This window comes from Companilactobacillus nantensis DSM 16982 (assembly GCF_001435815.1).
GTDB classification, from domain to species: domain Bacteria; phylum Bacillota; class Bacilli; order Lactobacillales; family Lactobacillaceae; genus Companilactobacillus; species Companilactobacillus nantensis.
Genome location: NZ_AZFV01000019.1, coordinates 1 through 57,671, shown reverse-complemented (window position 1 = coordinate 57,671; position 57,671 = coordinate 1). Strand labels below are relative to the sequence as shown.

Annotated in this window: 52 protein-coding genes (1 of these 52 running past the window's edge); 34 read left to right on the top strand and 18 right to left on the bottom strand. The window is 36.3% G+C overall.

Annotated features, from left to right (window positions below; all coding sequences use genetic code 11):
• The 4 genes from FD31_RS09185 to FD31_RS09170 form a co-directional block, all read left to right on the top strand.
• Positions 1 to 180, top strand: the 3' portion of a protein-coding gene (locus FD31_RS09185; protein ID WP_057892482.1) for a hypothetical protein. Its footprint begins 27 nt before the window's first position; 180 of the gene's 207 nt are visible here — the last part of the coding sequence; the start codon falls outside the window, past its left edge; the stop codon is at positions 178 to 180.
• Positions 181 to 588: 408 nt separating this feature from the next.
• Positions 589 to 774 (top strand): hypothetical protein, encoded by a 186-nt coding sequence (locus tag FD31_RS09180; RefSeq protein ID WP_057892481.1) that lies wholly within the window; start codon positions 589 to 591, stop codon positions 772 to 774.
• Positions 775 to 776: 2 nt separating this feature from the next.
• Complete coding sequence (locus FD31_RS09175; RefSeq protein ID WP_057892480.1) at positions 777 to 1,922, top strand: glycosyltransferase family 2 protein; 1,146 nt, start codon at positions 777 to 779, stop codon at positions 1,920 to 1,922.
• An 88-nt stretch (positions 1,923 to 2,010) separates the two neighbouring features.
• A complete protein-coding gene (locus tag FD31_RS09170; RefSeq protein WP_057892479.1) occupies positions 2,011 to 2,289 on the top strand; it encodes a hypothetical protein in 279 nt (92 codons plus the stop codon).
• Positions 2,290 to 2,343: 54 nt separating this feature from the next.
• Here FD31_RS09170 and FD31_RS09165 read toward each other — a convergent pair whose 3' ends face one another.
• Entirely contained in the window at positions 2,344 to 3,792 is a 1,449-nt protein-coding gene (locus FD31_RS09165) for an APC family permease (RefSeq protein ID WP_147007344.1), read from the bottom strand.
• Between the two features lie 495 nt (positions 3,793 to 4,287).
• Between FD31_RS09165 and FD31_RS09160 the strand changes: the two genes are divergently transcribed.
• Together FD31_RS09160 and FD31_RS09155 are read left to right on the top strand one after the other, a co-directional pair.
• Entirely contained in the window at positions 4,288 to 6,378 is a 2,091-nt protein-coding gene (locus tag FD31_RS09160; protein WP_057892477.1) for a putative ornithine decarboxylase, read from the top strand.
• A 284-nt stretch (positions 6,379 to 6,662) separates the two neighbouring features.
• Positions 6,663 to 7,928, top strand: a complete 1,266-nt coding sequence (locus FD31_RS09155; RefSeq protein WP_057892476.1) for a methionine gamma-lyase family protein — start codon at positions 6,663 to 6,665, stop codon at positions 7,926 to 7,928.
• A 63-nt stretch (positions 7,929 to 7,991) separates the two neighbouring features.
• On the opposite strand, the gene FD31_RS09150 is transcribed toward FD31_RS09155, so the two are convergent.
• The 5 genes from FD31_RS09150 to FD31_RS09130 all read right to left on the bottom strand — a co-directional run bounded on the left by FD31_RS09150 (position 7,992) and on the right by FD31_RS09130 (position 12,631).
• Positions 7,992 to 8,756 (bottom strand): ABC transporter permease, encoded by a 765-nt coding sequence (locus tag FD31_RS09150; protein WP_057892475.1) that lies wholly within the window; start codon positions 8,754 to 8,756, stop codon positions 7,992 to 7,994.
• Positions 8,753 to 9,658, bottom strand: coding sequence for an ABC transporter ATP-binding protein (locus tag FD31_RS09145; RefSeq protein WP_057892474.1), 906 nt, complete (start codon positions 9,656 to 9,658; stop codon positions 8,753 to 8,755). Before FD31_RS09145 ends, FD31_RS09150 begins: the two co-directional genes overlap by 4 nt.
• Positions 9,658 to 9,867, bottom strand: a complete 210-nt coding sequence (locus FD31_RS09140; protein ID WP_057892473.1) for a PLD nuclease N-terminal domain-containing protein — start codon at positions 9,865 to 9,867, stop codon at positions 9,658 to 9,660. Before FD31_RS09140 ends, FD31_RS09145 begins: the two co-directional genes overlap by 1 nt.
• Before the next feature lie 234 nt (positions 9,868 to 10,101).
• Positions 10,102 to 11,718, bottom strand: coding sequence for an ABC transporter permease (locus tag FD31_RS09135; RefSeq protein WP_057892472.1), 1,617 nt, complete (start codon positions 11,716 to 11,718; stop codon positions 10,102 to 10,104).
• The gene (locus FD31_RS09130) at positions 11,708 to 12,631 is read right to left on the bottom strand and encodes an ABC transporter ATP-binding protein (protein WP_057892471.1); all 924 of its coding nucleotides are present in this window, start codon (positions 12,629 to 12,631) and stop codon (positions 11,708 to 11,710) included. The genes FD31_RS09135 and FD31_RS09130 overlap by 11 nt, the downstream gene beginning before the upstream one ends.
• A 192-nt stretch (positions 12,632 to 12,823) precedes the next feature.
• Between FD31_RS09130 and FD31_RS09125 the strand changes: the two genes are divergently transcribed.
• Positions 12,824 to 13,426 carry a TetR/AcrR family transcriptional regulator gene (locus FD31_RS09125; protein ID WP_057892470.1) on the top strand — a complete coding sequence of 201 codons (603 nt, stop codon included), beginning with the start codon at positions 12,824 to 12,826 and terminating at the stop codon, positions 13,424 to 13,426.
• Here the strand turns inward: FD31_RS09125 and FD31_RS09120 are convergent.
• Positions 13,397 to 14,047 carry an endonuclease III domain-containing protein gene (locus FD31_RS09120; RefSeq protein ID WP_057892469.1) on the bottom strand — a complete coding sequence of 217 codons (651 nt, stop codon included), beginning with the start codon at positions 14,045 to 14,047 and terminating at the stop codon, positions 13,397 to 13,399. The two genes, FD31_RS09125 and FD31_RS09120, sit on opposite strands and share 30 nt — an antisense overlap.
• Before the next feature lie 226 nt (positions 14,048 to 14,273).
• Between FD31_RS09120 and FD31_RS09115 the strand changes: the two genes are divergently transcribed.
• Positions 14,274 to 14,546 (top strand): hypothetical protein, encoded by a 273-nt coding sequence (locus tag FD31_RS09115; RefSeq protein ID WP_057892468.1) that lies wholly within the window; start codon positions 14,274 to 14,276, stop codon positions 14,544 to 14,546.
• Between the two features lie 355 nt (positions 14,547 to 14,901).
• On the opposite strand, the gene pcp is transcribed toward FD31_RS09115, so the two are convergent.
• The 9 genes from pcp to FD31_RS09070 form a co-directional block, all read right to left on the bottom strand.
• The gene (gene pcp / locus FD31_RS09110; RefSeq protein ID WP_057892467.1) at positions 14,902 to 15,549 is read right to left on the bottom strand and encodes a pyroglutamyl-peptidase I; all 648 of its coding nucleotides are present in this window, start codon (positions 15,547 to 15,549) and stop codon (positions 14,902 to 14,904) included.
• Positions 15,550 to 15,561: 12 nt separating this feature from the next.
• Positions 15,562 to 16,479 (bottom strand): DUF979 domain-containing protein, encoded by a 918-nt coding sequence (locus FD31_RS09105; RefSeq protein WP_057892466.1) that lies wholly within the window; start codon positions 16,477 to 16,479, stop codon positions 15,562 to 15,564.
• Positions 16,480 to 16,491: 12 nt separating this feature from the next.
• Positions 16,492 to 17,148: a DUF969 domain-containing protein gene (locus FD31_RS09100; RefSeq protein ID WP_057892465.1), complete on the bottom strand. Its 657-nt coding sequence runs from the start codon at positions 17,146 to 17,148 to the stop codon at positions 16,492 to 16,494.
• A gap of 220 nt (positions 17,149 to 17,368) precedes the next feature.
• Complete coding sequence (locus tag FD31_RS09095) at positions 17,369 to 18,100, bottom strand: sulfite exporter TauE/SafE family protein (RefSeq protein WP_057892464.1); 732 nt, start codon at positions 18,098 to 18,100, stop codon at positions 17,369 to 17,371.
• Positions 18,101 to 18,300: 200 nt separating this feature from the next.
• Positions 18,301 to 19,767: a cardiolipin synthase gene (gene cls, locus FD31_RS09090; protein ID WP_057892463.1), complete on the bottom strand. Its 1,467-nt coding sequence runs from the start codon at positions 19,765 to 19,767 to the stop codon at positions 18,301 to 18,303.
• Positions 19,768 to 20,177: 410 nt separating this feature from the next.
• Positions 20,178 to 20,876 carry a zinc metallopeptidase gene (locus tag FD31_RS09085; protein ID WP_057892462.1) on the bottom strand — a complete coding sequence of 233 codons (699 nt, stop codon included), beginning with the start codon at positions 20,874 to 20,876 and terminating at the stop codon, positions 20,178 to 20,180.
• A 5-nt stretch (positions 20,877 to 20,881) separates the two neighbouring features.
• A complete protein-coding gene (locus tag FD31_RS09080) occupies positions 20,882 to 21,331 on the bottom strand; it encodes a hypothetical protein (protein WP_057892461.1) in 450 nt (149 codons plus the stop codon).
• A 30-nt stretch (positions 21,332 to 21,361) separates the two neighbouring features.
• The gene (locus FD31_RS09075; RefSeq protein ID WP_186811255.1) at positions 21,362 to 24,064 is read right to left on the bottom strand and encodes a YhgE/Pip domain-containing protein; all 2,703 of its coding nucleotides are present in this window, start codon (positions 24,062 to 24,064) and stop codon (positions 21,362 to 21,364) included.
• 100 nt (positions 24,065 to 24,164) lie between these two features.
• Positions 24,165 to 24,920 (bottom strand): alpha/beta hydrolase, encoded by a 756-nt coding sequence (locus tag FD31_RS09070; RefSeq protein ID WP_057892460.1) that lies wholly within the window; start codon positions 24,918 to 24,920, stop codon positions 24,165 to 24,167.
• Positions 24,921 to 24,989: 69 nt separating this feature from the next.
• Between FD31_RS09070 and FD31_RS09065 the strand changes: the two genes are divergently transcribed.
• The 7 genes from FD31_RS09065 (at position 24,990) to FD31_RS09035 (ending at position 32,908) form a co-directional block, all read left to right on the top strand.
• Complete coding sequence (locus FD31_RS09065) at positions 24,990 to 25,700, top strand: ribonuclease H family protein (RefSeq protein WP_057892459.1); 711 nt, start codon at positions 24,990 to 24,992, stop codon at positions 25,698 to 25,700.
• 223 nt (positions 25,701 to 25,923) lie between these two features.
• Positions 25,924 to 28,488, top strand: a complete 2,565-nt coding sequence (locus FD31_RS09060) for a sigma 54-interacting transcriptional regulator (RefSeq protein ID WP_057892458.1) — start codon at positions 25,924 to 25,926, stop codon at positions 28,486 to 28,488.
• Positions 28,489 to 28,610: 122 nt separating this feature from the next.
• A complete protein-coding gene (locus FD31_RS09055) occupies positions 28,611 to 29,036 on the top strand; it encodes a PTS sugar transporter subunit IIA (protein ID WP_057892457.1) in 426 nt (141 codons plus the stop codon).
• A 12-nt stretch (positions 29,037 to 29,048) separates the two neighbouring features.
• A complete protein-coding gene (locus FD31_RS09050; protein ID WP_057892456.1) occupies positions 29,049 to 29,540 on the top strand; it encodes a PTS sugar transporter subunit IIB in 492 nt (163 codons plus the stop codon).
• 26 nt (positions 29,541 to 29,566) lie between these two features.
• Positions 29,567 to 30,391 (top strand): PTS mannose/fructose/sorbose/N-acetylgalactosamine transporter subunit IIC, encoded by an 825-nt coding sequence (locus FD31_RS09045; RefSeq protein WP_057892455.1) that lies wholly within the window; start codon positions 29,567 to 29,569, stop codon positions 30,389 to 30,391.
• A gap of 19 nt (positions 30,392 to 30,410) precedes the next feature.
• Positions 30,411 to 31,238 carry a PTS system mannose/fructose/sorbose family transporter subunit IID gene (locus tag FD31_RS09040; RefSeq protein ID WP_057892454.1) on the top strand — a complete coding sequence of 276 codons (828 nt, stop codon included), beginning with the start codon at positions 30,411 to 30,413 and terminating at the stop codon, positions 31,236 to 31,238.
• Entirely contained in the window at positions 31,238 to 32,908 is a 1,671-nt protein-coding gene (locus FD31_RS09035) for a glycoside hydrolase family 13 protein (protein ID WP_057892453.1), read from the top strand. Before FD31_RS09040 ends, FD31_RS09035 begins: the two co-directional genes overlap by 1 nt.
• A gap of 246 nt (positions 32,909 to 33,154) precedes the next feature.
• Here the strand turns inward: FD31_RS09035 and FD31_RS09030 are convergent, their stop codons facing one another.
• Both FD31_RS09030 and FD31_RS09025 read right to left on the bottom strand, forming a co-directional pair.
• Positions 33,155 to 35,878: an HAD-IC family P-type ATPase gene (locus FD31_RS09030; RefSeq protein ID WP_057892452.1), complete on the bottom strand. Its 2,724-nt coding sequence runs from the start codon at positions 35,876 to 35,878 to the stop codon at positions 33,155 to 33,157.
• A gap of 656 nt (positions 35,879 to 36,534) precedes the next feature.
• Positions 36,535 to 37,461: a DUF1002 domain-containing protein gene (locus FD31_RS09025; RefSeq protein WP_235805348.1), complete on the bottom strand. Its 927-nt coding sequence runs from the start codon at positions 37,459 to 37,461 to the stop codon at positions 36,535 to 36,537.
• A 193-nt stretch (positions 37,462 to 37,654) separates the two neighbouring features.
• Between FD31_RS09025 and FD31_RS09020 the strand changes: the two genes are divergently transcribed.
• The 19 genes from FD31_RS09020 to nagA form a co-directional block, all read left to right on the top strand.
• Entirely contained in the window at positions 37,655 to 38,710 is a 1,056-nt protein-coding gene (locus tag FD31_RS09020; protein ID WP_057892450.1) for a D-alanine--D-alanine ligase, read from the top strand.
• A gap of 666 nt (positions 38,711 to 39,376) precedes the next feature.
• Positions 39,377 to 40,288 (top strand): L-lactate dehydrogenase, encoded by a 912-nt coding sequence (locus FD31_RS09010; protein ID WP_057892448.1) that lies wholly within the window; start codon positions 39,377 to 39,379, stop codon positions 40,286 to 40,288.
• 127 nt (positions 40,289 to 40,415) lie between these two features.
• The gene (locus tag FD31_RS09005) at positions 40,416 to 41,339 is read left to right on the top strand and encodes an L-lactate dehydrogenase (protein WP_057892447.1); all 924 of its coding nucleotides are present in this window, start codon (positions 40,416 to 40,418) and stop codon (positions 41,337 to 41,339) included.
• Positions 41,340 to 41,470: 131 nt separating this feature from the next.
• On the top strand, positions 41,471 to 43,393 hold the full coding sequence (locus FD31_RS09000; RefSeq protein WP_057892446.1) for a BglG family transcription antiterminator: 1,923 nt from the start codon (positions 41,471 to 41,473) through the stop codon (positions 43,391 to 43,393).
• A gap of 4 nt (positions 43,394 to 43,397) precedes the next feature.
• On the top strand, positions 43,398 to 43,712 hold the full coding sequence (locus FD31_RS08995) for a PTS lactose/cellobiose transporter subunit IIA (protein ID WP_057892445.1): 315 nt from the start codon (positions 43,398 to 43,400) through the stop codon (positions 43,710 to 43,712).
• 22 nt (positions 43,713 to 43,734) lie between these two features.
• A complete protein-coding gene (locus tag FD31_RS08990) occupies positions 43,735 to 44,781 on the top strand; it encodes a M28 family peptidase (protein WP_057892444.1) in 1,047 nt (348 codons plus the stop codon).
• Between the two features lie 27 nt (positions 44,782 to 44,808).
• A complete protein-coding gene (locus FD31_RS08985; protein WP_057892443.1) occupies positions 44,809 to 45,144 on the top strand; it encodes a PTS sugar transporter subunit IIB in 336 nt (111 codons plus the stop codon).
• A gap of 15 nt (positions 45,145 to 45,159) precedes the next feature.
• Positions 45,160 to 46,482 carry a PTS sugar transporter subunit IIC gene (locus FD31_RS08980; RefSeq protein WP_057892486.1) on the top strand — a complete coding sequence of 441 codons (1,323 nt, stop codon included), beginning with the start codon at positions 45,160 to 45,162 and terminating at the stop codon, positions 46,480 to 46,482.
• Positions 46,483 to 46,487: 5 nt separating this feature from the next.
• The gene (locus tag FD31_RS08975; RefSeq protein ID WP_083483632.1) at positions 46,488 to 47,552 is read left to right on the top strand and encodes a M24 family metallopeptidase; all 1,065 of its coding nucleotides are present in this window, start codon (positions 46,488 to 46,490) and stop codon (positions 47,550 to 47,552) included.
• 86 nt (positions 47,553 to 47,638) lie between these two features.
• On the top strand, positions 47,639 to 48,850 hold the full coding sequence (locus FD31_RS08970; protein ID WP_057892441.1) for a MalY/PatB family protein: 1,212 nt from the start codon (positions 47,639 to 47,641) through the stop codon (positions 48,848 to 48,850).
• A gap of 1 nt (position 48,851) precedes the next feature.
• Positions 48,852 to 49,229, top strand: a complete 378-nt coding sequence (locus tag FD31_RS08965; protein ID WP_057892440.1) for a RidA family protein — start codon at positions 48,852 to 48,854, stop codon at positions 49,227 to 49,229.
• 341 nt (positions 49,230 to 49,570) lie between these two features.
• Positions 49,571 to 50,287, top strand: a complete 717-nt coding sequence (locus FD31_RS08960; protein ID WP_057892439.1) for a GntR family transcriptional regulator — start codon at positions 49,571 to 49,573, stop codon at positions 50,285 to 50,287.
• A 30-nt stretch (positions 50,288 to 50,317) separates the two neighbouring features.
• The gene (locus FD31_RS08955; protein WP_057892438.1) at positions 50,318 to 50,806 is read left to right on the top strand and encodes a PTS sugar transporter subunit IIB; all 489 of its coding nucleotides are present in this window, start codon (positions 50,318 to 50,320) and stop codon (positions 50,804 to 50,806) included.
• Between the two features lie 24 nt (positions 50,807 to 50,830).
• On the top strand, positions 50,831 to 51,766 hold the full coding sequence (locus FD31_RS08950) for a PTS mannose/fructose/sorbose/N-acetylgalactosamine transporter subunit IIC (protein WP_057892437.1): 936 nt from the start codon (positions 50,831 to 50,833) through the stop codon (positions 51,764 to 51,766).
• Entirely contained in the window at positions 51,753 to 52,568 is an 816-nt protein-coding gene (locus tag FD31_RS08945) for a PTS system mannose/fructose/sorbose family transporter subunit IID (RefSeq protein WP_057892436.1), read from the top strand. The genes FD31_RS08950 and FD31_RS08945 overlap by 14 nt, the downstream gene beginning before the upstream one ends.
• Positions 52,569 to 52,581: 13 nt before the next feature.
• Complete coding sequence (locus FD31_RS08940) at positions 52,582 to 53,007, top strand: PTS sugar transporter subunit IIA (RefSeq protein WP_057892435.1); 426 nt, start codon at positions 52,582 to 52,584, stop codon at positions 53,005 to 53,007.
• Positions 53,000 to 55,015 (top strand): hypothetical protein, encoded by a 2,016-nt coding sequence (locus tag FD31_RS08935; protein WP_147007343.1) that lies wholly within the window; start codon positions 53,000 to 53,002, stop codon positions 55,013 to 55,015. Before FD31_RS08940 ends, FD31_RS08935 begins: the two co-directional genes overlap by 8 nt.
• 28 nt (positions 55,016 to 55,043) lie before the next feature.
• Complete coding sequence (locus FD31_RS08930; RefSeq protein WP_057892433.1) at positions 55,044 to 56,216, top strand: SIS domain-containing protein; 1,173 nt, start codon at positions 55,044 to 55,046, stop codon at positions 56,214 to 56,216.
• 616 nt (positions 56,217 to 56,832) lie between these two features.
• Positions 56,833 to 57,671: N-acetylglucosamine-6-phosphate deacetylase (gene nagA, locus FD31_RS08925; protein ID WP_057892432.1), on the top strand; the 839-nt coding region annotated here is incomplete at its 3' end.

Sequence of the window (57,671 nt, the reverse complement as noted above, 5' to 3'; positions counted from 1 at the left end):
TTAAGTAGTTTGGATAGATACAAAATTTTGACGGTTGAAAAAGAAGAAAAAACTATTGGTGGAGGTCATTGTTATAGCAAATCATGTCTTAGAACACGTGATAAATCGATGTACTCTGCAGGCAGTTTTCTGGCGGGATATGGATATGGAGTTTGTCAAGCTGTGGGTGCCTGTGACTAATTTTAAGATGCATTTTAACAAAGAATTTTATAAGAACTACAGGTTTTATTTGATATTTGTATTTATATTCTGTGGTATTAGAACATTTATGAATAGTTTTTATTTGACGTCATTTTTTTGGATTCTTGGATCACTTATGTTGCTTTATCGAGTTATGCTGGTAAAAGATGATTATGATGATAAAAAATAAATTTATTTTTGAAAGTTTAGATTTACAAATTGTTTTCATTTCTAATGGTTTTTAACTATTTTAAGAAGTATTAGAAATGAGAATTAAATTATTTCTAAATAAGAGTAAGCCTTAGTAATTAGGCTTATTTTTTTGTGAAAAAATATGACAATACGGAATATTATTGTGATATAAAGCGCTTACAATACAACTATACAAAACAAAAAGGAGAAACTATTATGAGTAAAAGTGATGAGTTATTAAAGAGAGTTAGTGGGGAGATTATGGATGAAAGTAGTCTGAATACCGTTAAAGGCGGTAGTTGGGACTGGTCAAAGCTTTTTAATAATGCTACTTGCGCAGTGGGTGGTGCTGTAAAAATTGCAGGTGCGGTAACAGGAAGCACAGCGACTTGTGGTAAATAAAGTTGTCTAAAGAGCAAGGTCGTGTCTCGTTTATTATCATTGTAAAGAATCAAGAGAATACTATCCAAAAATGTTTGAATAGTATTTATGAATCCGCAGATGAGATAGTTGTTGTAGATACTGGATCAAATGACGGGACTCTCGAAGTATTGCGTATTAATCTTATAAATCATAGTAATTTGAAATTGTTTGATTATGAATGGGAAGATAATTTTTCAAGTGTTAGAAATTTTGCATTGAAGAAGGCGACTTCTGAATGGATATTTTTTATAGATTCAGATGAGGTATTAAATGAGAAACGAATCACGTTAATGAAGTATCTTGATAATTTCGAAAACTACAGTAATTCGGTTATTTCAATATATAGAACTAGTAAGTTAGATAATGGAAAAACCCATGAATATGAATACAGAATTTTTAAAAATGAAGGAAAATTTAAATTTTATGGATATGTTCATGAGGAAATTCGTTATTTAAATAATAAAATTCCTGAAAAGATTAAAAGCAATATCAGAGTAAGCCATTTTGGGTATTTAGAAAGTGAAATGAAAAAACATAGGAAGCTTAAACGTAATACAAGGTTATTGCTGAAGAATATAGAATATGAGCCTAAGAACCAAAGATGGTTATACCTTTTAAGCAGAGACGGTCAAAATATTTTGGGAAGCAAAGAACTAGTTTTTAAAATAATATCAAGATTATTTGATGGAAATCTTGATTTTAGTGCTACTGATATTAAAAATCTGAAGGAAAGTACATATAAAGCGGATCTTATTATTAATTTATGTTTACTATACATAGATTTACGTGATTTAAAACATGCTAAAATATTGACGTCAATGTTTACAATTGATGAAATTAGAAATAACCCTGATTTACTATATTGCCAAACAATTATAAATATTATTGAACTCTATGTGATCAAATCTAAATTATTAAATAATTTTATTGAAGATAGGAACAGAATTTTGGAATCAGAAAAAGTTAGTAAAATAGATGCGATGAATCACAATTTAGATGATTTAATGGCCTACCTTTTATTTGATACTAAAAATTATTCTCTTTCAAAAGATTACTTCGAATTATTAAAAAAATATAAATACCCAACTTTATTTATTGATGAATGTAAAATGGCATTAAATATGTAGACTAATTAATTCATGATAACTAATATATAAATTGAGAAGGCGAAACGGTTATAAGATAATTAATAATACAAAATTGTGGGAGGTTATTATGGTAAAGTCAATTTACGATATGATTCCAGTCACTTGGGCGATTGAATTCAAGGACAGAGATACAGCCCATGCAATCTATGATTCAACTATGGCAAAGTATGACGATAATACTTTTGGTAGTCGTACAGTTAACAATGACACTTGGTATATTGGAACTAAATTACATGATGATGAATTTAAAACTAAAATAACTGAATTTTTGAATCAATATGATATTGCTAGTGATCAATATACGATTACTAAAACGGCAGTTGGTACATTCTTCAATCCGTTCTAAAAAAATATCCCTAACTCCTGAGACAACTCAAGAGTTAGGGATGTTTTGTTTTATCTAATCAACTAAACCTGCACGACGTTGTTCACGTTTGCGCAACCAAGGCATAACAAAGCCAAGGCCGAACAAGACGATAACTGTAATGAAGTTTAATAGTAATTGATGGTTGAATGCTCCTGTACCGAACTTAGCTTCTTGAGGGATGAATCCTAAAGTAGCACAGACAAAGGTAAATGCTAGACACCAGCCACCGACTAGAAGGGCACCGGTTCTATTCTTGATAAATGTGTAATCAGAATGGAACTTGTCTTGTTGCCAACGCATTGCAACGAAGGCAAAGAAGACCCAACAAGTCTTATATGGTGAAATAATTCCGTTAATGTTTAGTAACCAGTTATAAATTGTATTGATATTTGGCAAAGTACCTGTCAATAACAACAGGAACAAGCTTAAACCAGTTGTCATTGTGTAACTGTGAATTGGACGACCGTTTTTGTTTGTCTTAGTTAACCACTTAGGCATGAACTTGTCAGCAACATCACCGGCAAAGACACGACTTGAAGCATCTAAGAGGACAGCCAATTGTGCCATCATAAAGATTGCTTGGACGACAGCGAAGATGTACATCAATAATTTACCAACACCCAAACTGTTACCAAGAAGTTGGAAAGCATAGTAAGGACCGTTCATCTTGAAGTCATGTGGAATGTGGTTGGCGTTAAAGAACATTGCCAAGGCTAAAGTACCAAAGATAGTTAAGAATCCAGTCATGATAGCCAAAAGCCACATAGCTTTAGGAAATTCATGTTTAGGATCACGCATTTGGACAACGTAGGGAGCAGCTAATTCAGCACCAGACATGGCGAAAATCAATAGTCCGGTCGTTGAGAAGTATTTCAAACTAAACGATGGTTTGAAAGCACCCCAGTTGAATGGTTGTGTAGCGATGTGGTGACCATGTAAAACAGCATAACCTGCTAATAATACGAAGAGGGCGGACATGATGAACATTGCACCCCCACCAATCAATGAAAGTAATTCGAGTGAGTTTTTAATAACATTTTGTAAAAGAATGAAAAGTAAAATAATCACGAATGTTAAAATACCGAACCAGAAAGGTGACATTTTATCATCCAAAGTATTGTTACCGAGGAACATCCAACTGAATGAAACAATAACTGAGTTGGAAACGTCGACGATGTAAGGCACACTTTGAACCCAATACATCCATGAAGTCCAGTAACCTAAAGTATCGTTACTACTGTGACGGACCCATGAAGCAAGTCCTCCAGCTTGATTGTCAAAAGTTAAACTCATTTGACTAGAAATCAATGCATAAGGGATAACGTAAGAGAAGAGTAGGAAAATCCATGAGATAACAACGGATAGACCTTGGTTTTGAAAAGGATAAAAGATGTTTTCAAAACTAATAATGGTAACGAAGTCGATCAAAGCGATGACCGGCCAACTTAAATAGTGTTTTTGATTTGGTTCTAATGATTCCAAATTTATTTCCCCCGAGTTTGTTTTGGAAATATGACGCCTCCAGGAACAAGAAATTTAGGTCGCTATGGGGACCGGTCTGAGCCAAGGTCTCAGACCTCGATTTTGAACTTTGAGAAGTGCGCTCAAAGTTCAAAACTCGTCCCGTGGTGTAAGAGCTAAAGCTCTAACGCCGCATGCACAGCGACCTAAATTTTTGTTCCTTCCAGCTAGTGTATTTGTTGTTTGAAATAGTAATATTATCAACGAATAGCCTGACGGTTATTATTTCCAATTTTTTAGTCTTTAAATGTGACATTTAAAAGTTTGGGGGTTTCAATGTTAACAAAGAACTGTTTAATTTCACTTGTGTACAACCTCAATATGTATATATAATCAATTTGTGATGTCTTTATGAATTATATTGCGATATAAAAAAAACATACCCAAAAAATTATAGGTGTTTATATATCATTTGCAATACTTTTTATGAAAATAATTTAAAAATAGGGGGAAATCATGAATTTTCTGAAAATTGCCATAGGTAATGATGTGAAAATTAACGACGCCGTTGAATGGTCGACTGTACCATTTACAAGTGATATTGACGTTGCTGAGCTAGCCGCAATTGTACTGAACGAACACGATACAACTGCTATCGAGACTGCTAAAAATCTACAAAAAACATCAGGACTTGGTATCCCTATTATTAAAATCAGTGCGACTGAAGTTTCTGAAAATGAAATTAGTGCTCGTGCCAACGCTTATCAAGAAAAAATGGTCCCGGGCTTTCTAACTGATCTAGTCAATTTTGCGGAAGACCGACCTATTAGTTTTACAACACCTGGTCACCATAATGGTCAGTATTATGAGAAACATCCAGCAGGTGTCGTTTTCAATCGTTTCTTTGGTGAAAACCTAATGTTTGCTGATACCAGTGATACGGTCGATGAATTAGGCGATACCATGACACATGGCGGCACACCACTAACTGCTGAGCAAAAGGCTGCAGAAACTTACAACGCTGATAAAGTTTACTTTTGTACCAACGGAACGACGAGTGCTAATTCGATTTGTGCTAGTGCTTTGTTAGCTCAAAATGACTTAGTATTATTTGATCGGAATAATCACAAATCGCTTTATAACAGCGCGCTAGTGATGAGTGGTGCCAAACCGGTTTACATTCCGACTGATCGTAATCCACTAGGCTTGATTGGTGAAATGAATCCAGAAGCTTTGGATGAAGCTAATATTAGAAAAGAGATTGCTAAAGTTGACCCTGAAAAGGCGCAAGCCAAACGACCATTCAGATTAGCTATTGTCCAACTAGAGACATATGATGGTGTCTTCTACGATGCTAAGTGGATGATTGATAAAATCGGTAAACTTTGTGATTATATTTTGTTCGATTGTGCTTGGGGTGGTTTCGAACAATTCGTTCCAATTATGAATCACTTGTCGCCACTATCACTAGACTACGGTCCTGATGATCCTGGTATTTTGGTAACACAATCGTTGCACAAACAACAAGCCGGGTTAGCACAAACGTCGCAAATCCTTAAAAAAGATGCTCATTTGAAAGGGCAAGACCGTTATGTCGATCACAAGCATTTCAATAACGCCTACTTAAAATTTGTGACATCAAGTTATTCTTATCCAATTTATGCTTCACTGACTGTCAATGCTTACTTAACATCTGGTCAAGGCAATCGTAATTGGTGGGATGAAACTTTACGTATGGGTATTGAATGGCGTAAGAAATTGTTAAAGAGATCGAAATTATTCCGACCATTGGTACCAGATAACTTTGCCGAAATCAGTACGAATGATTTAGCAACCAAGAGCAAGTATTGGTCATTAAATCCTGAAGACGATTGGCATGGATTTAAGGAAATCGCCAAGGGTCAAGCTATGATTGATCCATTGAAGATTACCGTTATAACGCCTGGCATTGACGTTAAAAATGCTAAATATCAAGATACCGGAATACCTGGTCCAGTTGTGGCAGAATTTTTGATGGAAAAGCGAATTATCCGTGCCAAAGATGATTTGAATTCACTCTTGTTCTTGTTGACACCAGGAGATACAGAAGCAGAATTAGACACACTTTTGGATGCCTTCTTAGAGTTTGAACGTTTCTATATGGCAGATGCACCACTAACAGAAGTGCTACCTAAGTTAGCTAAACAATATCCTAAGCGTTATGACGGCTATACGTTGAAACAATTATGCCAAGAAATGCACGAATATTATCGTCAAAATAAAACATTTACTTTACAAAAAGAACTTTTTGCCAAAAAGAATATGCAAGATTACACAATGACACCAGCTCAGGCCGACCAGTTATTCATGCGTAATCAAAGTGAATTAGTAAACTTGAAAGATATCAAAGGTCGAATTGCCGTGGAAGGAGCTCTTCCATACCCTCCAGGGGTATTCATCGTGGCACCAGGTGAAAAGTGGGCTGATATCGATCAAAATTATTTCGAAGTCTTAGTTGGAGCCATCGAACGTTTCCCTGGTTTTGTGCCAGAGATACAGGGTGTTTATTGGGATCAAACATCAGATGGCAGTATTTCTGTTCAAGCGGAAGTTTTGAAGAATAAGTAGTCGTTTCTGGTATTTTTAGTATTTAAATTATAGTAGAAAAAATTTATTTGAAGAATTAGAGAGTTAACTTAGTCGGAGGTCACAAGCGTTGAAGCCAGCAGTGGCGGTGGTGTTAGTGCTTTAGCACTTACAGCACAGGACGAATTTTGAAATTCGCGGTGTTTGCGAAGTTCAAAATCGAGGTTCGAGACCGTATTTTGGCTCGAACCGGTCCTCACAGCAGGCTTCAACGCTTGTGACCGGAGATGGCATTCAAAGTAAAATATAAAAGAGGAAAATTAATAATGGCATTATCTTGGAAAGAAGATTTACCTAAAGATTTAAGTGAAAAAATTGATAAAATTGAAAAAATGATTCGTCCTCGTTTAGACGAAATTGATCAACAAGTGCTTTACAATCAACAACGTGTTTTGAATTTGTTCCGGGAACACCATGTTGGTGAAGAAGACTTGGTTCCTTCAACAGGTTATGGATACGATGATATTGGTCGAGATAAAATCGAACAAATCTACGCTGACTATTTTAAAGTTGACGATGCACTAGTTCGTCCACAATTTGCTTCTGGTACACACGCTATTTCAACTGCTTTGTTCAGTATGTTGCGTCCTGGTAACACGCTTTATTATTTAACAGGAACACCTTATGACACGATTCAAGAAGTTATTGGTCTAGCTGGTAACAAGCCAGGAAATATGGGAGAATACGGCATCAATTTCAAGACAACTGAATTGTTGAACGATGGATCAGTTGATTATGACAATGCTGAAAAGGCTTTGAAGAATGATGATTCTATTAAAGTTGTTGCCATTCAACGTTCCCGTGGTTATGCAGTTCGTGATAGTTTTACAGTTGAAAAAATTGCTAAGATGATTAAGTTTGTTAAATCAATTCGTCCCGATGTTAATGTCTTTATTGATAATTGTTACGGTGAATTTTCCGAAATGGAAGAACCTACTTTCTACGGTGCCGATATCATGGCGGGTTCACTTTACAAAAATGCCGGTGCCGGAATTGTTAAGAGTGGTGCCTACATCGTTGGTCGTGAAGATTTAGTTGAGGGTGCCGGTTCACGTTTGACGGTTCCAGGTGCTGGTAAAGGTGAGGGCGCTACATGGGGTTACTTACGTGACTTCTATCAAGGCTTTTTCATGGCAGCTCATACAACCGGTGAAGCTTTGAAAGGTATGATTTTTACCTCGGCTTTGTGTGAAGAAATGGGTATGAATGTTTCACCAAAATGGGACGCTCCGAGAACCGATATTGTTCAAACTGTTTCTTTTGGTAAACCAGAACCAATGATTGCTTTCTGTGCGGCTATCCAACATTATTCACCAATGAACTCATTCGTTGATCCAATTCCTAGTCACCAAGATGGTTATGAAGATGATGTTGTTATGGCATCAGGTAGTTTCGTTGAAGGTTCAACAATTGAACTATCATCTGATGGTCCATTAAGACCACCATATTCACTATATATTCAAGGTGGATTGTCATACGCTCATGTACAAATTGCAATTGCACAAGCAGTTCGTGAGACATTTTATAAATAAAATTAAATAGGGTTCATCACAGAAACTTGTGATGAACCCTATTTTTGCGTATAACTAGATATCTCAAAGTTTCTTTCGCCTCAACAGCAAAATTGATAAATAAAAAATTACTAAAGCTGAAAAAATAGTAATCCAAATAGCTGGCATGATGTGTGAAATTTTCTCGGTCCCTTTGACTAAAGACATATTATCAGTCACTAAGGCAATAGGATTGTAACGTTTGGAGTCCTTAAATAAATTCAGTAAAGTCAGTCCAATAAATACGATTACCGATATTAAAAAACCTCCGTAATTATTCGTACTTAACGTTGATCCTAAAATCGTTATCGCAACGAACATCAGACCAAAGATTAATAGTGGCCACAGCCCCAACCAAATATTGGGAGTTTTGTTGTCCGGAAAATAATAAGCTGTGTAACCCCAACTGATTAGAAATGATGTAATTATTGCTAGACACCATTGAAGGTATGTGACGATGTATTTAGCGACTATAACTGAATAACGAGGTAACCCCTTTGTAACCAAATTGACGAGTGTTCCTTGTGAAACCTCGCCACTGACAGTCCCACTGAAAATAACGACTAAAACATAAATACCTATTTGTGTCATGTTTTTATAGTATTGTTGCCAAGAATCAATGCTTGTTGGATCAGGCATTTTGATACTAAATCCACTTCCAGAAGCCATCTTTAAAATATCAGGAGTTAATTTGGCCATCAATGGACCTTCAATTCCAAAAATAACGAAGACAATCATAATTATTAATAGATGATAATTACGCCATGATTCAAGTAACTCTTTACGGATAAAAAACCAAGTGGATTTCATGCAGTTACCTCCATAAAGATATCTTCAAGATTTGTTTTTTGTCGGTTCATTGATATGGGAATCAAATGTGATTGCAACAGCGTATTCAGAACAGTTTCAGCAATTATCTGATAATCACCAGTGTAATTGAGAATAACTTGTTTTTGGTTGTTATGAGAATTTTTACCAAGGATTTGTGCAGCTTTCTCAGCTGTATCTTCGGAAATGAATTCAAAGATAATTTGTGATTTAGCGTATTGCGTCTTCAAATTATCCAGACTGTCATTAGCCTTGAGAACCCCATCGTGCAAAATCCCGACATAATCACTGATTCGCTCAACATCAGTCAAAATATGAGTTGAGAAAACAATTGTCGTTTCACCCTTTAAACTGGTCAATAAATTGAGAAATTCACTTCGTCCAATCGGATCAAGTGCTGATGTAGGTTCGTCACAGATTAGTAATTTAGGATGATTCAATAAGGCTTGTGCAATACCTAGTCGTTGTTTCATACCTCGAGAAAAACCGTGGATACGATGTTTATTAATAGGTAAGTCGACAATTTTTAACATTTTTTCGATGCGGTCAGATAAATCATTTTTAGAAATTCCAGTCAACTGTCCACAAAGAGTCAAATATTCCTTTGGCGTCATGTAACCATAGTATTTAGGTACGTCAGGCAAGTAGCCAACCATACGATTAATTAGGGAATTACCATAGTGAACTCTTTTACCATCAATCAAAATCTGACCAGAATCGATAGTTTCTAATCCCAAAATCATTTTCATAGTTGTAGTTTTACCAGCACTATTTTCACCGACGAATCCAAAAATTGAACCTTCAGGAACTTCAAAAGTTAATCCCTTTAAGACTTGCTTGTCACCGAAGTTTTTTTTAACATCATGCAGTTCTAAGATTGCCATTAGTAAGTCTCCCGACCGATGATGAAGTATAAAATTGCTCCCAACGGATTAAGAAAAAGCGTCAGTAGGACCCATAATATACGGTTGCCCATGCGATAATTTTTGTGTCGAAAAATATGAATCAAGGCGGCGACGTCTAGTCCGACTTCAAGTAAAATCAGTGGAATAAAAAGAGGCAAATTATTGGTGATAATATCAGCATTGTTCATTATTAGTTCCCCTTATGATTATTTTAATTAAAGCATTAATGCAATGATAGCATGGCAGCGTGTAGTGCTAGTTAAATATGCCATGTCTTTTCTGTTTCTTAACTTTATTTATAGTCTATTACCTTAGGTCGTCTGCAAGCAATATTTTGAATAAAAAGTATAACGGCGTTTTATAACAAAAAAACACCAACTGAAGATTTTCGTCGGTGTTTTCTGATTTAATAGTTTGAAATTTTAGTTAATAATCAAATCACGTCTCCGATAACCGATATATCCAACAATGACTAAGAGAACGGCAATTGCAATCTGCCACCAGAATGTTGGAACATCAAAGTTACTTACTGGCACGTGTTTAATAAATCCAAATGGTGTTAATTTTTCAGTCCAATCAGGTAGTTTCAACAACTTACCGAAGTATTGAACGAAGAATGCTAAAACTAGATATCCATAATTCAAAGTAGTTAGTTTTGGTAACCAGCCAATTAAGAATGCTGAGATGCCTAACATCAAAAGCAATGGTGAAAGGTAACCGTAAAAGCCGCGCATGAAGACTGACATAGCGATATGATGAGTCATAACGGCGTTACCACCTGCGTATAAACCATAAATTCCGGCAAATAAAACGGCAATACTTGTTACAGTTGCTAGCCCCAAAATCGAGAAGAATAGTTTGAAACGGCTAGTTTCTGTCGAATGAATGATTTCCAAGTAACCTTTCGATTCTCCAGATTTAAGATAATTGATTAGTGAAATACCGGGTACCAAAGCCAAAGCAGCGAAAACAATCATTAGGATAGCTAAGAATTCTTTGATGATTAAAACGTTGGCCGCATTGATGGCCTTAGTATTTAACAATTGTTTTAACATTGGATTAGTCTTGAGAATATCACCAATGGTATTGAAAACTGAGCCATAGGTTGCCCCAAGAATCATGATACCAAAGAACCAAACAATAATGCTGACACGGTTTAAACGCCAGAAAAGTGATAAAGGACCACGTAGAAAAGCTGATGCAGTGGCACGTCCTGGTCTTGTGGCAATCATACCTGAACCAATATCACGATGACTGTTGAGATAAAATGCTAGGATCACTAAAACGAGTGACAAGCCTAACATTAAGAAAACTGGTAACCAATTATTATCTTTGTATGTTGAAAATTTTTCGACCCAGCCCATAGGGACAAACCAAGTATATTTGGGATGTGAAACATCAGTGATCATTCTGGCAATATACATGATTCCGAAGATTAGGTAGGAGAAAATGGTTGCTGTTCTTGAGTTATCAGTCAATTGAGCTACTACAGCAGCAATACTAGCAAACATAAAGCCGACAGCACCCAAGCCAAGACCTAACAAGAAATTACCGTTCAGGTCAGTTCCAGTTAAGTTGGCGAATTGAAGTCCAAGTGCATAGACTAAACCAATACCGAAATTGAAAATAAAGCTTTCTAAAAGAGCAGCAGTCAAATTAGATAACCGACCAACGGGATGAGCCTGAATCATTTCGAGAATACCAGATTCTTCCTCGCCACGAGTATTGTGAATCACGAAGTAAAAATTCATCACAGCTGCAATGATAGCCATAAAGACAGTCATCTCAGAGGCAAAAACATCGGCAGTTGTATACGGACCGGCGGGCATTTTACCAAAGAGTGAAATCATAGCTGGGGTCTTGAGAGTTTTAATGATTTGGTCGACCGCCGATTTACTACCATAGAGACCAGTGAATTTAGCAGCGACACCGACAAACAAACTGATTAAGACAAGTGCCCAGATAGTTAACTTTAACCAATCACGTTTAAAACTAAAACGAGTTAGAAAAAATGTTTTTTGAAATCTTTCACTTCTCATGACGAGTGCCCCCGTTCGTAGAATCATAGTAACGCATGAACAAATCTTCTAGTGTTGGTGGAGTTGCTTGGATAGAGATGATTTGTTTCTGGGACAAGTAACTCATAGTATTTTCAAGGTATTCGGAATCAACTGACAAGGTGATAGTTTGGTTGTTTTCCATAACGACGTTATGAACACCGGGTAAGGTTGCCAATTCAGGTGTTGGGTGGGCAGTTTTAACTTTGACGACAGTTCTAGTTAAATGGCGCATCTCATCAAGTGTCCCTGTTTCAACGACTTCACCATTACGGATAATACCGATACGATCACACATCTTTTCAACTTCGGACAAAATGTGACTAGATAAGAGAACTGACTTGCCAGCTGCTTTGAGTTTAAGAACCTCATTTTGGAAAACCTCCTCGTTCAAGGGGTCCAAACCAGACGTTGGTTCATCGAAAATGTAAAAGTCGGCGTCAGTTGAAAGAGCAGCAATCAAAGCCACTTTTTGACGATTACCTTTGGAGTAAGTCCGTGCCTTTTTAGTTGTATCAAGTTGGAAAAGTTTGATTAGTTGATTAGTTTTAAGTGTATGACGACTGTGACCGAGTTTTAGGAAGAGGTCAATAATTTCACCACCAGTTAAATTAGGCCAAAGGTAGACGTCACCGGGCACGTAAGCGATGTGTTTATGAATCTCAACTGATTTTTTAAAGACATCTTTACCAAAGATAGTGGCTTGACCACCAGAAGCACGGAGAATGCCTAAGATAGTTCTAATGGTCGTTGATTTACCAGCACCATTAGGTCCGATAAATCCAAATACTTCCCCGGGATAAATATCGAATGTGATATTTTTTAAAGCTTGAAATTTACCAAACTTTTTTTGTAGATGATCGATATGTAAAGTTGGTACATTTTCGTTTAACATAATAATTACCTCTAAAATGAAATATTTTTCTTGAATAGTTCACTATTTACCGAGTATATTAGAGCCGTGATATATCAAAGTCAACTAATAAAAACACTGATATTGAACTATTCTAGAGCCTTTTTTTCGAAAAGCTTATTGGAGTAATCGAAAAACTGAACTATTGTTATAAAAAAATTTGAGGTAATTATAATGACAAATAATTTAAAACGTAAAAAAGACAAAAAACAAGCTATTTTAGATGCAGCTCTGAAAATTTTAACGACACAAGGCTACAAAAAAGCCTCTGTAGCAGAGATTGCTAAAGAGGCAAATTCGTCGCAAGTGACGTTATATAAATATTTCCCAAGTAAAATTGCCTTGGCTCGGGCGGTTATTATTAAGCAAATCGTTGATGGATACAAGGCGTCTGAAGATGCTTTGAATAGTTCCAATGCCACTTTTGCTGAGAAAATGGAAATGATGATGTCCTATGGACTGAATGTCTCTGATTCCATCAGTGATGATTTTGTCGTCTTCATGTATGACGAATTTAGTGGCAAGAATGGCGATGATAGCGTTAAGAAAACTTACAACGAATATAAACATGGCTTTTGGAAAAGACTGTTGGATCAAGGACGTAGAGAAGGTGCTGTTAGTCCTGATATAACTGAGGAAGGTGCCATTATTTATTTAGATATGTTCGTTAATTACGCGATGACGCCTAATCCAGTTAATGCTCATAGTGCGGTTGAAATTAAGAATCATGAAAAAGACCTGATGCACTTATTCTTTTACGGTATTATGGGGCGTTAAATAAGGTAAACGTAGTTGGTAATCGTCGAAATAATCACTCTTCAATTTACCAAATTCATCAATTAAGGCATGTAGTTCTTCAGCTTGTTTAGAATCAAGTTTAAAATCGCGTTCGACAGCATTTTTTAATTGAACATAGGTTGGTTTCTCAGTAAAAGTATGTAATTTAGTGAATAGTTTCATCGAATAGTTGTCAGCCACAAAAGTTGGACGGTGGAAGTAATAGAGTAGTAAAACATCTGCTGTTTCATTACCAATTCCTTTCATCGCAATTAGTTTTTTACGTAACATGGGCGTTGGTAACTTAGACCATTCATCAAAATTATCACGATAGGCAGTTAAGATTGATCGTAAGTAGATGGCCTTATTGTGGAAGAAACCACTAGGTTGAATTAATTGTTCCATCTCTTCAGTCGATAAAGCCAACATCTTATCAGTTTCAAAATTGGTTGCTTGTTTAAGATTAGCCAACGAACGGTCAGCGTTTTTCCAATTAGTATTTTGAATTAAAATCATACCCGAAAGCATGGCTTCGTTATTTTCAGCAGGCCACCAATTTTGGGGTCCGAGTTTTTTTGATAAAATTTCTAATAGGTTATAAATAGTAATTTGTTTGTACAAAATAAAAAATCCCCCTAGCGCTTATTATCCAATAAGATGTCTGGTCAGTAAAATATGTCGTCTCTTCCGACTGGGATAACTAAACAATAATGATGATATAGTAGACAATTTAACCCCAAAAAGGCTTAATTGGTTCTTGGAGACGTTTTCAAACCCTTTTCACTTTATTTCAGAAAATTATTAGTGTTAACATAATATACGCTGAATTAATTATGGGGGTGTAATTATGTTAGGGTTTATTTTTGTTATAGGTTCAATAGCCTCCTTAATCCTTGAGAAATATGTGTTAGGGAATAACTCACATATTTGGTTAGGGGCCATTATTCCAATTTTGTCGATAGTTTTTATCGCTTGGATGATGTTTACTGATCAAATGCAATTCGATGTTATCAATATAGTATTGGCCATTGTCTATGTATCATTAAGCTTTATTTTTTGGGGACAGGGAAGTGACCTTTATCATCAAAAGGTTGTAACTAAACGAGTATTGGAGCGTTAAGCTCTGGTGCTCTTTTTTTATTCCGCCAGAGGGTGATGCTGGATTCTACCTGCTGTGGGACCGACCTGAGCCAAGGTCTCAGGTCTCGATTTTGAGCTTCGCAAAAAAACGCGAATCTCAAAATACGTCCGTGGAGTAAGAACTGCTTTGCAGTCCTAACTCCACTGTCACTGCTGGTAGAATCCAGCACCACCCTCCGGCTAGGTTAATTAAAATTGCAGTCGATTAACTATTACAAGAGTTTAGTTCACTTGAATGAAAATGGATTAATTTTGGAGTTTTAAATTTTAAAAAGTTTAGATAAAAAAATAGACTCTCTAAAATAAGAGTCTATTTTTTTAAAATTATTCATTAATTAATTTAAAGAACCACCGATTGCCTCAATATCACCTTTACCATCTTGTTTAACGATAGCACCGATTGCAGCTGTTATTCCTGCCACATCATCAGCTAATGATAAACATGGTGTGTCAGGACGATTTACGACTTGGTTTGGTAAAAATGGGATGTGCATGAAACCTGCCTTGAGGTCTGGGAACTCTTTATCAATCATGTATTGAACTTGGTACATGATGTGGTTGCAGACGTAAGTTCCGGCTGTTGTGGAAACGTAACTTGGTAGTCCAGCATCTAAGACTGCTTGGGCCATGGCTTTGACTGGTAATTGGGTGAAGTAGGCGTTTTGACCGTCTTCGTGAATTGGTTGATTTCTTGGTTGGAAGCCAGCGTTATCAGCAATTCTTCCGTCGTCAAAGTTGATGGCAACTCGTTCTGGAGTTAAAGCAAAGCGTCCGCCAGCTTGTCCGATATCTAAAACGTAATCGGGCTTGTTGTCGAGGATAGCTTGGTGAACAACTTCGGCACATTTGTTGAAAATAGTGGGGATTTCCACTTTGACAATTTCAGCGCCTTCAATTTCAGCTGGTAACTTCTTAACTGCCTCGATAGCTGGGTTAATTTTATCTGTTCCAAATGGGTCAAAACCTGTTACTAGAATTTTCATAAATCTTCCTCCTTAAAATGCTAAGAAATACATCAAAATAATTTGAATCACTAACATGCTTAGTGCGATTGGAACTTGTTGCTTAATGACACCAAGATTATCTTTCATTTCCATCAGCGCCACGGGTAGCGAATTGAAATTAGCAGCCATTGGTGTCATCAAAGTTCCACAATAACCAGTTGTCATTCCTAAAGCGGCAACGACGGCGGGATTTCCACCTTGAGCTACGATAAACGGTACACCAATACCAGCAGTGATAACAGCAAAAGCAGCGAAGGCGTTCCCCATAATCATTGTGAAGATGACCATGGCAACGCAGTAGAGTACAACGCCTAAGAGGTGATTACCAACTGGGAAGATACCTGAAATAGTTTTAGCAGTAACTTCACCAACTCCAGATGCGGTAAAAATAACACCTAATGTGGCTAGTAACTGTGGCAAAATACCGGCTGTACCAACGGAACGAACCATTCTTTCACTATCATGATAAGTTGTTTTGGCATCAGTTTTCGAAATAATCATCGCTAAAATCAAGGCAATAACTGAAGCGATACCAATACCAACTTGACCACCGAGATTAGTTAACTCACTGATTAAAATTGACAAAATAGCTAGAACAACACTAGGGAAGAAGAGCCAACCACCGAGTTTTTTAGCTGATTTTTCAGCGATTTCCTTGTTAACTTCCTTAATCTTACCAACTTTAATTTGTTTGAGTAATGACAAGATCCCGATAAAGACAATCAACAAACCGATTACGACATTGGGCAAATATTTACCAATTGCAAAGATCAGTCCCAGAATCAACCAAAATAGTCCTGTACCAACACGGGCTGAATTTTCCTTATCACGGAAAGACTCGATACTGGCGAAAATCATGATGATTCCCATTAAAATATAAAAAATTTCGAGAATATTATTTACGCTCATAGTTCTGACCTCCTATTTATCGAATTGTTTGTCGAATCTCATATTGTAGTAGCCAACGATGATGAAAGTGATGATAGCGACGGGAATTGAGTAAAGCACGATACTAGTTGTGGAAACGGGATGTCCGAGTGATTTCATGGTACTTGCCATCAATAAGACACCACTTGAAGCAATGAAGAGGTTTTGAGCAAAAAAGTTACCAAAGTTATCAGTTGCGGCAGCACGGGCTTTGATCAAGTCAACTTGCTTTGGTGTTAAATCACGTTTTACACTGGCAGCAGCCTGGGCCATCGGATTGATTAGTGGTCTGATGAACTGCACTTGACCGGAAAGGGCGATACCGAAAGCATCAGTAACTTCACGAATGGCTAGATAAATATTGAAAATTTTCCCAGCCGAGAGATTCTTGATCTTACTAATACCATTGACGGCCGCTTGTTTCATACCGTGACTTTCAACGACACCAATCATAGGTAAGGTGAGAAAGAATAGTGAAACCATGCGATTATCCATGAAACCTTTTCCAAGAATATTCAGAATGTGGTCGATCGACATGCCGGATGCTAAACCAGTTGCTAAAGCGGCAGCAACAACAACGGCAATTGTGTCTAATTTAAAAGCAAATCCTAATATAATTATAATAATTCCGATTAATTTAAGGTATTCCATAAGTTAGGACCCCCGTTTTTTAATTTATGGGAGTAATTATAGCACCGATTTGATTGATAAATAGAATTAAATTAGAAAATATTTAATTTAATGAAATATTTGCCTCTTAAACTTAGAAAAAGTATTACGTTAATAATGATGTTCAAAATGTATTTTTGAATTGATTTCAAAATAAAAAGTTCAGATATCCACCTCAAAGTCATATCTGAACTCTTTTTTGTTAGTGTTTGATCATCAAAATCAATCCAAAGATAATCAAAATTGCATAAACGTACTTGGTAAAATGTTGACTGTCGATTTTTGAACCAATCCAGTTTCCCAAGGGCACAACGATAAATAGCAGTGGGATGATAATTGCCAGTAATTTAACAACTTCAATATTCCACATTCCAGAAGATACTTGACTCAAAACAACTAAAGTTCCCACGCAGACGAAATGTCCTTGGAGAATACCTTTCAATTTATCAGCGTCCCATCTTTTAGCTGTTCCATAAACAACGATTGGCACGCCGTGACTATTAAATGAAGCACCGAGGATTCCCGAAACGACACCTGCCAAATAGTCATAGCGGTTGCTGAGATGTAATTGACTAGTTCTGGGGTGTCTGAGTGTATATAAGTTATAAACGCCATAGACAATGATAAAAATGCCTAATACGCGCATGATAATAATTGGCGAGCCTAATTTGATAATTAAAATCCCGACAGGAATGCCCAAAATTGAACCTAAGACTAACCGTTTTAAGGTAGCTAGGTCGATGTGTTGCCGATATTTGATTGCAACAGGGATGGCAACTAATAAACCTAAAGCTCCGATTAAGGCGGTCGATGTTTGAAGGTCAAAGGAGATTAAAGCAAGTAGTGGCATTGTGACTAGTGCTTCGCCAAATCCGAAAACAGTTCGCATTAACGCACCAAATAAGGCGATTAAAACGACTAATAAATATGTCATTAGATATATTTCCTTCCAAAATAAGAGAGTGGGACAAAACATGGTTAGCTTTCGAGCATTAAGGCAAATAAGAGCAGTAATCCGATTTTGGATTGCTGCTCTTATTTGGTTTAAGCGGAAAAAGCTATGTTTTGTTCCACGTTTATGCTGCACATTTAATGGCAAAACCAGTTTTGTTCCATTTTCTTTTAATATTGAGTTTAAAGAATAGGTGACAACAATCTGGAGAATCGTTGTTTGAAGTGTAGCCAAGCACCTTGTTCTTTAATAATTTCTGGTGTTAAGAAGATTGAATCTTCCATATCTTTTTCAAAAGCTCGAGCTAACTTATGGGAAACTTTGGCGTCGTAGATAAAGGCATTGGCCTCGAAGTTCAATGAGTAACTTCTAAAGTCATGATTCATTGAACCAACTGAACAAATTTTGCCATCAAAAACGGACGTCTTTGAGTGCAAGAATCCTTTTTGATAACTGTAAATTTTGATGCCGTAAGTCGTTAATAAATTAGCGTAATATTGCGTTGCCCGATAAATAAATGGGTGGTCAGGCATACATGGAATCATAATCCTGACGTCTACTCCTGAACGAGCCGCTATGGTTAGGGCAGTAAACATCGCATCGTCAGGAACTAAATAAGGCGATTGAATCCAAATACTCTTTTTAGCACTGACAATCATATCGATGAATCCGTCTTTTAAAATTTCCTCACGGTTATCGGGTCCGTCGGAAATAATTTGAATTGGCAAATTAGCTTCGGTATCGAATTTATCAGATGGAAAGTATTTTTCCAAGAATGCTAAAGGTTTAGCTTTTCGATCTAAGGAAGCATTCCAGTCTCTAAAGAACCGTTCCTGCAGCAACAAGGTAGCAGCTCCAAAAATCCGTGAATGAGTATCACGCCAGTAACCAAACTTTTCAGTCGTATTGACGTATTGATCACCAACGTTAAAGCCACCGATCCAACCGGTCGTACCATCAATAACAACAACTTTACGGTGCAAGTGATAGTTCAAACGCGTTTTAGCAATAACATTTTTTGAAGTGATAAATGGCAAGACTTCACCACCAGCAGCTTGAAATTCCTTGAAGTAGCGTGGCTTAGTACCGCCAGAACCCCATGGATCATAGAGTAATCGAACCTCCAGTCCTTCTTTAGCTTTTTGTGTTAAAAGTGCCAAAAATTGATCGGCAATATGGCTTTTAATAAAAGCATAGTACTCGACATGAACGGTTTCTGTGGCATTTTCGATATCTTTAAACATAGACTTGAATTTCTCTTGGCCATCGAAGTATAGTTCAATCTCATTATGACGCGTTAAAGGAGCCTCTTCGGTTTCGTTGAAGAACCGAATGATATGGTCAGCGTAACGTGTTTCATCGTATCTAGAAGCATTCTGTGGCCGTTTCTGAGCAGCAATTGCCATTCGCTTCAACTGACTTAAACTGTAATGCTCTTGTTTACTGATATTGAAGATTTTTTCCTGAGCAATCCCACGACCTAGGAACGCATAAATAAGGAACCCTACAATTGGCAATAAGACAAGGACCAAAATCCAGGCCCAAGTAGTAACGATATTACGTGGTCTATGGAAAACAGTGATGAGTGCTGAAACTGTATTGACTACTAAGATAATGAGAATTAGCCAGATGATCCAAACATCAATCATAAAATAAATTCCCCTCTATTATTCTTACTTGAAAGTTTACTTCAAAATCGTTATAAAATCTATTGTTTGGGTGGGCCGCCAGCGGGTACACGATATGAAGCCTGCTGTGAGGACCGCCTGGAGCCAAGGTCTCCAGGCTCGATTTTGAGCTTCGCAAAGTACGCGAATCTCAAAATACGTCCTGTGCTGTAACGGCTAAAGCCGTAACACCACTGTCACTGCTGGCAGACAACCACTCATCCGCTGACTAATTTGTTTTTAAAGGGCAGTGTTCTTGATATACTCTAGTGTTATAAATTACCGTTAAGTGCAAAAAATTCAGAATGTTTAATTATTTAAATCGTTTTACAGCACTAAATTTCTTAATACAATTCCAAAATAAAAAAGCCGCTTTCGCGACTTTTTTTATTTTAATTACGATTATCACCAAAAATTAAGATTAAACGTAATAGTTGTAATGCTGTTGAAATTGCTGCAGCGACGTATGTTAATGCGGCTGCGAACAAGACTTGTTTTACCATTGGAACTTCATCGTTATCGAGGATGTCACCTGATCCTAGAATCTTGATGGCACGTCCTGAGGCGTTGAATTCGACTGGTAATGTTACGACTTGGAACAAGACAACTAATGCGAATAGCCAAATTCCGATTGTGATTAGTGTGTGGTTCATTCCCAATAGGGCACCGACAATAATCAATGGAATTGAAGCATTAGAACCGAGGTTAACTGCTGGTACTAATGCTGCTCTGACTCGCATTGGTACGTAGCTTGTTTGATCTTGTATTGCATGTCCACATTCATGGGCAGCAACGCCGATTGCAGCTACTGAGGTTGAATCGTAAGTTGATTCGGATAAATTTAACGTCTTATTACCTGGATTGTAATTGTCGGTTAAATTACCACTAACTTTATTAATTTGAATATCTTGTAGTCCGGCACTATCTAAAATATATCTCGCAGCATCAGCACCGCTTTTGCCACGGTGACTCGTAAATTGATCATACTTTTTGAAATTATGATTTACATACCATGATGCCCACATACTGATAGCCAAACCAATGATTATCAATAGATAGCTGGGACCAAAACCATAACCATATCCGTACATAAGTGTTAACTCCTCTTTAATAAATTGTTGTTAGCAACATTATAGCCATTATTTGTGAAGTTTTCTTGAATAATACGATCAAGTTGATTAATTTCGATGGTGTCTAAGTAAATTTGATCTTTTAAAAAGACTAGTAATCGTTGTGAAATTTCTTGTTTTTCTGCAACTGTTAAATCTTTGAACGTGACCATCAAAGCGGAATTCTTTTTAGTTAAATCGACGTCACTTAACGAAATTAAGGCGACGATTTCACCGTGATGCTTTCTTTGAATGAACCAATAAATGCCATCGTTTCGCATGATAGTTTTAGCAGTATTGGAAATATATTTTGTTGTTGGATCAATCTCCATGCCGAGAAATTCACTGACTTCTTTTAAATTGAAGTGTGTCGGAAAATCCCAGAAGAAATTCTCAGTGATGAAAGGTCGATAAGATTTCATTTTTATATCAGACATTAAAATATTTTCTCCCTCTTCCAAACAAAATTACTCGATGATCATACTCTTCTTAGCACTCTTATGTAGTCTGTGCATGAATGGTTTGATCTTTTCGGTTGTGAGTAAACCTAGGAGATAGAATGCTACACCAAAGGCTACTAATATAATAATATCTTTGGTTGCATTAGGCCAATATATTCCACCAACCGCTTCACGTAGTAAGTTAACCGCGTAGGTAAATGGTAAATATGGATTAATGAAACGGAAGAAACCATCAGATAGGACGACAGGGAAGTTACCACCGGCACCAGAAATTGAAAGTACCAAGATGATAATTCCGAGCCCTTTACCAACTGTTCCAAACATTTGCACGAGTGAGTACAGAATTGAAATAAAGCAGAAACTGACTAGCATACAGAACAGAATTAGTAAAACCTTTTCCTTTGTATAAGCATGAAGGATAAATAGGTTACCCAACGCGGCGGCAATGGCTTGTAATTCATTTAGGAAACCAAATGTTAAGTAACGGCCATTGAAGCGTTGTTTAAATGAATAACGATACTTTTGACGGTCATTCAATTGGAAGTGAACTGTGAAGACACTGGATAGCAACAAAGCACCAACCCAGATACACAATGCTAAGTAGAATGGGGCACTGGCAGATCCATAATTTGGAACGTCATAAAGGTTATCTTTCTTCAATTTAACTGGGTTAGCGAAGAAGTCAGATTCCTTATTGGCATCAGATTTCATCAACTTGATCAATGCGCCCAGATCGACATCCTTTTCACCCTTCTTCAAGAGTTTAGCCGAGTGATGAACATCTTTCTTCAACTGTGGCCAGTCGTTAACAGCAAAGTCATTCGCCTGCGAAAGTGCTTTTTCAAGTTCAGGTGTCTTGGAATTGACTAAGTTCAAAGTTGTTGTTAATTCATTTTCAATTTGTGGCAATTGATATTGCACGAAGAAGGTTGCTGTAGCCATCTTCTTCTTCAATTGTGGATAGTCAGTATTGTAGAAATCATTAACAAGATTAATACCAGTGACGATGTTACTCATATTACCGTTGAGCAGTTGGTTAGCACTGTGAATTTCAGTACCGACGGCAGGTAATTGTTTTTGGTACTTTTGAAGGTAAGTTAAGGCTGTTTCAAGCACACCCTTAGTATTGTTCAAAAGTCCTGGGATAGCAGGGATGATATTGTTGTTAACTTGACTCAACGTTGTGCTGGCATCTTTCAAGAGTGTCGAAATATCGTTGATAGTATTAGAAACACTGTCCATGATATTGAGATCCTTGAGAGCTGTTACGCTGTCAGCAATTTTGTCTGACTGTGTTTGAAGTTCAGTTAACTTAGCTTGTAGAGCGGTTGTATCAAGATCACTGTAATTATCCAAGATGTCGTTTGCTTTAGCTGCAAGGGCATCATTAAGTGCTGCCAGGTCAGTTAAACGCTGGATAGGACGATTGAAAATAGTTGTTTGATCGTGACCTAATTGTTCAGCCAAGCGGTTGTAGAAGTTTTGTAGATCAGTTAGTGATGAAGCTAGTTGAGTACTTACTTTGGACATTTGTGTGGCATCATCAGCAACGTTTTGAATTACTTGTTTTAGTTGATCCTTTAATTCTTGGTTCTTAGGGTCAGCCTTGATTTTGTCGATCAAAGTATTGATATTCGACATTGAAGTACTGATTTGTTTAGCAATCGTGATAATCATTGATAAACCAGTATCAACAGTTGTCTTAATGACTGGCAAGGCTTGTTGAATCTTAGGAATCAATTCATTGTTAGCTTTGTTAGTAGCATTTTCAGCATCTTGACCGAGTTGTTGGATGTCAGGCATAACGTTTTGAACTTTGTTGATGACTTCAATTCCGTTTTCAACTTGGGTGATACTGTTATCCATTAAATTAGATATTTTACCAAAATCATTGTCGATTTCGTTAACTTGTGAGCCGGCGCTTTGGATTTGTGGAATCTTTGTTTGCAGATCCTTGGCAGCCGTACCACCAGCATCAGCTAATGGTAAAAAGTTATTCAAATTGACTAATTTTTGAGCATCTTGATTTAATAGTGGCATGTAGCCATACATGTCATTAACTTGTTGTAATTTTTGGTTTAAATTAGGAACAATCGTATTAGCTTGTTGAACTTTATCCATAATATCTTGAAGTTCTGGCAAGTTATCATCGGTCGTTACAAGTAATGTTGAAAGTCGTCTTAACATTGGCAGATTGTGCTCAATATCAACACCTGACTTGTTCAAGACCTTTGTAACGGTCTTACTGATTGTTCCGATAAATTCATCTGAGATGGTATTTTGTAACGTCGTCGCACCTGTCTCAGTCAGCTTCGGGGCGATGGCGTTTATTTTCTGATTGACCTTAAATACCAATGATGGTTTTTTGATATTACCAGATAGGAAACTGACAATATCTTTTGAGAAGTTTTTAGGGATGTAAATACCAGCGTAGTATGAACCGTCCTTAACTCCTTGGTCTAGTTGTTCTTTTGAATCAACGAATGTCCAACCTAATTTGTGATTCTTTTTTAGGTTATCGATTAATTGGTCACCAATTTCAATTTTTTGGCCTTCAAGTTTAACTGATTGATCATCTGAATAAACAGCAACTTTTAGATCACTTGTATTGGAATATGGATCCCATAAGGCCCAAACATTAAACCAACAATATAGACATGGTAAAATGATCAAAGCTAACATTAACAATGTTGCGGGCTTTGATTTCAAGGTCCTTTTTATATCTAGTCTGAATAGCTCCCAAGCTTTGATAGAAATCCCCTCCAACTCTCTTTTAAAAAAGTGCATGACATATTGTCATTATATAACGTTACGATAACGGATTGTAGTATATGAACCCGTTGACTGTATCTAAAATTTCAGAATCATCGTGAAGCATCGAATGTTCAGCGTTAGTACCTTTCATGGAATATTCGGTGTATTCCTTTGCTCGGGGTTCGAGAATATAAGAAATTGACTTTGCTGATGTAACGGAGATGTATTTATCACTGTTCGAGTGATCACCGACATTACCATAAATATTCAAAACACGGAGATCATCTGAAACGTTATTACGATTCATAAATATTCGAAAATACGTTGGACTCATAAAAGCGGGCCGACCATTGGGTTTGATACGATTGATATTGGGCAGATCACCCAATCCTAAAATTCCGTTGAACGGTCCGGCAATGAGTACTAATTTTTTGAGTCGAGGCATATAAGGACGCATTTTTTCCCTTAGATTGACTAGGACTAAAGCGACAGCACCTAAGGAGTGTCCAATGGCGTCATATGTAGTAAATTCATGTTTTAGACGTAAATCAAATAAGAGTTTAACTAACCAATATTCCATTTGGTTACTGCCAACCCATTTGTTTTGGAAAACAACTTGGACGATGGGATGTTCATCATCAGTCCAAGCCCCCTCATATGTAACTTTACCGCGCCAATTAATAATTGCTTTGAGAAATTGGTCTTTTTTCTTACCGTTACATTCCAAAGCAGATTCAATCATTTTTTCTGTCGTATAGTCTCCACCACGAAATCCGTGGATGTAGAGAATCGGCCATTGCCCATTTTTCATAAATTCACCCCAACAAGATATTATTATATAATTATTATTGAGAAATTTTAACCAAATGAGGTATGACAATTGCAAAAATATTATGCAGTAAGACGTGGAAAGAAGCCTGGAATCTATTTAACTTGGCCAGAATGTAAGGCACAAGTCGATGGATTTGCCGGTGCAAGATACAAAAGTTTCCCTGATAGAGCCCAAGCTGAAGCGTTTCTTGGGGGTAAGGATTCTTACGCTAAGAGTACAACGAATCAAAAATCCAAACCACAAACGAAAGCATCTAAACAAACTGTATCAGATATAAAAGATTTTGATACGGTTGTCTATACCGATGGTGGTTCCAGAAATCACGGTAATTATAAAGGTGGTCATGTAAAAGAGACAGATAAAGGCGCATGGGCCTATCATATCAGCAATCATGACGAAACATTTGAAGGAACAGCAGGTGAATTTGGCGTAACCAATAACCGCATGGAGATATTGGCCCTGATTCAAAGTATTAAACGATTAAATGAATTAAAAATCAATCAACAAAATACGATATTTGTCTTAGATTCGAAGTATGTTTTGAATGCAATCACTCAAAATTGGTTGACAGGATGGAAGAAACGTGGCTACAAAAAGGCTGATGGCAGCGTTCCAGCCAATGTAGAATTGTGGAAAGAATTGGATAGTTTGTTGCCAACTGTTTCGCAAAAAACTTTTGAGTGGACTAAGGGTCATGCTACTAATATAGGAAATAATCGGGTTGATGAATTGTTGAATGAGACCATGGATAAGATGTAATGCCGTATTCAGCCTACGGGTGTGACAGAAATATGATTTAATAAATAGATTATTTATTTGATATGTAAGAAAGAGTTCAGTTATTGGTTGGCTTAATAATCCTCTAAAATAACTGAATTCTTTTTTGTGCTTAAATGTTTAAAAACAGTTAAACTATTAATAAATGTATTTATGAAATTAAATAGTGCTTAATATATTTTATAGTGCTTAAAGAGGGCTGCAAATGACAAAGGCTGTTGATCGAGTTTATGAAATTATACAAAAAGAAAGTCCTGATGATTGGATTGATACTCAACAAATTGCTGAATTGGCAGGCTTGAGTAGAAGTGTCATGAGTATTTATTTATCACAATTGTTTAAAGAAGGGAAGCTGACTAAGAAAAGTGGTCGCCCAGTTTTATGGAAGATTGCTCAAAATGATTTACCTTTTAAAGATTTGATTGGTTATTCTGGCAGTTTAAAAACAATTGTTAAAAAATGTCAGGAGTCTATAGTTTATCCACCAAATGGATTTCCAATAGTTATCACTGGTCCAAGTGGTGTGGGTAAAAGTTTCTTAGCACGTAATATTTATAATGAAGCAAAAAAATTACAAGTTATCTCTGAGGATGCTAAATTAGTAACTTTAAACGCTGCTGATTATGCTAATAATCCTGAATTGTTATCATCAGTTCTTTTTGGATATAAACGAGGAGCCTTTACTGGAGCTAATGCAGATACTCCAGGCTTAATTGACCAAGCTGATAATGGCTATTTCTTCTTAGATGAAGTTCATCGTTTGCCAAAGGAAAGTCAGGAAAAATTATTTTCATTACTAGATTTAGGAAAGTTTTATCCTTTGGGAGAAAATAATATTGCACATCAAGTTAATGTTCGATTCATTTTTGCTACAACTGAAAATTTGGATAATACGTTACTCAAAACTTTTATAAGACGTGTGCCACTACATGTTTCATTGCCGGCGTTTAAAAATCGACCACTAACTGAAAGATTGTCATTGATTTTTAATGCTTTTAAACAAGAGGCTAAGAGAACTAATCGTAAATTTGTTATATCCAATCAAACAATAGAAAAATTGACTCAGAATACAGATGCTGGAAATGTTGGTGCAATGGAAAATGAAGTTAAATTACTTTGTGCCTCTGCATATACGGAACATAGCAAAGATAAAACAATTGAAATTGGACAGATAGAACATAGGAATAATGCAATTGCTATTGATGAGGTGGCTGACATCAATAACTATGCACCACTTAAGGATAAAGAAAATGTTTTACTAAAAAATCTATTTGAAGAACTTTTGAAATCAATTGATAATAAAGCAGATTCAACAGATAGAACATTATTATTGATGAAGTTTCTACGTAAAATTCAATATTTAGCTGATGATAATTTGATTAATTCACTAGTGTACAAATTCAAAGCTAGTGTAAAAACAGTTTTAAACAACAAATATGGTATTAAATTGGCAATTTCAGAATCAGGTATTCAACAAATTGCTTTTGGTTTATCGTTATATTATTTAATACCTAATCAAGAAATTAAAATGGATGAATTAATAAGTAAACTCGAAGAATTATATCCTCGTACGATGTATGTTTATCACCAACTTTTAAAGAACATTAGTCCAGATCTTAATTTTCAAAAGTTTGGTGTAACTTGGATATTATTAGTATTTCAAAACCGAATTAAAAAAATTGAGAGTATTCAATATACTGGGATTATCTTGGCACACGGGAATAGTACTGCTACTAGTATTCAAAGTGTTGTGAATAATCTGTGTGGTAATTATATTTTTGAGGCATTTGATATGCCAATTGATGTATCAATTCACGAAATTAATCGTTATGTTCAAAAGTACATTAAGAATCAAAAAGACCATCAACATAAGGGGATTTTCGTACTGTTTGATATGGGATCATTAACGCAGATGTTCTCGGAAATCAAGAAATATTCTAACAGTGAGTTATTGGTTATTAACAATGTTACGACAGCTACTGCTTTGGATACAGGTATTAGAATTCAGCGTAACGACTCTTTTAAGGAGATAACTGAAGCAGCTAATCGTTTTGGTAAAGCGTCGGGAACTCAATATTATGAGGGGTTGGCAGATACTTCTAATATTGTTGTTTCATGTATGTCTGGCGTTGGTTTATCGGAAGAAATTAAGCGGATGATGTTAGAGAGTTTATCTAATAAATTCAAGATAATTACGATGGATTATAAGGATTTGAAACAAACACTAGAAAATCATGAACAGAAATTTTTTGATAAAACTAAGTTTGTCGTAACAACAACGGATATTGATACTAAGTTGGATATTGATATCATTAATATTTATGACATTATGGAAAAAGATGGTTATCAACGATTTGAAAAACTTTTAGTCAGTTCAGGAGAACAACGTCCAAATATTGATACTTTAATGAATCGAATGCTGAAGTTCTTTACGATTGAGGGAATTAAGGATAGACTGCAATTTCTAAATCCGGATGTTGTCATTGACGAGGTTCAATTGATTACTAAAAAGTATCAAGATTATTATGATATGTCGTTAGATGGTAAAACAAAACTAAATCTTTACATGCATTTGTCCTTAATGATTGAACGAATGTTAGTTAATTCGCATAATAATGATAATCCTAGTGTCTCATTCGAGAGTGAAAAGGAAAAAGAATTCTATTCTGTCTCTAGGACAATCTTTAAGGGAATTGAAATGAAGTACAATTTTCAAGTTAACGATTATGAGATTTCATTGATGTATCAACTGTTACATTTTTATATTTAATTACGTAAGTGCTTAATCTTAATTAAGCACTTATTTTTTTTACCTAATTTAAGCCTGTAAATAAGGCTTTTTAAAAAGTTGGCACGTAACTTGCTTATATAAAAGTGAGGAGGTAGTAAACGATGAAGAGAATAGTTGTTGCATCGCACGGCAGCATGGCTGAAGGTATGAAAAATACAATTGAACTTTTTGCAGGACAAAATGAGAATGTTAGTTATATTTCCGCTTACGTTAAAAAGAATGATGATCTTAGTGAAACAATCGATAATTTATTTAGTTCATTTAATGATGATGATAAAGTAATTATTTTTACAGATTTAATGGGTGGCAGTGTCAATCAAAGATTGACGGTGAAAGCTCAAAACAATCCCAATATATTTATAGTTTATGGTTTCAATTTACCAATTGTAATCGAAGCAATTCTTTCGAAAGAAGAAGTTACTAAGAGTTACATCAAAAAGTTAGTTCAAGTTGGTAAAGATAGTTTAGGTATGGTCGATATAGAAGATTCAGAATCAAAAAATAATAATGAAGATTTTTTCAATTAGGAGGATTTCAAAATGATTAAGATTATGAGAGTTGACGAAAGATTAATTCACGGACAAATTGCTATGGTTTGGTCTAAGGAAATGAATGTAGATGGAATTGTAGTTGCCAATGATGCAACGGCCGAGAATCCTACACAACAAATGGCCTTGAAGATGGCTGTTCCATCAGGAATTAAAGTAATTGTTAAATCTATTGACGGGGCAATTGCATTATTGACTGACCCACGTGCTAAAGATATGAAATTATTCGTACTAGTAAGAACTGTTGCTGACGCTGAAAAGCTAGCAGAAAAAGTTTCTGATATTGATTATGTCAATTTGGGAAATGTTGGTAAAGCTTCAACCGATTCTAAGACTACGTTGACACAATTTGTGATGTTAACAGACCCAGAAATCACATCATTAAAGAAGTTAGTTGAACTTTACCCAGATACAGCTTTACAAAATCTACCAAGTGATAAAAAAGAAAAAGCTACTGATTTTATTAAAAAGATGAATCTATAGAATTACACAGATGAGGAGAAATTAACATGTATGAAGCATTCGCTGTTGCTATAGTTGTTTTCCTAACCGTTGGTGGTCAGGAATTATTAGGTTTTACCATGCTAGGAAGACCAATCGTTATTGGACCATTAATTGGATTGTTATTAGGAGATGTCAAAACAGGTTTAATGATTGGTGCATCTCTAGAAACTATTTTTATGGGTATTGTTAATATTGGTGGCGCTAGTGCTGCTGAGCCAGGATTGGCTAGTGCCTTGGCTGTTGCTTTTGCTATTATGATGCACGGTGGCCTTGGAGTTGCTTTGCCACTAGCAATTCCACTAGGTATTATCGGATTACAAATTAAGACGTTGATCTATGTTGCTGTTGTTGGACCATTTGCTAGTAAGTTTGACAGTATGGCTGAGAAAGGTAATGAAAAGGGAATTGTTCGGTTACACTTTGGATTGTGGACATTACAATGGTTCATTTATGCATTGATTCCATTCTTCGCTATGCTTTTTGGATCAGAAGCTACACAAAGCGTTCTAAAGATGATTCCAACAATTATCGTACATGGATTAACCGTTGCCGGAAATGTTCTACCTGCCGTTGGTATGGCAATGTTAATGAAGATTCTATGGGATAAGAACATTTCATCCTTCTACTTCTTAGGTTTCTTGATTGTAGCCTACTTGAAGATGCCATTGATTGCTGTTGCTGTCATGGGTACTATTATTGCTATTTTGGTTGCTCAAAGAGATTATCAATTGCATAACTTTGAACAAAAAATTGCTGCTAAACCAGCTGCTGTTACTACTAATACCACAGAAACCAAGGATGAACAGGAAAACGACGATTTCTTTAGTTAATGATTAGGAGAAGAAAACTATGAGTAAATTTTCAAAGGATATATCGAAAGACGAGAAAAAATTAATCAGACAAATGTTTTGGCGTTCTTTTACTTTGTATTCAGCCGTTACACCTGCTAAACAAGGTGCTTCAGGATTCGAATATTCAATGTTGCCATTCATTAATAAATTTTATAAAAAAGAACAAGATAAAAAAGATGCTATGGTTCGTCAAATGTCATATTTCAATACTAACTTAGCAATGGCACCGTTTGTTATGGGTGTTACAGCATCTATGGAAAAACAAAATAGTGAAAGTGATGACTTTAATGCCGAATCTATCAACGCTATTAAAACTAGTTTAATGGGCCCGTTAGCCGGAATTGGTGATTCGATTTTCTGGGGTGTCTTGAGAGTTATTGCTGCCGGAATTGCGATTAGTTTGGCTAAGAATGGTAATATTGCCGCTCCAATTATTTTTCTACTATTGTTTAATATTCCTGTTCAATTAGTTCGTTGGTATGGTGGTCAATTAGGTTATACATTAGGTTCTAACTATATCGGTGAATTGTACGAAAAAGGTTTGATCAATATTTTAACTAAAGCTGCAAGTATCGTTGGTTTAATGATGGTCGGAGCTATGACAAGTAACATGGTTAAATTTGATTTGAAGTGGAATATGGTTATTGGTGGAAAAACGATTCTCAAATCACAAGAAATGTTGAATCAAATCTTCATTGGCTTGCTTCCACTAGCAATTACACTATTATGTTTCTGGTTATTAAAGAAAAAGAACGTTTCAATTAACTGGCTTATTTTAGGAACGATTGTTGTTTCAATCGTGCTTGCACTTATGGGGATTGTCTAATGAAAAATGAATGGTGGAAAAATGCAGTAATTTATCAAGTATATCCAAAGAGTTTTTATGATACGAATGCGGATGGAATTGGTGATTTGCCGGGAATTGATGCCAAATTAGATTATCTTAAAGAACTGGGTATTGATGCCATTTGGATTAGTCCTTGTTATTTATCACCACAAATTGACAATGGTTACGATATTGCTGATTATCGTAAAATCGATCCAATGTTTGGAAATAATGACGATATGATTAAACTTATCCATGATGCACATCAAAGAGGAATCAAAATTATTATGGATATGGTTGCTAATCATACGTCAGATAAATCAGCTTGGTTTGAAGAAAGTCGCAGATCTAAAGATAATTACTTTAGCGATTTTTATATTTGGAAAGATCCTAAAATCGATGGTAGTGAACCTAATAACTGGGGTTCCAACTTCGGAGGTTCAGCTTGGACTTATGATGAGACGAGAAAACAGTATTATTTACATTATTATGGAAAACAACAGCCTGATTTGAACTGGGAAAATCCTAAAGTACGCCAAGCTATTTATGACGTCATGCGTTATTGGAAAGCTCACGGCGTTGACGGTTGGCGGATGGATGTTGTTACCTCTATTTCTAAAAATCAAAAATTCCCTGATAATGAAAATCCACACCATTTAAAATATGTTGTGGGTAATCAAGACAATGGTCCAAGAATGCATGAGTTTATTCACGAGATGAATCAAGAAGTTTTGAAACCATTTGAGATGATGAGTGTTGGAGAGGCCCCATCTAGTAAAAGTAAGGATGCTCGATTATTAGTTGATCCAAAACGCGAAGAGCTGAATATGGTCTTTACGTTTGAGCATATGCATGTTGATCGTAAGCCAGGTGATGTTAATGGTCGTTGGGCTATTCAACCGATGGATCTTGTACAGTTAAAGAAGACTTTAGCTAATTGGCAAGATAATTTAGAAGGACATGGTTGGAATGCGTTATATTTTGAAAATCATGACCGGGCTAGAACACCATCACGTTGGGGTAATGATCAAGAGTATCGTTATGAATCAGCCACAGCTTTTGCAACTGTTTTGCATGGTCTAAAAGGAACACCGTTTGTTTATCAAGGTGAAGAAATTGGGATGACAAATCCTAAATTTGAATTGAGCGATTACGAAGATATTGAGTTGAAGACTAATTATCAAAAGTTGGTTGAGCAGGAACAGACTATCAGTGCAACTGATTTTCTTAAAGCAGCACGGAAAATTAGTCGGGACAATGCTCGGACGCCTATGCAATGGGATGATTCTGATAATGGAGGATTTACTAAAGGAAAGCCCTGGTTTAAGATGAATCCTAATTACCTAGAATTGAATGTTGTTGCGGACGCTCAATCTACTAAATCAGTGTTTAGATATTATCAAAGTTTAATTAAATTACGTCATGACAACCATATTCTAGAATCTGGTAGTTTTAAGTTATTACTGCCAGAGGATAAAAACATTTTTGTATATTTACGAGAATTAAATGGTGAAAAATGGTTGGTAATAGCTAATTTATCTGATGTTGAACAACGGGTTGAATTGTTAAAAGATTATGCTGACTATAAAGAAATCTTAGGTAACTATGCTACTGATAGTGATGGATTAGTTTTGAGACCTTATGAATCTAAGATATTAAAAAAACTATAATGGGTTAAAATCCATGAAATAGAATGTGACAGAATTATTAATATCAAAAAAGCATCTATGAAAAAGTCGTTTGATTTTGACTTTTCGTAGATGCTTTTTTGATATATAACTGTTTATCTTAAAATTTTATTGAGTCTGTTGTAAAATCCATACACTAGCCGGAGGACAAAATCGAGGGTCGAGACCGCTCTTTGGCTCGAGCCGGTCCCCACAGCGACTTCTTCGTTTTGTCAGGAGGCGGAATTTTTATTTAATATTTCGTTGTAACAAATGGAAACGAATGAACTTTCCAAGCTCAGTCACAACTAGGACAATAACACCTGCAGCGATTGGGATGAGCCATCCGTACGTGAAGTTAATGTTAGTTGTGTGGAAAATTGATTGCATGAATGGGAGATAAATAATTCCTAATTGTAAGACAATCAAAATACCGATGATGTAGAAAGCCATTTTGTTTTGGAAGAAATATTTTGAAATAACGGGATGGTCATTTCTGAGGTTGAACAAGTAGAAAATTTTACCGAAAATAATGATATTTAATGCCATCGTACTTCCGACTACTTCAGGCATACCTTGGCCAGTTAAGAAGTCGAATGCCCAAATTCCAAGTCCGGAAATTAGTAGCGAAACGTAGACGATTTCAAATGTATCTAATTTTGTCAGTAAACCTTGTTTAACATTTCTAGGACCACGAGCCATGATGCCAGCTTCGGGTGGTTCGAAAATGAATGCAAACTGAATGGTTAAAGCAGAAACCATGTTGATCCAAAGCAGTTGAGCTGGATAAAGTGGCAAATCTTGTCCCAAAAGGATACTGATAACCACGATTAGTCCTTCCGCAAAACTGGTTGGTAATAAGAAACGAATAGTTTTACGAATATTGTCGAAGACGTGACGACCTTCGCGAACAGCTACCACGATATCGGCAAAATCATCATCAGCAAGAACCATGTTAGCCGATTCCTTAGCAACTTCAGTACCTTTAATACCCATGGCAACACCAATATCGGCTTGCTTTAGGGCTGGGGCATCGTTAACACCGTCACCAGTCATAGAAACAACGTGTTCATTAGCTTGTTGGGCACGAACAATTCTTAACTTGTTAGCAGGAGTTGTTCGGGCAAAAACGTTATAATTGTCGATTTTAGCATTTAATTCGTCATCAGACATAGCATCAATTTCGGGACCAGTAACGGCACGAATAACTGAATCTAAGTCTAATTTTTTAGCAATAGCTGAAGCAGTGTCAGGGTGATCACCAGTAATCATTTTGACCTTAATACCAGCCATTCGTAATTCATGGATTGATTTACGTGCTTCTTCACGTGGTGGATCAATAATTCCGACCATACCAGCTAACGTCAAACCGTTGATTTGATCAGCTTCGATTTCTTCAAAGTTGTCGTCAACAAGTTTATAAGCTAAAGCCACGACACGTAAACCTTCAGATGAAAGTTCTTTGATTTTACTATTCCAATAAGCTTCATCAGTTGATTTAACAGAAGCGTTGATAATAGTAGTTGGAGAACCTTTCACCATCAAGACACGTTGGTTATTTAAATTAGCCAAACGGGCTGAGAAACGAAATTCTGAATCGAAAGGTAGAGAATCAATTTCATCAACTTCAGGGTCAGCACCAGTCATTTTACGATAAAGCGTTGTTAAAGCACCATCAGTTGGTTCACCGTTTAATTCCCAACGATTATTTTCAAAATGGAGTTGCGCATCGGTTGTTTGACCAGCAATATCAACTAACCATTTCATACTTGGATCTTTTTGCCAGTCATAAGTTTTGCCAGCAAGTTTCAAACTACCGTCAAAATCAACACCACCATCGGCATCGTAACCAACACCCGTAACTTCAAAATCATGCGTCGGTGTCACAACTTTTTTAACGGTCATTTCATTTTTGGTTAAAGTACCAGTTTTATCAGTATTAACGATATCAACCGCACCAAGGGTTTCAACGGCAGGGAGTGATTTAACAATTACGTTCCGTTTAGTCATTTTACGGGTTCCCATAGCTAAAACAACTGACGTACTAGCTGGTAAACCTTCGGGCATTGAACCAACGACCATGGTAATCACGGCGATTAATAACGTTGGTAAACTATATGTATCAATGAAGTACCCAATAATGAACAAGAGTACCGCAGCGATTAAAATAGCGATTGAAAGACCAAATCCAAGAGAATTCAAGTTTTGCATTAAAGGAGTGGGCTTTTCTTTAACGGATTCAACTGAGTTTTGAATTTGACCAATTTCAGTATCGCCAGCAGTTGCGACGACAATTCCTAAACCAGAACCGTGTGTAACAGCAGTTGAAGCGTAGACCATATTTTTACGTTCGGCCAATGGTAATTTAAAATCAGGAATAGCTTCCTCAATTTTTTCAACGGCATTTGTTTCACCAGTTAAGGTTGATTCTTGAACACTTAAGTTGTCAGCTGAAATCAAACGCAAGTCAGCAGGCACAGCATCACCAGCCTCAAGGTTAACTAAATCACCAACAACTAATTCACGTGCATCTATTTCTAATTTTTCGCCATCACGGAAGACGAAGTTTTTGGAAACTAACATTTCCCGGATTTTTTCCAAAGCATTTCCGGCTTGTTGTTCTTGAACGTAACCGATAATTGCATTGGCAATAATAACTAAACCAATAACGATCGAATCAGAATAACGATGCATCAAGAAAGTCATAATGGCTGCAGCAGCAAGGATGTAGATGATACTGTTGTTAAATTGTTTGATGAATTGGATAAACTTCGATTGTTTCTTAACTTCCAATTCGTTGCGGCCATTGCGGTCCAAACGACGTTTAACTTCGGCGCTAGTCAAACCATCTTCAGTGTTGGTTTGGAAAGTTTTGCCGACATCTGCCTCACTCAGTTGCCATAGTTCTTTTGAGTTTCTCGGGGGTTCTTTGGAATTATCTTTGGAACTGGTATTGCTTTCTTCTAATAACATTTACTTTGTTTACTCCTATTTAATTGTATTTATCTGTTAAATTACGATAGATCTTCTCAATGCAGACCAAGGCGCCCACTTCCTTTCAGGTATTTAAATAATTATATTTGTTTATCCTATGATATGGGGGTGTGTACAGATTGTCAAAGAATATTTACGTAGTGTTGTAAACAGTTGCTTTCAATTTATCCATCATTTATAATAGCAAATGAAAAGAGACTACAAGAGGGCAAGTCTTGTAGCCCCAAACATCAGACGGAAAACGGTTTACTAATGGGTAAGACTAATCTAAGTGATTAGTCTTTTTTAGTGTCTTGGCTTTGATATATATGAAATAAGCTTTAGCCAAGAAATACACACTAATTGCGAACTCTAAGAGCTGCAAAACCACACCTTCGATCTTATCCTTGTTATCAAGTCATACACCTCCATCAAAACGGAATAGGCGAGGGGTGTTGCACCATTTAACATTCTGACTAAAGTCAACAAAGATAATGAGTCTTCGAAAACATGACCCTAATTACAGTTTATAAAAAATTGATTTTTCTTGTGTTAAAAAATGAACGATAATTGAAAAAAATCCCGGTGGCAATCTATAAAAGATTGTTACGGGATTTTTTAATAATTGGTAAATGTTTTCAACTATTATAGATGGATTAACTAAACAATCCACTGAAGAATGAAACAATGCTGTCCCAAATTCTTTGTAGGAAGTTACGATTTTCTTGAGTATTTAAGTTGTTGAAAATATTTTTAGCTTTACTCATGATATCGCTGCTTAGTTTGGAAGCTTGTTCCTTAAAGTTTGAGTTCTTTAAAGCACCTGAATCTCTGATTTGAACCATCAAGTTAATGATTTGTTGTTTTTGATTATCATTGATGATGTTTTGTAAATTGTTCTTCTGTAAGTTGTTATTTACAATTGTTGTGATCTGGTTAACGGTGATATTGTCACCTTTTTGAGCCATATCTGACTTAATACCAGCCACGGCGTTATTTAATTGTTTATCAGAATAGCCATCGGTACCTTTATTGGCATCAGTAATTCCACTCAAGACACTCATTTCTTTTTGAGCGGCATTAACTTGGCTTTGATTCAATGTATCACCAGAATTTGCGTAAGCGGCATAAATACCTGCTAGAGCACCTGAACCATCAATTGGGGTAGCTGAGGTTACATAGATATTAGCATCGCTTATACCGGCAGTAACGGCGGCATTACGATATTGGTCAGCTGTGATAGTAGTGATGTTATTTTTACCATTATAGTCAACGATTTTAACGTTGATACCAGAACCGGATGATGTTTTTTGAATCAAGGCTGATGACCAAACACCAGAGTTACTTGTGAATGAATTACCACTTGGATTCAAGTATTTAACTAATGTATCACCAGTAACAGTGATAGTTTTGTAATTACTATCGTTAATTTGTGATGATAGGGCATTGATTGTCCCTTGACGTTGGTCAGCAGTTAAAGAAGTTCCTAAAGTCATAACTGGTTGATCACTTAGATCATCAGCTTTAACACTTTGTGCTGAAAAGATTCCCAGCGTGATTACAGATAATAAACCTAATAAAATGATATTTAATTTTTTCAAGGTTGTTACCCTCCTTAATGCCAATTAAACCAAAAATGTGTGAAAAATTCGAGAAGTTCGCAAAAAAATTTAAAAAACTTAATTTCCAAAATGGTTTTTTACCTGCCATTGTGCTATTCTGTAGGTTCTAGGATTACGCTTAAGTAATAAATTTAAAAGGATTAGGTGAAACACAATGAAAATTGTCGTTCTTTCAGGTGGAAGAAGTACAGAAAGAAATGTTTCTTTATCTTCCGGAGTTAAAATCACCAACGCACTACGTAGTAAGGGTTATGAAGTCGCATACGTTGATTCATTTTTAGGTAAGGATGTTGATGAAGATAAGATTGATGATCTTTTTACAACTGAACCCGAAAGTGAAAGTAAACTTATCATTGATGATGAAGTTTTAACTGATGAAAAAATCAATGCACTTCGTACCGATGGGACTCGCGGTCTTCTAGGTCGTAACGTTTTAAAGATTTGTCAACACGCCGATATTGTCTACATGGGACTACACGGTGAAGATGGAGAAAATGGTAAGATGCAAGCCGTCTTCGATGTCTTTGATATCAGATATACAGGTAGTGGTTCATTAGCATCAGGTCTTGCTATGGACAAGAAGTATTCTAAAGAAATTTTTGTACAAGATAAGATTCCAACAGCTCAATATACAACTACTAAAACAGCTAAAATCTTGTCTGAAGATATTCCATTTAACTATCCAATGGTAGTTAAACCATCAAATGGTGGTTCAAGTGTTGGTACACATATCGTGGAAAATGCTACAGAGTTAAGAGAATCAGTTGCAGATGCATTGAGATTTGATACTGAAGTCTTGATTGAAGAATATATCAAGGGTCGTGAATTTTCAGTTGCTATCGTTGACGGACTAGTTCTTCCAGCCGTTGAAATCGCCGTTGATACAGGTTGGTATGACTTCCAACACAAGTTCCAGGAAAACAACGTTACACACTTTGTTACACCACCAGAAAACTTGAGTGATGAAACACATGCTGAAATGCAAGCTTTGACAAAGAAGACTTTTGAAGCATTAGGCATGAGCAATTATGGACGAGTTGACTTCCTATTACGTGACGGTCAATTGTACGTTATGGAAGCAAATACATTACCAGGTATGACACCATTGTCATTGATGCCAAGAGAAGCAGAAGCTATTGGTATTTCATATCCTGATTTATGTGAAAGAATCATTAAGAGTAAAGTTAAGTATTACGAAAATCAAAAATAATTTAGTTAAGCTATTGAATCAGCAATGATTTGATGGCTTTTTTTGTTTGGGATTCCGCCACAGGTTGCCAGTGATAATGCCTGCTGTGGGACCGACTGGAGCCAAGGTCTCCAGCCTCGATTTTGAGCTTCGCAAAGCCCGCGAATCTCAAAATACGTCCGTAGTGTAAAGGCTAAAGCCTTAACACTACTATCACTGCTGGCATTATCACTGGCAACCTGTGGCTAGAGTGTTTGGAGTTATGATTGTTTACTGTACTTATATGGCCTTTTATCAATTGTAAGTTGGCTTTGCATTTAATTGTTAGATTTTTTTAAGTATATTTCCCGTAATATCTTTTAAGAACAAATATTTAGTAAATAAGTGTACCTAAGCAGTTAGAATAATAAAAAAATATAAATGAATTAGTCGGAGGGGGAGGAGAATGTTGTTCGGCTGTGAAGGTGGCGTTAGAGCTTTAGCTCTTACACCACGGGGCGACTTTGGAGACTTGCGGTTTGTGCAAGGCTTCAAAGCGAGATTCGAGACCTTGGCTCGAATCGGTCCCCATAGCGGAACAACATTCTCCTCCCCCGGAGACGGCATAAGGTTAAACTTTATCTCGAGACTAATGTATGATGTACATAGAAGTTATTTTAAAATCTTTGATTGCGAGGAGTTTTATTTATGACTAGAAAAATTGGTATTATCGGTATGGGTAACGTTGGTGCTGCCTGTGCTCATTACATTGTAGCAGGTGGATTTGTCGATGATTTAGTATTGATCGACCAAAATGAAAAGAAGGTTAAGGCCGATGCCTTGGACTTTGAAGATGCGATGGCCAATTTGCCATACCATACTAATATTTTTGTAAATGATTATTCTCAATTAGATGATGCTGATATTATTATTTCAGCAGTTGGTCACATCAAGTTGATTGGTGGAGATCACCCTAACCGTTTTGGTGAGCTAAAACCAACTGGTGATTCAGTGACTGATGTTGCTGGTAAGATTAAACAAACGAAGTTTAACGGTATTATGGTTGTTATTAGTAACCCCAACGATGTTATGACATCCATGTATCAACAAATCCTTGGTTTTCCTAAGGAACGTGTTATCGGTACTGGTACCTTGCTAGATTCAGCTAGAATGAAACGTGCGGTTGGTAAAGCTTTCTCTGTCGACCCTCGTTCAGTTTCGGGCTACAACTTAGGTGAACATGGGAATTCTCAATTTACTGCATGGTCAACGGTTAAAGTTATGGATCAACCAATTGAAAAATTGGCAAAAGATTCTGGTCTTGATTTGGAACAAATTAATGAAGATGTTCGGATGGGCGGATTCACTGTTTTTGATGGAAAAGGTTACACTAACTACGGTGTTTCAACAGCTGCTGTTAGATTGTCATTAGCTATCTTGAATGATGCTCATATTGAATTACCCGTTTCTAACTTCCGTGAAGAATATGGTGTTTACTTGTCATATCCAGCAATTGTTGGACGCAATGGTATTTTGAAACAATTACAATTAGACTTACCACAAAGTGAACTAGATAAGTTACAAGCCTCAGCTGATTACATTAAAAAGAATCTTAAATAGTAATAAAAACGACATTTTCCAAGGGAGATGCCGCTTTTTTTCGAAAAAATTAAATTATTAATTATTTTTTAATGATATTAGAGTATAATGGCAACTACAACTTATTTTGAACTGAGAGGGAGATTATATGACAAGAAAAGTAGCAGTTATTGGAACGGGTAATGTCGGAGCCGCATGTGCGCATTATATTGTTAGCAGTGGTTTTGTGGACGATTTAGTGATGATTGATATTAATGAAAAAAAGGTTAAGTCTGATGCGTTGGACTTTGAAGATGCCATGGCTAACTTGCCATTCCATACTAATATTTTCGTTAATGATTACTCTCAGTTAGACGATACTGATGTAATTATTTCAGCAGTTGGTGATATTAAATTGCAGGATCGTGTGGAACCAGATCGTTTTGCGGAGTTAGATTTCACAAGTAAGGCTGTCATTGATGTTGCCACTAAGATTAAAGCAACTAAGTTTGATGGGAAAATTGTTGTTATTAGTAATCCTAATGACGTAATGGTTTCAATTTATCAAAAGATTACCGATTTGCCTAAAGCACATGTTATGGGGACTGGAACACTGTTGGATTCAGCTAGAATGAAGCGAGCTGTGGGTGCTGCTTTGAATGTCGATCCACGTTCCGTTCAAGGTTATAACTTGGGTGAACATGGTAATTCACAATTTACAGCTTGGTCAACAGTTAAAGTTTTGGATAAATCAATTGATGAGTTGGCTAAAAAAGACGGTTTGGATCTCGATAAACTGAATGAAGATATCCGCATGGGTGGATTCACAGTGTTTAGTGGAAAGAAATATACTAATTATGGTATTTCGACAGCTGCCGTTCACTTAACAATGGCAATTTTAAATGATGCCTACATTGAGCTACCAGTTTCCAATTTCCGTGAAGAATATGGAGTTTACTTGTCATATCCAGCAATTGTTGGACGTGATGGTATTGTTCAACAAATTCAATTGGATTTGCCTCAAGAGGAATTAGATAAATTGCAATACTCAGCTGATTATATTAAGAGTAAATTGCCTGAGGAATATAAATAATAAAGGGTCATACCGTCTGGTATGGCTCTTTTTTTGAATGAGCCAGATATTTCAAATTTAGTTTGCAAAAGTTGATGTTTTAATAGCATGTGAAAGCGAATACAATTTGGATTGTAAAGGAGGATAAAAAGATGAGATATGGTAATCTTCTTGAATTATTGAGAACAAGTATACCAAATCCAATTTCTCGACATGATCTGTGCCAAAGATTGAATGTTAGTGATCGAACAATATCATCGGATATTAAAGATTTGAATGCGATTGGAAAATGCAACGGTTACGAAATAAAAACTGTTCGTAAAAAGGGCTATTTATTACAAGTTACTGATCAAGAGAAGTTTACAAAATATTTACATCAAATAACGAACAGCAATGCATCGTTAACTGACATCCGCCAAAGAATACTCAATTTAGAAATCATTTTATTATTAGCTGGAGATTTTATAACGCTAAAAGATTTATCGCAAAAATTTCATGTCAGTGTTTCAACAGTTAAAGATGATTTAAAAAGAGCTAATCAATTTTTCAAGGAAAAAAAGTTACAGATAGTCGGAAAGCCCCACTACGGAATTTATGTTCAGGGTAAAGAAAGTAATAAACGTCAAGCAATCATTGATCTTTTCAGAATGCAACTTTCGGCTCCAGTCATGACTCCAGAATACACAACGTTTACGCAGATGATTAAAGAGGACGAGCTTCGGAAAGTTATTCAAACTAGTTTGGAAAAAAATAATCTTGTCATCAACGATTTGCTTTTAAAAAACGTAATTGAACACGTTCGACTGTTGATTTTTAGATTGTTGAAAAAGAATTATATTAGTATTTCCGATTATGACATCAATTTAAAAGGAGATGTTAAAGCGGAGGCACTTGTCAGGGACATCGTGAATTATATTGAAAATACCTATAACTTAGAAATACCTGATTTTGAAATCACTTATTTAAAAACGCAGATGATTGGTAAATTATCATATGTTGAAGTTGAAGAAGAAGCTCATTTAAAAAAGATGATAGACCAGGCTTTAAAAACTGTTGATGAAACATATCGAACCGAATTTAGAGCTGATAAGGAACTGCAGGATTTTCTTTTGATTCATGTTGCAACGCTGTTTAAAAGATTGTCAACCAATCATCAATTAACAAATCCTCTAATTGATGATGTTTATGTTAAATATGCCAATGTTATTAATGCTTCATTGGACTTTATGAATTACCTCAATAAAGATTTAACTTACAAATTGAGTAAGGATGAATTAGGGTATGTTGCTATCTATTTTGCAGCAAGTTTGGAACGACAGAAGTTAATGGAAATGGAGAATTATCAAGATATTGTCGTTTTAACCCAAGATGGCCGTGGTGCAGGATACTTATTGGAGACAGGAATTTCTAGATTATTTCCTAAGGCAAAAATTAAAACAATATCGATGAATCAAGTTAATAAAGTTGATAAAAAAGATGACCTAGTTATTTCTACCATTTGTATACCAGACGATACATTTGATATACCAATTATTCAAATAGATCCGATTTTATCGAACGACAATCTTAATAAAGTTGAAAAGTCGGTTAGATTATTGAATGAGAATCCTTACCGATTTGTTGATGAAACACAGTCTGTTTTGAGATTGTTTTCTTCAACTAATTTCAATTTATCTTTTGAAACAGATTATCTCGATATATTGAAAAAGCGAGGCTTAAAGCTGGAACAAAATGGCCAGGCAAAGATTGGATATAAAGATAGTGTTTTCGAACGTGAACTAAAAATCAGTACTGTTTATGATGCTGGTATTGCGGGACCGCACCCGATGACCAATGTTGCCAATCAGGAAATAATCGACGTAACGATTTTGAAAGAACCAATTGAATATCAAAATAAAAAGGTACAAATTATTTTCTTAATAAATATCGGACAAGGTCATTTGACACTGCATCAAGAAATCAGTCGCATGATGATTGAATTAATGAAAGATTCAGATTTAAGAAATTCAATCATTCGAGTTAAAAATTATAAGGAATTTATTTATAAAATTACTACGGCAATTAAGAGGAGCTGACATTATGGACGAAACAGAAATGAAAGTTTTCCAAATTATTTCGATATCTGGAGACAGTAGAGCACAGGCATTTGAAGCCCTAAGAATGGCTAGAGAAGGTAACTTTGACGGTGCAGATGCCAAAATGGAAGAAGCTAGAAAAACGAGTGCTCAAGTCCATAACCTGCAAACGGATATGTTGACTGAAGAAGCTAGAGGCAATAAAACTCCAGTGGGATTGCTGATGGTTCACGCTCAAGATCACTTAATGACGAGTTTATTAGCTAGAGACTTAATTGAAGAAATGATTGGAATGTTAAGAGACAAACAAGCTGAATAAATAAAAAGAAGGTAAAACCATAATGGATGTTGATGTTAAAGTACTTGAAAGATTATCCAATGCTGATGGAATTGTTTCCTGTGAAGGAGAAGTTAGAGATATTTTAAGAGACACCTTAGCAATATATTGTGATGAAACCATGTATGACGGGTTAGGTAGTATGATCTGTGTTCAAAAAGGAACTGGTAATGGACCTAAAGTAGTCATTGCAGCACACATGGATGAGGTTGGATTTATGGTAAGAAGTATCACTGATGGTGGTTTGGTCATGCTAATCGTTGTCGGTGGTGTAAAAACTGATACATTAGATTTCCAAAGATTACGTTTAACAACCGGTGACGGCAAAAAACTTAACGGTATGGTGGCCGGTAAGTATGATAAAACTGCTGGTTCACAAATGTACTTTGACATTGGTGCCAAGACAAAACAAGAAGTACTTGATTTAGGAATAAATGTTGGCGATATGCTTTCTTTTGGTACTGAATTTGAGTCTACAAACTTGCCTGATACTTATATGGGTAAGGCAATGGATGACCGTTATGGTTGCTTTGCATTAGTTGAAATCGCTAAAGCAATGCAAAATATTGAACATGAAAATGACATTTATTACGTTGGCACTTATGGCGAAGAAGTTGGGTTAAGAGGAGCTAAAACTTCTGCCCAAATGATTGATCCAGATGTTTATTTCACAATTGATGTTGCAACATATCCTGACCAATTTAGAAATGACAATACTAATAATCGTCAAATTGGTAAGGGCCCAATGCTAACTTTCTTTGACCGGACAATGGCTCCTAATAAAAAACTAGTTACTTTAGTTAGAGATACGGCTGTAAAGAATGATTTGCCATTGCAATATGACATGTTTAATAGTGGTGGGACTGACAGTGGGGAAGCCCATAAAGTTCATGAAGGTAAAGCAACTGTTACTACTTGCTTACCATGCCGCTATGGACATTGTGCCGCTTCAATTGTTGATGTGAATGATGTTGCTCATATTGCTGAACTATATACTAAGATTCTTCCACAAGTTACAAAAACAGTTACAGATGATTTATACAAATTCTAATTACCTAATTATAAGGGGGTAACAAAAATGAGAATCGTATTATGTTGTGCTGGTGGTTTTTCTACAACCATGATGATGGAAAAGATGAAAGATGTAATTCGTGAAAGTAAAAAATTAAATATTGAAGATTTTGAATTAGAAGCAATTTCGGCTGATCTTTTAGCAGATGAAGAAGGGGAAATCGATGCTGTTTTGATTGGACCTCAAATTGCTCATCGTGAAGAATATATTAGCTCGATTTTGACACCTAAAGGTGTTCCTTATGCAATTATGGATAAAGATACTTATGGAAAGATGGACGGCGCTACTGCATTAAAAATGGCACTTATCGCACACAAAAAAGCACAAAAAGCAAAGGAGTAATGAAATATGAATAGCATGTTTGAGAGATTCCAAGCCTTTATGGACAAATATTTCATGCCTGTTGCTGAAAAAGTAGATAACAACCAACATCTAAAAGCAGTTAAGTCAGGTATGATGGGACTTACACCATTTACAATTTTAGGTAGTATCTTTGCTATTTTACCCGCATTGCCAAATATGATAGGTAAAAATAATTTCGTAAGCCAATTCATTATTAACAATGCCTCACTACTAGATTTACCAGTAACTCTATCATTAGGTTTCTTATCGCTATATGCTGTAATGACTATTTCATATGGATTGGGACATTATTATGGATTGTATGCTCCAGGTTGTATTGGGATGTCGACGTTTGCCTTTGTAATGTTGACGATTCAATATGATAAAAAAGGTGTTCCAGATTTATCTAATTTCGGTGCAAAAGGTTTATTCGTTGCCATCATTGTTGGATTGCTGACAGTTGAATTATATCGTTGGTGTCAAAATCATCATTTGTCGATTAAAATGCCAGAAGGAGTTCCAGATTTCGTATCTAGCTCATTTGAAATTATTCCGACAGCTCTAATTGTTGGTGGAACATTCATTATTATCCGTGGCTTATGCTTAGGTTTAACAGGCACATTGCCACCAGATATGCTTTCGATTGTTATTGGACCGCTAGTTGGTAGTATGGATAGTTTAACAACTGTTTGGCTACTAGGTATTTTACAATTAACATTGTTCTTCTTCGGAATTCACCCATCAGTATTGAGTGGTATTACGTCACCAATTATGTATCAATTCTTTGCTGAAAATGTTGAAGCACTTCGTGCAGGACAAGCAATTCCTCACTTTTACGCTCCTGGTTCAGTAAGCGTTTACTTTGGATTTACCGGAGCTGGTATTTCCATAGGTGTTGTTATCTTAGCAATGTTCTCTAAGAGTGAACAGTATCGTAAAATTGGTAAATTATCATTGGTACCGTGTCTGTTCGGTATTAATGAGCCAATTCTCTTCGGCCTACCAGTTATTTTGAATCCAGTTATGATGATTCCATTTATTTTAGGTGGAAATATTGTTGGACAATTACCATACATGTTCATGAAATTAGGATGGCTAAGTAAACCAGTCTTCACTCCGCCTTATGTTGGTGCCTTCTTTGAAGGATTCCTAACGGCTGGCGATTGGCGTTCAATCCTTGTTAATGCTCTACAAGTTGTATTAGCAGTGCTTGTATATCTTCCATTCTTTAAAGTTCTTGAAAAGAATCAATTGAGAGAAGAACAAAATAGAGCTGATAAGAAAGATGGCGCACTAGCTGATGAAGATTTACTAGACGACATGGATCTTGATTTCTAGGAGATATGATGAAAAAAGTGGATAAAGTTCGTAAATTATTAGATGAATTAAATGTAGATGCAATCATAATAAATCAAAAAGCCACTAAGATTTATCTTGATGCGCTAACTGGTAGTGGAGTTTGGATAGTTTTAAGTAAAAATGCTAATTATCAAATTATGGACGGCAGATATGCAATTGCAGCTGAACCATATGCTGACCGCTACAATAACATCGTTACAATGCAAGGTGGAGTTTTTTGCGGAGTATTGCAGTGGTTGAAAGATAATAATATTAAAAATGTTGCGATAGAAACAGAACTACCATATGCGCAATATCATTCGATTGAACAATTATGTGATGTAAGTCCATTAAATGATTCGATTCCGTTGATTCGATCATTAAAAGATGATGATGAGATTCAACTGGTTCAAAATGCTTGTTCGATAACTGACAAGATATTTTTAGAATTATTAAAACATATCAATGTGGGTATGACAGAGAAACAAGTAGTTGGTGAAGTTTTCAAGTTAGTTTATGACTTTGGTGCAGAAGGAGTTTCATTTGATCCGGTAATATCATCGGGGCCTAGAACAGCAATGCCACATGGACGCGCAAGTGATCGAATTATTCAAAATGGAGATTTCTTATTATTAGATTTTGGGATTGTTAAGGACGGTTATCAATCCGATATGACACGGACAGTTAGTGTGGGAGAAATGACTGATCAATTCAAAAATCTTTATGAAACTTTGTTACCAATTCAACAATCAACAATTCAACAATTTGTTCCTGAAAGAATGGGTAAAGAAATTCACCAATATGCCTCAGAAAAAATAGCACAAGCTGGTTATGGCGAGTACTTTACACATGGACTAGGACATGGATTAGGAATTGGTGGTGGTGAAAGACCATTGATGAATGCTACGTCAGAAGATGTCTTAAAACCAGGAATGATTGGAACTTGTGAACCGGGAATTTATTTACCTGGAATCGGTGGAATAAGAATTGAAGATGACATTTTAGTAACTGCTGATAAACCAGTCAGTTTAACAAAAACTACCCATGAATTATTGGTCGTTGGAAATTAATAAATAAGAAAATTCTAAACAAGAGACTAAGGTGTATCTGGGTATACAAACTAGTCTTTTTGTTTAGTAAAGCGAGGGTATTGTTAATGAAGAAATATGATTTTGACACACTTGCTAATCGACAAATCGACAATGCTAGAAAATGGGATCAAAGTATTGTGAAAGCAAAATTTCCCAATGTTCGTAAGGACTTCATACCATTGTGGATTGCCGATATGGATTTTCAAGCTGCTCCGGAAATTAGAACAGCATTATCAGAGATGAGTATTAATGGTGCATATGGTTATACTTATCCGACGGAACGCTGGTATCAGAGTGTTATTGATTGGTACAAGAAGCGTCATAACGTAGTGATTAAAAAGGAATGGATTACATTAGGTTATGGAACAGTACCAAATATGCATATATTGGTGCAAAGTTTCTTAGATGCAAATGATAGTATTTTGTTGAATACGCCGATTTATGGTCCGTTTGCATATGCTGCTGAACATAATAATCGTCAAGTGATTACTGTTCCTTTGTTGAAGCATAATAATCGTTACGAGATTGATTGGGTGAATGTTGAACGTAATATGAAAGAAAAGCATCCGAAAGCAACGTTCTTTTGTTCGCCACACAATCCTTCTGGACGAATATGGAGTAAATCTGAAATTATAAAAATGGCTGAACTATGCCAAAAATATCATGTTTTATTTGTCAGTGATGAAGTACACTCTGAACACATAATAGAAGGAACTTTTACTTCATCGTTAGAAATGGATAGTGAATATATGGACAATTTAGTTATGTTTACTTCTCCCAACAAGGCATTCAACCTAGGTGGGTTGAAATTATCGTATTCAATTATTCCTAATGAAACCATACGAAACCAGTTTAGAAAACAATATACAAAAAATTCAGTTACTTCACCTAATGTACCTGGACAAATAGCAATGACCACTGCTTATGAAGAATGTGATGAATGGTTGGATCAATGTGCCACTTACATAAAGGATAATCTTGAAATCACCAAGACTTACATTGATAAATACTTTGAAGGTTGGAAAATGATGGAAATGGATTCCTCATACCTTCCATGGATTGATGTTTCTAAAGCTAAATTAGATATGCATGAAATTGCAAAAATTATGGCTGAAGATGCTGGCGTAGTCGTTGGTATTGGGGATGATTATGTTTCAGATGCTGATGATTTCTTGAGATTAAATTTAGGAACCTCGCATGCAGTGATTGAAGAGGCAATGTCGAGGATGGCTAAAACTTGGCAAAAAGTAATTGCTAATGAAATGGAGAATGTTTAAAATGCAAAGAATAATTTCCAACAAAGCACCAGATGCCATCGGCCCATATATCCACGCTACAGAATCAAATGGTCTAATTTTTACTTCTGGACAAATTGGGTTAGATCCAAAAACAAACCAATTGGTAGATGGTTTTGAAAATCAAACGAAACAAGCATTAACAAATCTTCAAAATGTCTTAGAAACAGCGGATAGTGATTTTGATCATGTCTTAAAGACAACAATCTACTTAGCCGATATTAATGATTTTGCTAAAATCAACGATATATATAAAGGATATTTCAACGATAGTTATCCAGCTAGAACTGCTTTTGAAGTAGCCAATTTACCAATAAATGCTTTAATTGAAATAGAAGCCATTGCTGAGACCAATAAATAAAAATTAATCAAAAATAGATAAAATTAATCAAAAAGAACGCATGCATAACGCTACGTTCTTTTTTGCTGATTACTTATATATCAAATGGTATAACCGATTAATAAAACCATTAATGAAAAAAGAGTATACATTTGAAAAAGTGGTTAGACCAATTTTTAACTGGTATCTTTTCAAGAACCTATCTAAAAAAGTACCACTCGACTATGCAACTGCCAAAAGCCTTGCTATAACTCATTTGTTGAAATAAACCACCATGAAAGCGGTCTATTCCTTTTGTTGTTTTATATGCTGTAACCGTATACAATGGTCTTGTGGTTGATACCAGAAAGGATTCGATTCGTATGAAAATTACTCTTCAAGAACAGTTAATCAACTTGCTGACTAATTACATTCAAACTTTACCAGCCAATGCTAAATTGCCTTCCGAAAGGGAATTAGCTGAAAAGTATGAATTGTCGCGTACAACTGTCAGAGCCGCTTTGATGGAACTGGAAGTTACCGGAATGATTCGTCGGGTACATGGTAAGGGCACTTTTGTTAATAGGGTTGATCTAAATAGCGATTTGAATAGTAGTTACAGTTTCAACAAGCAGATGATATCGCTGGGGAAGAAACCACAAACTAAGATTCTTAGCTTTGAACGAAAGGAGGCTAATGCATACTTCGCTAAGAATTTGGAAACTGAAGTGGGCAGTCAAATAATCAAGATAAAACGACTCCGCTTTGCCGATGGAATCCCAGTAATGCTGGAACGTACGTATCTACCGGCTGACCATTTCAATTTAATGACTGAATCGATGTTGAGTAATCGATCATTATATTCAGTTTTCTCGGAAGAGTTCAATGAACAAGTTTATTATGCTGATGAGTATTTCCTTGCCGGTATAACAAGCGCCAATGATAGTAAATATTTAGACATCAAAGAAGGCGCACCTTGTTTGAATCTCAGACGACAGACTTATGATCCACATAATCAAATTATTGAGTTTACTTTGAGCGTTGCCAGAAGTGATCAATTTGCTTATCACATTCGACACGATATCAGTAATAAATCCTAAGGAAGAGTAAACATTTGGAGGTATAAAGATATGGGTATTATTGCAGTAAGAATTGATGAAAGATTAATTCACGGACAAGTAGCTAATTTATGGACAACTAAATTACAAGCATCAAGAATTATGGTAGTTGATAACGAAATTATAAAGAGTGACATTCAAAAAACTGCCCTTAAATTAGCTAAGCCAGCTGGGGTCAACCTAAGTATTTTAGGAACAAAGAAGTCCTCAGCAAATATCTTAGCCGGAAAATACGATTCACAAAAAGTATTTCTTGTTGTTAAGAAACCTGCAACACTTGTAAGCATGGTTGAAGAAGGCGTTAAGTTCGACACAATCAATGTTGGTAATATGTCACAAAAAGACACAACACAACATTTGACACAATCAATCAACGTTACAGATGACGATTATGATGCATTCCACAAACTTATGGATGCTGGCGTTAAAGTAACAGCACAAATGGTTCCAAGTGACCCAATCAAGGACTTCGCAGGTATCTTGAAAGATTACAAAAAATAATAATTGAATTTGGGGGAAAGAACTATGAGTTTTACAATTGTTCAAATATTGCTTCTCACGGCATATTCTATGTATAACATCTATGATGAATTACAAATGAATTCATCATTGAGTCAACCAGTTTGGGCCGGAATGATTTCTGGTTTGATCATGGGGGATATGAAGACAGGACTTATTATCGGTGCTGCTCTTCAATTGACAGTTCTAGGTGTTGGTACTTTCGGTGGTGCTTCTAAGATCGATGCTAACTCAGGTACTGTTTTGGCTACTGCCTTTTCAATCGGTACAGGTATGAAAGCTGCTACAGCTATTGCCGCTATCGGTGTTCCAGTTGCCGCACTTCTAACATCATTTGATATTCTTGCTAGATTTACTAACACTTACTTCCAACACCAAGTTGATAAAGATATCGAAAACTTCAACTACAAAGGTATTGAAAGACACACTATTTTAGGTGCATTACCATGGTGTTTATCACGTGGTATTCCTGTTTTCCTAGCTTTGGCTCTAGGTCAAGGTGTTGTTAAGACAATGGTTACATATCTAAATGGTGACCTACAATGGTTGAACACTGGTCTACAAACAGCCGGTGCTACACTTCCAGCCGTTGGTTTTGCTATCTTGCTTCACTACTTACCAGTTAAGAAACACATCGCTTACTTGATTCTTGGTTTCACAATTACTGCTTTACTATCAACAGTATTTACAAGTATCCAAACAGTTGCTACAGGTTTGACTGCTGCAAATAAAGCTTTCACAACAACATTCAATTCACTTCCAATGTTAGCTATTGCCCTAATCGGTGGTGCCTTTGCTATTCTTGAATACAAGAAATCAATGGCTAAATTGAACACTGCTACTACTGCAGGTCCAAAAGCTACTTCAGGTGACGAAGATGAAGACGAAGACGATGAAATTGAAGACGCTAATGGGGAGGTAGACGGTGATGAAGAAGAATAACGAGTATGAATTAACTAAAAAAGATTTCAGCCAAATCAACAAACGTAGTTTGTTCGGTTTCCAAATGGGTTGGAACTACGAAAGAATGCAAGGTTCAGGTTATCTTTACACAATCTTGCCACAACTAAGAAAAATTTATGGTGATGGTACTCCAGAGCTTAAAGAAGCTATGAAGACACATAACCAATTCTTTAACACAAGTAATTTCTTTAACACAATTATTACAGGTATCGATCTTGCCATTGAAGGTAAGGAAGGTGCTGACTCACTAGATACTGTTGCTGGTATTAAGACAGGTCTTATGGGACCATTCGCTGCTATCGGTGATTCATTGTTCGCTGCTTTGGTACCAACTATCATGGGTGCTATTGCTGCTACTATGGCTTCACAAGGTAACCCACTTGGATTATTCCTATGGTTAGCAGTTAATATTGCTATCATGGTTTTCCGTTGGAAACAACTTCACTTTGCTTACAAGACAGGTACAAAACTTGTTTCTGAAATGCAAGGTCAATTGAATGCTTTAACTGATGCCGCTACATTGCTTGGTGTCTTCATCGTTGGTGCTTTGGTTGCAACAATGATTAATGTCCAAGTTCCACTTGTTGCTCACATGGGTAAAGTTTCACTATCAGTTCAAACTAATATTGATATGATTCTTCCTAAGTTAGTTCCAGCATGTATCGTAGGTCTTGTTTACTGGTTACTAGGTAAGAAGGGTATGACATCAACAAAGGTTATCTTTATTGTTATTATTTTCGCAATTGCTCTATCAGCAATCGGCGTACTAGGCAAAATCTAGGAGGATTTAAATTATGGCATTAATCTTGATGAGTCATGGAAATATGGCAATCGAAACATTAAAATCAGCAGAATTAATTATCGGTGAATTACCTGAAACTACAGCTCTAGGACTTGAAAAATCAGATGGTCCTGAAGACTTAAAGGCAAAAGCCGAAGCAGAAATCAAAAAGTATTATGGTAAGGAACCTGTTTACTTAATCGTTGATCTACTTGGTGGTACACCGGGTAACGTCGCCGTTAACTTGACACAAACTTATCCTGACATGCAAGTTATTTCTGGCTTGAATTTACCAATGGTCATTAATTATGCAAATCAAAAATTCATCGGTTCAGATATCAAAGTTGCCGATTTGATGAAGGAAGCCAAAGACGGAATCGTCGATGTCAATGCCTTTATCAACGCTGACTCTGATGAGGATGATGAAGAAGATGAATAATTCTTACCGTTATACGCTGCGTTTCGCAGTAGATAAGAACATTTATGATGCTGATAAAAAACAGCGATTGATTGATTTTGTCAAAGAAGCACAAGTTTCTGACGTTGCCTTTTTCATCAATCAAGAAGAATTATCAGATGCTCATATAACTCTAGAAAAAGCTAAAGAATTAATTTCTAACATTAACGAAGTTAGCCAGCCGTTAAAAGAGCTTGGTATTACTGTGAGTCTGAATCCGTGGACGACGATGAATCATTCTGATCGTGGTATTCACATCAATCCAGAACTCGATATTAAGCCAATGGTTAGTTATCAAGGTGTCAAAAGTATCTCAATGGCTTGTCCCGGTTATCAAGGTTGGGCTGACTATATCAGTGATATCTATGCTATCTGGGCAAGCATTCACCCCAATGAACTATGGCTGGAAGATGATTTCAGACACTATAAGAACGCACCCTTCAAATTAGGCTGTTTCTGTGATGATCACATGAAGCAGTATAACGAGCTTTTAGGCACGGACTTATCACGCGAAGAGTTCGTGGAAAAAATGTTTACTGGTGGCGAGAATAAATATCGTAACGCATATTTAAAAGTTGCACGTGCTGAGATTTTACATGTCGCACATATGATTGAACAGAAGGTTCATGCAGTTTCTCCAACAACAAAATTAGGTCTAATGAGTTCTTGGCCAGAAGTTCACGCACTTGAAGGTCGTGATTGGCAAAAACTGTTGGATGAATTGAGTGGAGCAGACACACCAGCTGTATCACGTCCACATTTACCAGCATATAACGAGGTTAGCCCTCAACAATATGCACGTGATTTTGAGAAGTATACAGTTGCAACGAGAACAGAGATTGGTACGAAGCACAAGATTTATCCAGAAATGGAAAGTTTCTTGTACTCGCCATATGCAAAGTCGAATAAATTTACACAATTTCAATTAGAGACAACAAGTTTGGTTCACGCGGACGGCGTTTTGTTAAATATGTTCAGCATGATGGGCGATGGCGTTAATACAACATATCGTTATGCCTCCCTGCTTAACAATGATAAGGAATTTCTAGATTTCTTGTATGAAAATGGCATTGCCATTGAACAGCGTAACGGCGTTATAGTACCGATGAATCAAGATGTTGCTCAGACTAAGATTGACAATGAAGGTACTCTTGAAGGTCTGATGGCTTCTCAAACTCAATGGTTAGAGTTGTTGTCGACATTAGGTATTGCAACCAAGCCACTTAATTATATTGGTCAGGAAATCAAAAATAAGTGTGTTGCAATTACAGGTAACTTCTTAAATACCTTGTCAGATGACCAAATCACTCAAATCTTTACTCGTAACTTTGTCCTTTTAGATGGGGATGCGGTAATTATTTTGAATAATCGTCAGTTATTGAATTTGATAAATGCGACAAGCATCGAAGTAATCAAGAATCGTTCTGGACATCAATCATTTGAACAATTTGACGGAGAGACGATTTCTGGTATCAACAATCCGAGATTAACAATGTTAACTCACACGGGTGATTACGTAAAAATTAATTATAAAGCTCACGTAACGGTACATTCTTCAGCTTACGACCGCTTAGAGAAAAAATTAGGACCTGTAACTGTCAGCGACGATAAGTTCTACGTCCTACCAATGACTGATTCTCCAAAGTATGGTTGGCAAGCTCAATATACTGATATTCGTGAGGGCGATTTGAAACAATTCTTTGAGGAACAATTAAGCGTGCCACATTTAGTCAACATGTACAATTGCAAGATGGTCATTGATGAAAACCAATCACAAATGATTGTCAGCAACTGGTCGATTGATGATGTTGATGGGATTAATTTCTTCTTGAAAGATCGAAATGTAAAACAAGTTTCTATTACATATCGTGACGCGGATAATTCAGTCCAAAATGAAGTCTTGGATGTGACGTTAGATTCTAAGGGAATCTACCACGTTGACTTTACTGTTAAGGAATTAGCAGTTCTTCACATCAAATTCTTAGGTTAAAAATTATTTAGAGAAGGGATTCAATATCATGTTTACAAAAACAGATCAAGAACTAGAAAAAATGGGTGCTAAGATCACAACTCGTGAGATTCAACAACAACCCGACTTATGGAAAGAAGCTTTCCAAAACTACACAGCTAAGAAATCAGAGATAGATAGCTTTCTTGATAAAATAACTTCGACATATCCAAACCAAAAAATCAGAGTTATCTTCACGGGTGCTGGTACTTCAGCTTATGTAGGGGATACACTTAGACCATATTTGAGCCGTGTTGGGGATAATTCACACTTTGTTTTTGAAAGCATTCCCACAACTGATATTGTTTCTGCTCCACTAGATAATCTAAGAAGTGACGATCCAACAATTTTAGTATCATTTGCTAGAAGTGGTAACTCTCCTGAAAGTGTTGCTACTGTAGAACTTGCTGAAAAGCTTATTAAGAATTTGTATCAAATCACTATCACTTGTGCTCCTGAAGGACATTTAGCTAAAAAGGCTGAAAACGAAGACGGAAACCTTCTACTTCTTCAACCAGCACTTTCAAATGATAAGGGATTCGCCATGACCGGAAGCTTCTCTTGCATGACCTTAACGGCTGCATTGATTTTTGATACAAACGCTGAAGATAAGAAAGCAGCATGGGTTGATACTATGATCAAGATGGGTCAAGAAGTTATCAGTCGTGAGGACGAAATTCAAGCCTATGCAGACTTAGATTACGACCGTATCACATACTTAGGTAGCGGTTCACTTTCAGGGCTTACTCGTGAAGCTCAATTGAAAGTTCTTGAATTAACTGCCGGAGCTTTGACAACTATCTTCGATTCATCAATGGGATTCCGTCACGGTCCTAAGTCGTATGTAAATGGTAAGACAATTGTCTTTGATTTCATGAGCAATGATAAATATACTCGTCAATACGATGTAGATATCTTGGAAGAAATCAAGGGTGATGAAATTTGTGAAAAGGTTGTTGGCGTTGGTACATCTGATGACAATGACTTCTCAGGCGACAATTTCTTCATTAAATCCGGGGACAAAGATCTACCTGAACTATATCAAGCATTACCAGACGTAGTGTTCGCACAAACATTTGCATTGATGAATTCAATCAAAGTTAACAACACACCTGATACACCATCAGCAAGCGGTACAGTTAACCGAGTTGTTAAAGGTGTTACAATTCACGATTACGAATAATTGGTAATCAAAACTAAAAGGTTGGAACATTAATTTGTTTCAACCTTTTATGTGTGGGATTTAAAAAATTCCGCCGGCGGGTGTATGTGATTCTAAGCTGCTGTGGGACCGACTCGAGCCAAGGTCTCGAGTCTCGATTTTGAGCTTCGCAAAGTACGCGAATCTCAAAATACGTCCGTGGTGTAAGAACGGAAAACCACCGTTCTTACACCACTTTCACTGCTGCTTGAATCACATACACCCGCCGGCTAGAATATTTAAATTTTTTTAGGTGTTAATATTCTCTAGATTATTTAGTTTAAAACTTTTAGCTTTGTGGATGATGAATTTATGTTATTTTCATAATTCTTATTACAAAGTTTGAAGTGACGAAATGTTGAAAATTAACTAATAAATTAGCTGGAGGGAGCGAGAAATATAGGTAGCAGTGAAAGTGGCGTTAGGGCTTTAGCCCTTACACCACAGGATGAGTTTTGAAATTTGCGTTTTTTGCAAAGTTCAAACTCGAGGTTCGAGACCGTATTTTGGTTCGAATCGGTCCCCACAGCAATCTATATTTATCGCTCCCGGAGGCGGCATATAAAAATTATTTAAAAGTAAAAAAGGAGAAACGAGAATGTCATATTATATTCATGCTAAGAAATTCTTTTTAAAGAACACAACTGAAAACGGTGGTTATCTTGAAGTTACTGATGACGGTAAATTCGGTAAGTTTTACACTGCTGATGAAAAGAAACCTGAAGGTAAGATTGTTGATTACTCTGACAAATTTATCGCTCCTGGTTTAGTTGATACTCATATTCATGGTCTTTGTGGCCACGATGTTATGGATGATGATTTTGGCAAGCTCAATGAAATGTCAGAAGGTTTGTTGAAAGCTGGTGTAACTTCATGGTTGCCAACTACTTTGACTGCCTCACACGACCAACTTTTGAGTATTTGTCACACAATTGGTGATAACTACAAGAAGGTTACTGGTGCTAAGATTCAAGGTATTCATTTTGAAGGTCCTTTCTATACTGAAAAACACAAGGGTGCGCAAAATCCTAAGTACTTTAGAGATCCCGATGCAGAAGAATTTAAAGACTGGCAAGATGCAGCTCACGGCATGATTAGAAAGATTTCCATTGCTCCTGAAAGAAAGGGTGCTCCTGAATTTACTAAGGCTGTTGCCTCAGATAAAGTTGCTGTTTATTTAGGTCACAGTGATGCAACATTTGAACAAGCTAAGGCCTGTGTTGAAGCTGGAGCTACTGGTTTTACACACACTTATAATGGTATGAGTGGTTTGAACCACAGACTTCCAGGTATGGTTGGAGCTGCACTTTCAATGCACTTAGTTGATGACGAATTGATTTGTGACGGACACCACGTTAATCCATATGCTGCTAGAATCGTCATTGAAAAGAAGACACCAGAGCATGTAGCATTGATTACTGACTGTATGCGTGCTGG

Bases quoted from the DNA above. Each gene is read 5' to 3' on its own strand.
- FD31_RS08940 (WP_057892435.1), top strand. From the start codon at position 52,582: ATGGCATTAATCTTGATGAGTCATGGAAATATGGCAATCGAAACATTA.
- FD31_RS09055 (WP_057892457.1), top strand. From the start codon at position 28,611: ATGAAGAGAATAGTTGTTGCATCGCACGGCAGCATGGCTGAAGGTATG.
- FD31_RS09100 (WP_057892465.1), bottom strand. From the start codon at position 17,148: ATGGAATACCTTAAATTAATCGGAATTATTATAATTATATTAGGATTT.
- FD31_RS09155 (WP_057892476.1), top strand. From the start codon at position 6,663: ATGGCATTATCTTGGAAAGAAGATTTACCTAAAGATTTAAGTGAAAAA.
- FD31_RS08970 (WP_057892441.1), top strand. From the start codon at position 47,639: ATGAAGAAATATGATTTTGACACACTTGCTAATCGACAAATCGACAAT.
- FD31_RS09005 (WP_057892447.1), top strand. From the start codon at position 40,416: ATGACAAGAAAAGTAGCAGTTATTGGAACGGGTAATGTCGGAGCCGCA.
- FD31_RS09140 (WP_057892473.1), bottom strand. From the start codon at position 9,867: ATGAACAATGCTGATATTATCACCAATAATTTGCCTCTTTTTATTCCA.
- FD31_RS09145 (WP_057892474.1), bottom strand. From the start codon at position 9,658: ATGGCAATCTTAGAACTGCATGATGTTAAAAAAAACTTCGGTGACAAG.
- FD31_RS09060 (WP_057892458.1), top strand. From the start codon at position 25,924: ATGACAAAGGCTGTTGATCGAGTTTATGAAATTATACAAAAAGAAAGT.
- FD31_RS09030 (WP_057892452.1), bottom strand. From the start codon at position 35,878: ATGTTATTAGAAGAAAGCAATACCAGTTCCAAAGATAATTCCAAAGAA.
- FD31_RS09040 (WP_057892454.1), top strand. From the start codon at position 30,411: ATGAGTAAATTTTCAAAGGATATATCGAAAGACGAGAAAAAATTAATC.
- FD31_RS08985 (WP_057892443.1), top strand. From the start codon at position 44,809: ATGAGAATCGTATTATGTTGTGCTGGTGGTTTTTCTACAACCATGATG.
- FD31_RS08980 (WP_057892486.1), top strand. From the start codon at position 45,160: ATGTTTGAGAGATTCCAAGCCTTTATGGACAAATATTTCATGCCTGTT.
- FD31_RS09000 (WP_057892446.1), top strand. From the start codon at position 41,471: ATGAGATATGGTAATCTTCTTGAATTATTGAGAACAAGTATACCAAAT.
- FD31_RS08990 (WP_057892444.1), top strand. From the start codon at position 43,735: ATGGATGTTGATGTTAAAGTACTTGAAAGATTATCCAATGCTGATGGA.
- FD31_RS09105 (WP_057892466.1), bottom strand. From the start codon at position 16,479: ATGAGCGTAAATAATATTCTCGAAATTTTTTATATTTTAATGGGAATC.
- FD31_RS09115 (WP_057892468.1), top strand. From the start codon at position 14,274: ATGTTAGGGTTTATTTTTGTTATAGGTTCAATAGCCTCCTTAATCCTT.
- FD31_RS09085 (WP_057892462.1), bottom strand. From the start codon at position 20,876: ATGTACGGATATGGTTATGGTTTTGGTCCCAGCTATCTATTGATAATC.
- FD31_RS08930 (WP_057892433.1), top strand. From the start codon at position 55,044: ATGTTTACAAAAACAGATCAAGAACTAGAAAAAATGGGTGCTAAGATC.
- FD31_RS08995 (WP_057892445.1), top strand. From the start codon at position 43,398: ATGGACGAAACAGAAATGAAAGTTTTCCAAATTATTTCGATATCTGGA.
- FD31_RS08955 (WP_057892438.1), top strand. From the start codon at position 50,318: ATGGGTATTATTGCAGTAAGAATTGATGAAAGATTAATTCACGGACAA.
- FD31_RS08965 (WP_057892440.1), top strand. From the start codon at position 48,852: ATGCAAAGAATAATTTCCAACAAAGCACCAGATGCCATCGGCCCATAT.
- FD31_RS08975 (WP_083483632.1), top strand. From the start codon at position 46,488: ATGATGAAAAAAGTGGATAAAGTTCGTAAATTATTAGATGAATTAAAT.
- FD31_RS09095 (WP_057892464.1), bottom strand. From the start codon at position 18,100: ATGACATATTTATTAGTCGTTTTAATCGCCTTATTTGGTGCGTTAATG.
- FD31_RS09010 (WP_057892448.1), top strand. From the start codon at position 39,377: ATGACTAGAAAAATTGGTATTATCGGTATGGGTAACGTTGGTGCTGCC.
- FD31_RS08935 (WP_147007343.1), top strand. From the start codon at position 53,000: ATGAATAATTCTTACCGTTATACGCTGCGTTTCGCAGTAGATAAGAAC.
- FD31_RS09050 (WP_057892456.1), top strand. From the start codon at position 29,049: ATGATTAAGATTATGAGAGTTGACGAAAGATTAATTCACGGACAAATT.
- FD31_RS09180 (WP_057892481.1), top strand. From the start codon at position 589: ATGAGTAAAAGTGATGAGTTATTAAAGAGAGTTAGTGGGGAGATTATG.
- FD31_RS09045 (WP_057892455.1), top strand. From the start codon at position 29,567: ATGTATGAAGCATTCGCTGTTGCTATAGTTGTTTTCCTAACCGTTGGT.
- FD31_RS09135 (WP_057892472.1), bottom strand. From the start codon at position 11,718: ATGAGAAGTGAAAGATTTCAAAAAACATTTTTTCTAACTCGTTTTAGT.
- FD31_RS09125 (WP_057892470.1), top strand. From the start codon at position 12,824: ATGACAAATAATTTAAAACGTAAAAAAGACAAAAAACAAGCTATTTTA.
- FD31_RS09130 (WP_057892471.1), bottom strand. From the start codon at position 12,631: ATGTTAAACGAAAATGTACCAACTTTACATATCGATCATCTACAAAAA.
- FD31_RS09160 (WP_057892477.1), top strand. From the start codon at position 4,288: ATGAATTTTCTGAAAATTGCCATAGGTAATGATGTGAAAATTAACGAC.
- FD31_RS09150 (WP_057892475.1), bottom strand. From the start codon at position 8,756: ATGAAATCCACTTGGTTTTTTATCCGTAAAGAGTTACTTGAATCATGG.
- FD31_RS09070 (WP_057892460.1), bottom strand. From the start codon at position 24,920: ATGAAAAATGGGCAATGGCCGATTCTCTACATCCACGGATTTCGTGGT.
- FD31_RS09080 (WP_057892461.1), bottom strand. From the start codon at position 21,331: ATGTCTGATATAAAAATGAAATCTTATCGACCTTTCATCACTGAGAAT.
- cls (WP_057892463.1), bottom strand. From the start codon at position 19,767: ATGATTGATGTTTGGATCATCTGGCTAATTCTCATTATCTTAGTAGTC.
- pcp (WP_057892467.1), bottom strand. From the start codon at position 15,549: ATGAAAATTCTAGTAACAGGTTTTGACCCATTTGGAACAGATAAAATT.
- FD31_RS09020 (WP_057892450.1), top strand. From the start codon at position 37,655: ATGAAAATTGTCGTTCTTTCAGGTGGAAGAAGTACAGAAAGAAATGTT.
- FD31_RS08960 (WP_057892439.1), top strand. From the start codon at position 49,571: ATGAAAATTACTCTTCAAGAACAGTTAATCAACTTGCTGACTAATTAC.
- FD31_RS09035 (WP_057892453.1), top strand. From the start codon at position 31,238: ATGAAAAATGAATGGTGGAAAAATGCAGTAATTTATCAAGTATATCCA.
- FD31_RS08945 (WP_057892436.1), top strand. From the start codon at position 51,753: ATGAAGAAGAATAACGAGTATGAATTAACTAAAAAAGATTTCAGCCAA.
- FD31_RS09170 (WP_057892479.1), top strand. From the start codon at position 2,011: ATGGTAAAGTCAATTTACGATATGATTCCAGTCACTTGGGCGATTGAA.
- FD31_RS08950 (WP_057892437.1), top strand. From the start codon at position 50,831: ATGAGTTTTACAATTGTTCAAATATTGCTTCTCACGGCATATTCTATG.